Below are 57,671 nucleotides of genomic sequence, written 5' to 3' on the forward strand. Positions count from 1 at the left end.
CCTTAGCCTTTTTCAACGGTAAACGATTTGTACCTTTTGTCGTTATTTTCCGCTCTATTTTAGTTTCATTAGTTTTAGCGATTGTTTGGCCTGTGATCCAAGCAGGAATTAATAATTTTGGTTTGTGGATCGCACAATCACAAGAGACCGCCCCAATTTTGGCACCGTTTTTATATGGGACATTGGAACGGCTGCTCTTACCTTTTGGACTACATCATATGTTGACGATTCCAATTAACTACACAGAATTAGGTGGCGCATATACAATTATGTCAGGCGCACAAGCAGGTCAACAGGTGTTTGGACAAGATCCGTTATGGTTGGCCTGGGCAACCGACTTGGTAAATTTAAAAGGCCAAGGCGATATGTCGCAATATGAATATGTTTTAAATCATTTTACGCCAGCGCGTTTTAAAGTTGGGCAAATGATTGGAGCTTCTGGTATTTTGATGGGCTTAGCTTTTGCAATGTACCGCAATGTTGACAAAGACAAACGCAATGCATACAAATCAATGTATCTTTCTGCAGCACTAGCTGTCTTTTTAACTGGGGTAACAGAACCGCTAGAATTTATGTTTATGTTTGCGGCAGTGCCTTTGTATGTTGTTTACGCCGTTGTTCAAGGGGCAGCCTTTGCAATGGCAGATATCGTACATTTACGCGTTCATTCATTTGGTAATATCGAATTGTTAACGCGTACGCCAATGGCGATAAAGGCTGGTTTAGGCGGCGACTTATTCAACTTTATTTGGGTAACATTAGTCTTTGGGGTTGCCATGTTCTTCATTGCCAATTTCTTAATTAAAAAATTCAATTTTGCCACACCAGGACGTAATGGAAACTATGAAAATGACAATAAAGGAGAGGGCGACAGTGCAGCTGTTTCAGCAGATGGCTCTCTTGATCCAAATTCTCAAATCGTAAAAGTGATTAACCTTTTAGGTGGTAAAGAAAATATCATGGATGTCGATGCTTGTATGACACGTTTGCGGGTTTCTGTTAAAGATCCAGCTAAGGTTGGAAAAGAACCAGATTGGAAAAACGCAGGTGCGATGGGACTATTGGTGAAAGATAAAGGCGTACAAGCTGTTTATGGTCCAAAAGCCGATATTTTAAAATCTGATATTCAAGATGCCATTGATTCTGGTATGGAGATTCCACAAACAGAAGTGATTGCTGAAATTAGCACAAGCAAGGCAGCAACGAAATTTAAAGGCGTAACCGAAACTATCGTCAATGTAGCTGATGGTAAGGTTTTAGCAATTACAGAAGTAAATGATCCTGTTTTTTCACAAAAAATGATGGGTGATGGTTTTGGCGTTGAACCTGTGAATGGCACCGTTTATGCACCAGTAGCAGGAATAGTTACCAGTGTTTTTCCAACCAAACATGCTTTAGGACTGCTGACTGATGAAGGGTTAGAGGTATTGGTGCATATGGGAATTGAAACGGTTGATTTAAAAGGTGCGCCATTTACTGTAAATGTTAAAGAAGGCGATAAAGTTTCAGCTGGTGATAAGATTGCCCAAATGGATTTAGCTGCGATTCAAAAAGCTGTTAAACAAACAACTATTATTGTTGCTTTTACAAATGCAGCTGAAATTGAATCGGTGACGCTAGAAAAAACTGGCGAAGTTACTGGGAAATCACCAGTTGCAAAAGTAGCGTTATAAACAAGAAGATTGCGCAAAAGACACTGCGTCTTAACGGCGCAATCTTTTTTTCACCCTACAAAAAAGTATAAACTTTCATAAGAAAAAACTGTGCTTTGCCTGCTTTAGCGCTGCCCAGTCTGTTAAATTAAATCGCTGGGACAATAAGGCGAAATTTAAAGAAATTGGGAAACAATTTATTGAAGTCTTGCCAGATCACTAGCAAGTTGAAGGAGTTTATCCAGCTTTTCTTATTGTCTGATGTGGTCTGCAACTTTTTTTGAAGGAAAAGTATGTTATTCTTGGAACAAGTAGCAAGATAGGAGTATTAAAATGAAATTTTTAACTTTAAATTGTCATAGTTGGTTGGAAGAAAATCAAACCGAAAAATTGGCCCACCTCGCTGAAAATATTGCTACAAATGACTACGATGTTATTTGTTTGCAAGAGGTCAATCAGTTGATGACAAGTGAGAAGGCTTTTTTAGATGATTGGTTTATTCCTAGTAACACAGACGTCATTATTCGCGAAGATAATTTTGCTTTGCGTCTGCAAGAACAATTGCAATGTTTGGATAAGGAGTATTATTGGTCTTGGTGTTATAACCATATCGGCTATGACCGCTTTGATGAAGGGGTGGCAATTTTAGCCAAAGAACCTTTTATCGCCCAAGATACATTGGTATCTCAAACAAAAGATGTGACAGATTACCACACGCGCAGGATTTTGACTGCCTTAACTGCAGTGGAAGGTAAATTAGTACAAGTGCTCAGTGGTCATTTTTCATGGTGGCAAGAAGGATTTTCCTTTGAATGGGAGCAAGTCCAAGCTTTTTTAGCAGATCATTCTCATCCGCTCGTTTTAATGGGAGATTTTAATAACCCGGCTAATACAAAAGGGTATAAGCAAATCATGGAAAGTAATTGGCAGCTACAAGATAGTTTTTATGCCGCCAAGAAAACGAGTGGTCAAGAAACGACCCTAGCCCAGATTGCCGGTTGGGAAAAAAGTAATGGGGAAAGAATTGATTATATCTTTTTAACGCCAGAATTTACTGTTTTAAGTCATGAAGTCGTATTTAATGGGGATAAAACGCCAATTGTAAGTGATCATTTTGGCGTCAGTGTGACAGCACAGTGGGAATAAATAAAAAAATCAGCGGACTGATTATAAACAATCAGTCCGCTGATTTTTTTTATAAAGCAGAGGTCACATTTTTTACAATACAAAAAAATCGTATTTATTATCTTAGATAGTAATATTTGTGAAGACCACAATTGCAAGGTGGGCAAATAAGAGCGGGTCTATTTTTTACTAATTCTTGACTATGGCTGAACTTGAAGGGTTTCCTCAGCTTTTTTTTGTGAATTGGTCGATTAAGACAGTTAGGGCAGGATCAGTAAAATCTGCCACTATTAGGGAAACGCCGGGTAATTTAGCAAGCGAATCTTTTGTTTCAGAAGTAGCGACAGCTACAATTTGAGCTGCAGCTGCATTATATGCACTTAAAAGACCAACGGGTGCATCTTCAAAAATGACACATTCTGATGGGAGTAACCTAAGGCGAGCAGCTCCTTTTAAATATGGATCAGGGTCAGGTTTACTAATCATTTTGCCGTCATCATAGACTACTTTATCCAGTTGGAACCACTGATTCAAATTCAAAGTATCAAAATAAAAATCTAAATTTGTTTTTCCCGAAGCAGTGGCAATTGTAAAGGGAATTTGTTCTTTTTGCAATAAAGTCAAAAATTCGGGTACTCCTTTTAAGAGGCTGTAATTTGGATCAGCCAAACAAAGCGCGCGATATAAAGCTTCTTTTTCTTCGGCATAGTCTGCAACTTCTTGAGCTGTTAAAGGTCGTTTGAAAACATGTTCTAAGGTATGTTGTGCATTTTTACCGTGAAAATACTTGGCAAAATCCCCTTTGGAAACAGGGGCCCCTGTGACTTTAGAGATAAAAGCCTGCCAAGCTTCTTCGTGCTTTTGCGTGTCGTTAATCAAGGTGCCGTTAAAATCAAACAAAATTCCTTTCATAATAGCCTCCTTAGTGATAGAAGTGATGTGTTATAGTTTTAGTTACTGTTTTTTGCTAAAGCTTATTCCGCTAATTCTTTAGCGTAGGCAAAATTAGCCGTGCGGATTTTATTAGGAAATGCTTGTGCAACCCGGTGAAAAGCAGCCAGTACATCTTCTGGTATAAAAACAGGGGCAATAAAATCTTTGCCTAAAGGTCCATAGCCAGATGGTGTATTTTGCAATCTACTAATTTCACCTAATAACAATGTAATGTATTGCTCCATTTCCCACATACCTAAAAGAGATTGGTCAAATTGTAATTTTCTATTTTCAATTTTTGTCTGGATTGTATAACTGGCATAATTAATAATTGTCGTTTGAGGTGCGAACTTTTCTAGCGTAGCACTCATTCGACGTTGCATGGTCGCATCTTGGGATAAAATAAGTGATTTTTTTGGCAGTTTGTTTTTGGTCAATAGTTTCAATAGATTGGTGATATTATTGCCGCAATTCGTTGATTGAACTTCTAAGTAGTCCGCAGTTTGGCCTAATTTTAGATACAAAATGTCATTAAACATTTCTGCTTCACTCTTGTCTGTTGCAATCATCGGATATGCTTGCCTTATTTTATCCCGCAGCGCATCAGTTGTATGGCCTTGTCCGCCGACAATCAGATACTTTTTTGCGACTTGGTTTTTCATCGCAGTTACTAAAGGTTCAATACCAGCTAGAATGGTGCCGCCAAATAAAACGAAGGCATCTGCCTGGGGAAAATTATAAGCTTTCTGCAAATTAGCTTGTGTTAAAGCTGGAATATCCCGCAGCGTACAAAAGGCAGCTAAAGTATTAATGTCATCAGCAAGTGTAGGTTTCATTTACTAGTTTTTCCCTTCGATAATTTGATTTTAGGTTATTAGACTTCAACTGATTTTACCACTTCTTAAAGCAAATTCGGCTTAAAAATAGCTTACTCATTTTTGGTAATGGCACAAATTATTTTGTTGCTTCATACAGTAAAATATGACGAAAAAACTTACTGTCTAGCTAGATACCAAGTGTAAATTCAAGCAGTCAGGGCAAGTAACTGACTGCGTTTTAAAATTCGGTAGCCACCGCGAACTTTTTGCAAAATGCCCTGATCTTTAAAATTAGTCATGGTGCGCAGCAAATGACGGTAACTAACATTTAAAATAGCCGCACAATTATTAAGTTGGAAAGAAAAAAGTTCATCTTTTTCATGTTCTAAAATAAAACGGGCTAGTCTAGTTTCGACGGGTTCACTTAAGGAATTGGCCAGATTAATCCCTGTGTTTAAGCGGTAGCTAAGCAGCTGACAGGTATGTTTTAAAAAGCGCAAATCATTTTGCAAAATAGACCGGTATTGCTTCAAGTTAATGCAAACACAAGTGCAAGGGGTCATGGCTTTAACGCTGCTACTGGGTGTTGTTTCCCATAAAGAAGAGGCTTCTCCGATAATGGTTGCTTCATAGCAGTAATTGATACAAATGTTTTGTGTATCGTAGGTAAATGAATAGACCATCGCACTTCCTTCTACTAGAAAATATAAGTACTTCGAAGCTGTTCCCGCTTGAATGAGATCTTCATCTTTTTCAAAGGTACATAAAGTTGCAATTGAAAGTAAATCTGTACTTAAATAATCTTGTAAATTATTGGTTGCAATTGCTTCTTTTAACTGGCTTTTATCAAATAGCTGTTTCATAAAAGCTTCCTTTCTCAAATGAGTGTTTTGTTATTTTTGATTATAACGGCAAATGAGTAAAAAAGCATCCTTTTTCCAAGTGATGTAAAGATAATGTTCGGGTTTTACTTAAAATTTACAAAAAAATTACCTACAAAGTGACACAGGTCATTTTTGTTTGAGATAATTCTTGCTATTATGTGGGGGCAATATAAATCATTTTCCAATAGGAGGAGAAAACATGCGTTTCAAAATGTTGGCAACCGGTCTTTTAACACTAGGAATTTTAGTCGGTCTTACAGGGTGTGGTAATGAACAAAAGGCACAAGGGGACACAAAAGAAAAATTGGTGGTGCAATTTGTTCCAACGAATAATGATGGTTCTATGGAAGCTAAAACAAAACCATTTGCTGCGTATTTATCAAAAAAACTTGATAAAGATGTGACTGTTACTCTGGCAACAGATTATTCTACGATTGTTGAAGCGATGGCCTCAGGTCAAGTTGATGTAGGAATTATGCCGCCAGCGGCTTATGTGCAAGCAAAAGATATGGATGCAGCAGAAGCAGTGTTGACCTCTCAATTGGGTGCTTACGATAGAAAAACAGGTTTACCAACAGATAAATTAACCAATACTTTTAAAGGTGAAATTTTAGTTAAAGCTGATAGCAACTTAAAGGATTTGACAGACTTAAAAGGAAAGAAAATTGCTACTTTAAGTCCGAATTCAGCTAGTGGCTATATTTACCCGGTAGCTGAATTAAAAGAGGCCGGTGTTGACCCAACCAAAGATGCTACTGTTACAACGGTCAATGATATTCCAAGTGAAATGACAGCCGTATTAAACGGTCAAATGGATGCAGCCTTTGTTTTTGAAGGTGCGCGTAATGTATTTGCTTCAAAATTCAGTGATCAGGATATTATGAAAGATTTACGGGTTTTATATTTAACCACAGGTGATATTCCTAACGATGCGATTGCGGTGCAGCCCAAAATGGACAAGAAATTAAAACAAGAAATTAAAGATGTCTTTTTGAATATGCCAAAAGATGAAGCCGGACAAGAAGCGATGGCTTTATGGGGGCACAAAGGCTACCAAGAAGCTGCTGATAGTGCCTATGATACAATTCGCGAATACACGAAAAAAGCTTCTGAGTAAACAAATTGCCGGTTCTTAGGAGCTGGCTTTTTTACTCGTATAATTATAGAGTCAAAGCGTTTTTCAGTTAGAAAAAAATGCGCTTCAAGTTGTCTTTTGGAAGAATTTCGATATCTAATTTAGGAGTTAAAAATATGATTGAATTTAAAAATGTTGCTAAAGTCTACCCGAACGGTGTCAAAGGCTTAAAGGATATTAATTTAACGATTGCCGATGGTGAATTTGTTGCCATTATCGGATTGAGTGGTGCTGGGAAAAGTACCCTCTTGCGGTCTATCAATCGTCTAGTCACAACGACTGCTGGTGAAATTATCATTAATGGTGAATCGATTACAAACGCCAATAAGAAAAAATTGCGGGAAATCCGCCGCAATATTGGGTTAATCTCACAAAGTTTCAATTTGGTTAAACGCAGTACAGTCCAAAAAAACGTATTATCCGGTCGTCTTGGCTATTATTCTACTTGGAAAAGTATCTTTGGTTTGTTTACAAAAGTCGACTATGAAAAAACAGCAACAGCTTTAAGTCAAGTCGGTTTATCTGATAAATTGCACACCCGAAGTGATGAATTAAGCGGTGGTCAGCAGCAGCGTGTTTTAATTGCACGAGCCTTAGTGCAGCAAGCTGATATTATTTTAGCTGATGAACCGGTGGCATCTCTTGATCCGGTTACATCTGAAAAAGTGATGGGAGATTTAAAAGAAATCAACCAAAACTTAAATAAGACGATTATTGTGAATATTCACTCTGTCTCTTTGGCAAAAGCATATGCCAGTAGAATTATCGCTTTAAAAAGTGGTGAAATTGTTTTTGATGATGTTGCACAAAAACTGACGGAACAACGTCTTAGTGAAATCTATGGGAAAGCGTACGAAAAGGAAGTGGGAGAAAATGCAAATTAAAGATACCGTCCATTTTAATTGGTACAAACATTTATTTGTAATAATTGTGCTACTGCTGTGTTTACAAGGCAGTATCCTTTTAACTGACGCTAATTTTCAGGCGGTATTTCAAAATTCTAATCAGATGGCCCTTTTTTTAGCCCGCTTTTTAAAACCTGACTTTAGCTATTTACCAAGTCTTGTAACGCCACTACTCAAAACATTGCAGATGTCTGTTTTGGGCACTTTTTTAGGTGTTCTATTTGCCGTTCCGATTAGTTTTTTAGCGACTCACGTTGTGACAAAACAACGTCTTTTATCTTATATTATCCGCTTTTTCTTAGGCGTGATCCGCACGATTCCCAATTTATTATTGGCCGCTTTATTTGTTGCCATTTTTGGTATTGGTGAGGCAACAGGGGTACTAACGATTGCCGTTTTTACCTTCGGGATGGTTTCCCAGTTGATTTTTCAAGCAATTGAAACAATTGATTTTGGCCCAATTGAAGCCAATGAGGCAGTTGGTGCCAACAAAATGCAAGTCGCTATTTGGTCGGTTACACCGCAAGTCATTAACCAAATTATCAGCTATACTTTTTATGCCTTTGAAGTAAACGTACGAGCTTCGACCGTGTTGGGATATGTGGGTGCTGGTGGGCTTGGTGTTATTTTGAATTCATCATTAGCGCTTATGCGTTACGATCGCGTATCCATTATAATTTTGACGATTTTTGTGGTGGTGGCCATTGTGGATGGTTTAAGTGAAGCAGTTAGGAGGAGATTAGGATGATACTTAGTCAAGTTAGCAAAAAAACATATTTTTTTGTGCTGCTACTTTTAGCTTTGGTGATTTATTCAGCCTCAGGAATTGACTACAGCAGCTTAAAAACATTTTCTTTTGCAATGGGAGCAGAAGTAATACAAGGGCTAGCCCATCCTGATTGGCACTACTTATATGATGGCAGTGGAGAAGATTTGCTTAGCTTATTGTTGCTTACGATTGGGATTGCTTTTTTGGGCACTTTTATCGCAACGATTTTGGCACTACCTTTAACTTTAATTAGTGCCAGCAATTTATGGCAAAATTATCCTTGGGTAGCCAAAATTGGTAAATTTATTTGTAACGTTTTGCGGGCTTTTCCTGAACTCGTTTACGCTATTATTTTCGTTAAAGTCGTTGGTCCAGGACCCTTTGCTGGGGTAATGGCAATCGGCGTGCATCAAATTGGCATGTTAGGAAAATTATTTACCGAAGAAGCCGAAGGGATGGATGAGGCTTTGATTGAGGATGCAGCAGCGATTGGTGCTAATTTTTGGCAAATTGTTTTCTCTGTGCGTATACCATATTTATTACCAATCTATAGTTCACTGTCTTTAAATCATTTTGAAATCGCCGTGCGAAGTGCCGCAACTTTAGGTTTGGTAGGTGCCGGCGGAATTGGGGCACCTTTGATATTTGCAATCCAAACGCGGAGTTGGGATCGCGTTAGTATTATTTTATTAGGAGTCGTGGTAACCGTCTTTAGCTTAGACTTATTCACTGGCTGGATTCGTAGGAAGTTACGCTAATGAAAATTTTACAACTCTCTGATTTACATTACCGTAGTCATTATTTGCCAGCTACCACAGGTTATCAAGCAATGTTGACAAAAATGGAGAATCCCTTGACCTATTTAGATCGTGCGATTGAAAAGGCCAAAGAAATGACAGCTATTGATTTAGTCTTGCTTACTGGCGATTTAACCGAAGATGGTCAAATTGCTGATTATCGCTTTTTGCACGAGTATTTTACCAAAAAGTTTCCTGATACACCTGTTATGGTCACATTAGGTAACCATGATATCAAAGAAAATTTTTATCAAGGGTGGCTAAAAAACGCGCCTTCTTCAAACTACTATAATTTCGTTTCTGAATTTGATCCGTTTTATTTAGTGTCATTTGATACTTCTGTTTATGGTAATGCAGACGGGACGATTGATAAAGCTCAGTTAAATTGGTTAGAAGAAGTTCTTTCAGCGCACCAAGACAAGCCCGTTTTATTTATGACCCATCACCATTTAATTGCAGAACAATATGCAACGTTAAATTTACCCCAGTCTGATCAATTGTGGCAAATTTTAAAACGTTACACTATTTTAGCCGTTTTAAATGGCCATACGCATTACCATTATCACAAAACTGTCGGTCAAATTCCTTACTATACCGCCGATGGTCTTTCCTTTTTGGGACAAGATGAAGGCGATGGAATTGTTCGCTTTGTTCAACACGCGGGTTTTAGTCTTTACGAAGTCAAAGCAGGACAGTTAAAAGAGACCGCAAGAGAAATTGTAACGAGCGGCAAGTTATTACAAAAAGTCGATATGCGCTCGTGTTAGGTCAATAAAAAAGGTGTGACATAAAATTGTCACACCTTTTTTTGCGCATAAACAGCGTTTATTATAAGTAACGGAACACTCTGGTTGTGGCCTCATTTTTTGTTCGTATTAAGCAATTTCTGCTAATGAGGGGACAGTGATCGCACCGTATTTTTTTTCTAAAGCTGTTTTTAATAAGCGGTAGGCTAGTTTTTCATTGCGAGCTAGGATAGGGCCGTGGAAATAAGAACCGTAAACATTGCGGTAGATGACACCTTCTGTTTGATCTTCGCCGTTATTGCCTTTTCCTTCAACGATTTTGCCTAAAGGTTTTTCCCCTGCGCCTAAAAAAGTCCGTCCGTTGTGGTTTTCAAAGCCGTAGTAAGTTTCATCGAATTCTTCATTGTGAATGACAATGTCTCCAATAAAACGATTATTTTCCTGACTTAACGTGTAGTGATCTAACGCGCCAATTCCTTTGATTTTTTCACCATTAGCTCCCATGTAATAATGACCCAATAATTGATAGCCACCACAAATAGCTAACATGATACCATCATTTTCGATGTAATCTGTTAAATCTGCCTTTTTATTTTGAATATCTTCAGAGACAATTAATTGTTCAAAATCTTGTCCGCCGCCAAAAAAGACGAGATCGTATTTGGCAGGATCAAATTTTTCGTGGATACTAACAATCTCTGTGTCCAATTGAATGCCCATTTTTTTTGCTAAATATTGTAACACCAATAAGTTGCCGTTGTCGCCGTAAGTGTTCAACAGGTTGCCGTATAGATGGGCCAACGTTAATTCATAATCAGCCACGATCCATTCCTCCTTTAATGTAACCTTTTTCTGCTAATTTTTTTCGTAATTGTAACACTGCAGTGTAGGTTGCCAAAATATAAACATTTTCTGTTGGTAATTTCTTAATATCTTCAATGACTTCATCTAAGTCTTTGGTTTCGGTTAATTTATCTTCTTGAATACCCGCCACTTTTAAGCGTAATGCCATATCTTTGTGGCGCTCGCCGCCGGCAATGACTGCTGGGATATCCATTTGGGCAAAGGCTTCATGATTACCATCCCAAATCCAGCTGACATCAATTCCGTCTGCATAATTGGCGTTTAATAAGGCCACAAGGGAAAAAGAGTAAGGTGAAAGACCAATCATATCAATGACTTGATTTAGACCAACGGGATTTTTAACTAATACTAAGGTACATTTCTTGCCGTCGATTTCAATTATTTCTTGGCGGCCAAAAACTTTTTCATCATAACCAAGACCAGCTTTGATTTTTTCTGCTGGAACATCGTAATATTCTGCTACAGCAGTTGCTGCTAAAGCATTATAGACATTGTACATTCCACCAACTTCGATACCGTATTCATGTCCGTCGATGATAAAATCCGCTGAAGTATTATCCATGGCTAACATTTTAGTCAATTTGTAATCCAATTTTGGTCGATGAAAACCACAGTTGGGACAATAATATTTACCTAAGTTAGCATAGGTAATCATTTTGTAGTGCAAAATGTGGTGACATTGCGGACACAAAACACCATCGGTATTGTAGTGGGCCATTTGTTCTTTATCAGGTAAGTGATCAAAGCCGTAATATTTACGGGGATTGACGGTATCCACAGAATTAAAAATCGGTGAATCGCCATTGCACAAAATCGGCGCATTCGGTGATTTTTCAGCTCCTTCGACAATCAGACGATAGGTCGTATAAATTTCACCATAACGGTCCATTTGGTCGCGGAAGATATTCGTGAAAACAAATAATTCTGGCTTGATATAAGCGGTTACCTTACTAAGACTGGCTTCATCGATTTCTAGGACAGCAAAGTTTTTTTGATTTTTCTTTGGCTTGGCAGATAAAAAAGTTGAAACAATCCCTTGTACCATGTTGGCACCTGTCGGATTGGTCAACACCTCATCAAATTGTTGTTTTAAAATATTAACAGTTAAAGCAGTCGTAAGTGTTTTACCGTTTGTCCCGGTCACGACTACCACTTCGTAAAGATCAGAATAGTGATCTAAAACATTGGGATCAATTTTTAGGGCCAATTGTCCTGGATAGCTGGAACCACCTTTGAAAAAGGTTTTTAAAACCCATTGGGCACTTTTACCGGCAAATATCGCCAAGTGACTACGTAAGCTCATAAATTCTGTTGCTCCTTTTAGTTAAACTGACGTTACGTTTTATAAATCCAACTTATCATACCATAGTCTGAATAATTTACGGTAACACCTTTGCTTTTTCTTAAATTTTAGTCGCAGATACTGCCGTTATCACAACAACAAAACTAAGTAACGCGTTAAAATCCTGCAAAAATGCAAAAAAGCTTTGCAAACTCGCTTAGCTTTTAACAATAAGACCAAATAGCTTAGCTTATTGTAGCTGAGGTTTAGTTTGAAAAGCTCGTTATAGATATTTTTGCGGTAAGTGAGTTATTCAGGTGAAAATTTTAGACGCTACACGATTTATTTTGACTGCTTCAAGCAGAATGTTTCTAATCGAATTTTTTTACTTTACCCAATAATGATTTGTTCAGTCGGGTACTCGTAACCTTGGTCGCGAGTTTCTTTTGGAATAAAGAGTAACAAGGTATACAACATACCAATGCGGCCGATAAACATTAATAAAGCAATGACAATTTTTCCTACAACGGATAAGTCAGAGGTTATGCCAAGCGATAAGCCGGTTGTCCCAAAAGCTGAAGTCACTTCGACAATAATGGCGATTAACGATTGTTTTTCAGTGGCGCTTAGCAATAAGACACTAAAAAAGCACATGGCTAAAGAAAGCATAAAAACGACGACTGATTTACGGACATCCGCATCACTTATTCGGCGGCCAAAAATATTAATATTATCTTCGCTTTTTAAAAATGAAGTCATGTATAACCCGATAATGGCAATGGTCGTTGTTCGCACACCGCCTCCGACAGAACTAGGACTACAGCCAATAAACATCAGGAGTGAAAAGATGATTAAAGTTGTCACTTGAAACTCACCTAAGTCGTGGATCTGTAACCCTGCGTTACGGGTAGTCATGGAGTAAAACATACTATTAATAAAGCGTCCCAATGGATCAATTCCTGCAAATAAGTGATCTCTTTCCAATAAGTAAATAATCAGGGTCCCACCAACAAACAAAATAACAAAGGCTAACACAGCAATTTTAGTAAAGAGGGAAAAGCGAAAAGGCAGACGTCGTTGCATTTTTTTGCGCCGGTATAAAATCCACTCGTAAAAATCCATTAAAACAGGAAAGCCAATCCCGCCAATAAAAATTAAAAACATAATGACGATCAAAAAAGGATAGTCGTTGGCAAAAGGCATAATCGAATCTCCTGTGACATCAAAACCAGAGTTTGTAACAGCCGAAATGGCTTGATAAAAGCCATAAAACACTGCGTCGCCTAGGGTTTGATAGTAACCTTGCCATAAAAAGTAAAAAGCAAACAATAAACCAAAGCTAACTTGAAAAACCAAAATCATAGTAAAGGTAATCCGAATTAACCGGACAATACCACTAAGACGGGGCTGATTCATATCCGTCATAATCAGCTGTCGTTGTTTAAGCGAAATTTTGCGGCGGGAAATAATAAAGAAGAAAGTTGAAATCATCATAATTCCGAGACCGCCAATTTGGAATAAAACTTCCAACAATATGACGCCATTTTCATTAAAGACGTGATTGATATTAAAAGTTGTTAGTCCCGTCACACTGACAGTGCTAATGGCCATAAAAAACATATCTAAAAAAGGAACGTGGACATTTGGCTGACGAAAAATAGGTAAATAAAAAAGCAGCAATGAAATTAGTGTCATTAATAAATAATAGCTGACGATAATCTGAATGGAAGAAACATTGCCAGCGATAAAAAAACGTGCTCGGCGCAGTTTTTGCCGCAGCACCCGCATTATACTCATAAAAAACTCCTTTGGATAAATAATTAAGCTCGTCTTAAGTATAGCAGAGAAGCAGAAAATTGGGGGCAGGAACCTCGATTTCTCCACCGTAATCAAAAAATTGAAATTATCTTGTGGAAATTTAAAACGCGTCGTTAGAAAAAAGGTATGAATTTACCAAATTCTTGTCATAAATTATTCACATTTTCTGGCTATTATATATACATACCAACAAAACAACCCAAACCCAACAAACTTTTCTTTTCATTTTCTTACTCCCTGAAAAACCATCGTCCCTTGTGGCGGTGGTTTTTTGTTTGTCACAGGCAAAATTTTCAATCCTGTAAGACGCAAAATTCCTACTGTAAAAAGCTGTCCTTTTCCGCTATAATATCAAAGAGTGAAGCGGAGGAATTTGTGAAATGGCACAATTATTTTTTAAATATGGCGCAATGAACAGTGGGAAAACTATTGAGATTTTAAAAGTTGCCCACAATTATGAAGAACAAGACAAGCCTGTTGTCATCATGACGAGTGGTTTAGATACCCGCTCTGGTGTTGGGCGGGTTTCAAGTCGAATCGGTTTGCAAAGAGATGCACTGCCGATTTTTACTGAGACAAATGTTTTTGAAACAATTACGAATTTAGATTTTAAGCCTTACTGTGTGTTAATTGATGAAGCACAATTTTTGCAAAAACAGCATGTTTTGGACTTTACTAGAATTGTGGATGAATTGAATATCCCTGTGATGGCCTTTGGCTTAAAAAATGATTTTCGCAACGAATTGTTTGAGGGGTCAAAATACTTATTGTTATATGCTGACAAAATTGAAGAGATGAAAACAATTTGTTGGTTCTGTCATAAAAAAGCGATTATGAATCTTCATTATATTGACGATAAACCTGTTTATGAAGGGGACCAAGTTCAGATTGGCGGCAATGAAGCCTATTATCCAGTCTGCCGTCACCATTATTTCCATCCAGAAATTTGAGTCAGTAACCAGTAAAATGTAGCTTTTAAGAGAAGTTATCGGTAAGACATCTATTTGAAAATAAAGGAGTAAAATAATTATGTATGATCAGCTGCAGGCGATTGAAGATCGTTATGAAGAATTAGGCGAGCTGCTAAGTGATCCAGATGTAATCAGTGATACGCAGCGCTTTATGGAGCTTTCTAAAGAAGAAGCTAACACGAGAGAAACGGTGGAAGTTTACCGTCGTTACAAGCAAGTTGTTGATGGTATTAAAGATGCCGAAGAATTATTAAGCGAAAACTTAGACGATGAAATGGCAGAAATGGCCAAAGAAGAGCTAAGTGATTTGAAAAAAGAAAAAGAAGTTTTAGAAGAACGGATCAAAATTTTATTGTTACCTAAAGATCCTAATGACGATAAAAATATCATCATGGAAATTCGCGGTGCCGCAGGCGGTGATGAAGCGGCACTTTTTGCGGGTGATTTATTTAATATGTATCAAAAATACGCTGAAACACAAGGTTGGAGAGTCGAAGTGATGGATGCCAATATTACCGGTATTGGCGGTTACAAAGAAGTGATTATGATGATCACTGGCGATAACGTTTATTCCAAACTGAAATATGAAAGTGGTGCGCATCGGGTGCAACGTGTCCCTTCAACAGAATCACAAGGGCGTATTCACACTTCCACTGCGACTGTTGTCGTAATGCCAGAAGCAGAAGAAGTTGAAATTGATATTGCTGATAAAGACATTCGGACAGACATTTATCATGCGTCTGGTGCTGGTGGACAGCACGTTAATAAAACGGCTTCTGCTGTACGTTTGACGCACATTCCAACCGGGATTGTCGTGGCGATGCAAGACGAGCGCTCACAATTAAAAAACCGGGAAAAAGCAATGAAAGTATTACGGGCTAGAGTGTATGATCAAATTTCTCACGAAGCGCAAAGTGAATACGATGCCACACGTAAATCTGCGGTAGGAACTGGGGATCGTTCTGAACGGATTCGGACGTATAATTTCCCTCAAAACCGGGTAACAGATCACCGCATTGGTTTAACGATTCAAAAATTGGATCAAATTTTAGCTGGTAAATTAGATGAAATTATCGATGCCTTAATCATGTACGATCAAACATCGAAATTAGAAGAGATGCAAAATGGCTAAGACGTATCGAGAAGCTCTGTTAAGAGCTTCTTCTTTTTTAAAAGCAGCTGGTAAAGAAGCATACAGTATTGAATTTGTTTTTTTGGCGCGTAAGGGTTGGGATAAGACTCAGTGGCTGTTAAACATGAATGAAAGTATCTCTAAAGTAGATGAAAAACAAATTGAAGTAGATGTAGCTGCATTATTGCAAAATCAGCCACCGCAATATTTGTTAGGCTATGAATATTTTTATGGACACAAATTTAAAGTAAATGAAGCAACATTAATCCCCCGACCAGAGACAGAAGAATTAGTCGATTGGTGTTTGCAAAAAAATCAAGCAACGACGATGAAAAAAGTGGTAGACGTTGGAACCGGTACCGGTGCGATCGGCATTTCTTTAAAGTTGGCTAGAGCAAATTGGCAAGTTAGTGCAGTGGATATTGTGCCAGAAACATTAGTGGTGGCACAAGATAATGCCAAAGCCTTAGGAGCAAAAATTAATTTTATTTTAGGCGATACTTTATCTTGGGCAAAAGAAGAGTATGATATTATTATCAGCAATCCGCCTTACATTGGTGCCAGTGAGTGGGAGTTGATGGATGAGAGTGTGCGGGAATTTGAACCTAAAACAGCGTTATTTGCCGCAGATAATGGTTTAGCGCTTTATCGCAAGCTGGCAAGCCAAGCGCAAAAAGTTCTAGCAGCTAATGGCCAAATTTTTTTGGAAATTGGTTTTGCACAAGGTCAGGCTGTCACAGAAATTTTTCAAAGCGCTTTTCCCGATAAAAAAGTTATCGTAAAAAAAGATTTAAGTGGCAATGAGCGAATGGTCTATGTGTATTAATTATTACGCAAACTTGTGGAAAAAATTTTTTTCAAATTGTTTCACGATTAAAAAACATAGCTAGCAGAACTGTTTCACAAAATAAAAGTTATGAACAGACTTTTGCACACTTGACAAATCACTTATCCACAAAAAGTGGATAAGTTTATTGGAATTGTTGAAAACTCGCCTATTCTGTGAAAAAAGGATGTGGATAAAGATTGGAAACGAAGGTATACCAAACCGATCAATTACAAGCAGCGGCAGAAAAATTAAAAAAAGGAGAGCTGATCGCTTTTCCGACTGAAACAGTCTATGGACTAGGTGCTAATGCACTTTTACCTGCGGCTGTCAAGCAGGTTTTTGCAGTTAAAGGACGTCCTAGCGATAACCCGCTTATTGTTACCGTGGCAGATTTTGCAATGGTGAAAGATTATGTGGATAACTTTCATCCGTTAACGCAAAAAATTGTCGAAACTTATTGGCCTGGACCGCTAACGTTAATTTTTACCATCAAAAAAGATAGTTTACCTGCTGTTGTTACAGGTGGTTTATCCACAGCAGCTTTTCGTATGCCAGCGAATAAAAAAACACGGGAATTAATCGCGTTAGCAGGCGTTCCGCTAGTAGGTCCAAGTGCTAATACCTCAGGTAAACCAAGTCCAACGACAAGTGAGCATGTGTATCATGACCTAAAAGGAAAAATCGCCGGAATTGTCGATGATGGTGCTGCTCAAATTGGTTTAGAATCAACGGTCTTAGATTTAAGTGATCACACAAAAGCACCCGTCATTTTACGACCTGGTGCTATTACACAAGAAGAATTAACCCAGACATTAGGCGTAGCCGTTACACTAGACAAGCATTTAGTCAGTGAAAGTGAAGCACCAAAAGCTCCAGGTATGAAATATAAGCATTATGCGCCAGATACGAAAGTTTTATTAGTAAAAAACGGCGACTGGGAAAAAGCAAAGGCCTGGGTGAAAGAGAATCATTTGCGAGCTGGAGTTTTAGCTGGTCCAAGTATCTCAGAAGAAATGCGCTATGATACGGCTTGTGTATTTATGTATAGTCAAGATACGCCAAAATCAGCGGCAAAGGGGCTTTTTGCCGGTTTGCGGGCGTTGGATGATAAGGCTTTGGACTTAGATGTTATTTTGGCTGAAGTTTATCCTGAAGAAGGCATTGGTGCCGCCTATATGAATCGATTGAAAAAATCAGCGAATCAACAATATTTTAGTGCTGAAAAATAGCGATAAAAAATAAGGGGCGAAAGATTTCTTTTGCGCCCTATTTTTATGATACAATTTCAATACTAAGTGACTTTTTTTCCTTAGTCTAAATGTTTGATAAAAAAGAGTGTTAATTTAAAAGGAGTGGCTAAAATGGATTATCGTGAATTTGACCCAGAATTATGGGAAGCTGTGGACAATGAGTTTAATCGTCAGCAAAACAACTTGGAGTTAATTGCTTCAGAAAATATCGTTTCACCTGGCGTTTTGGCAGCTCAAGGAAGTGTTTTGACCAATAAATACGCAGAAGGTTATCCTGGGCGACGTTATTACGGTGGGTGTGAATTTGTTGATATCACCGAAAATTTGGCAATTGATCGGGCCAAAGAACTATTTGGTGCTAAATTTGCGAACGTTCAACCTCATTCTGGTTCACAAGCCAACACTGCTGCTTATTTAGCCTTGGTTCAACCAGGAGATACAATTTTAGGCATGGATCTTTCTGCTGGTGGGCATTTAACCCACGGCTCAAAAGTTAACTTTAGCGGTAAAACCTATCACTTTGTCAGCTATGGTGTTGATCCTACAACCGAAGTGATTGATTATAATGTCGTGCGCATCTTGGCGCGTAAACATCAGCCAAAACTTATTGTGGCAGGCGCGAGTGCCTACTCACGGACAATTGATTTTGCGAAGTTTAAAGAAATCGCCGATGAAGTTGGCGCAAAATTAATGGTTGATATGGCACACATTGCCGGTCTTATTGCAGCGGGGTTACATCCATCGCCAATTCCTTACGCCGATATTACTACGACAACCACCCATAAAACTTTGCGGGGGCCTCGGGGTGGAATGATTTTAACCAACGATCCCGATTTAGCCAAAAAAATTAATAGTGCTGTTTTCCCTGGTATTCAAGGTGGACCATTGGAACATGTCATCGCAGCAAAAGCAGTTGCTTTTAAAGAAGCACTTGATCCAAGCTTCAAAGAGTACAGTCAACAAGTTATCAATAATGCACAAGCTATGGCAAAAGTCTTCAACCAAACACCAGAAACGCGGCTTGTTTCAGGGGCAACTGACAACCACTTGTTATTAGTAGACGTACGTGGTTTAGATATTACAGGTAAAATTGCCGAACATGTTTTAGATAAAGTGAATATTACGTTAAACAAAAATTCTATTCCTTTTGAATCGCTAAGCCCAATGGAAACTAGTGGTATTCGGATTGGAACACCGGCTTTGACTAGCCGTGGGTTTAAAGAAGAAGAATGTACCCAAGTAGCACAATTAGTTGTGAATGCGTTGAAAAACCGCGAAGATGAAGCTGAGTTAGCAAAAATCAAAGCAAGCGTAAAGCGCCTAACAGATCGCTTTCCTATTTACCAAGACTTAGAAAAATAAATCATTTCGTTAAAGTGGCAATCTTTTTGATTGCCGCTTTTTTTGTAAAAGTAAAGCTGATTTTTTAACTAGCTTTGCAAAGAAAAATTGCAAATGAAAGTTTATTAAAAAATGCAAGACTGCATTTTTATCCCAAGCAGGATTGTAGTATGATACTAGATAACAAGTTGTAAGGCGCCTATTTAGTTTAAAATAAGCGATCTTCATAGGTTTATAAGGAGTGAAAAATATGATTGAGTTACAGGATTTGGGAAAAGATTACGGTAAAAAGACAGCATTACAAAATTTGACGCTAACCATTAAAGAAGGGGAAATTTTTGGCTTTTTAGGTCATAACGGAGCCGGAAAGTCCACGACAATTAAAAGCTTAGTCAGTATTATTGAACCAACCAGAGGTCAAATTTTATTTGATGGCAAAGAACTTTCTGAAGATCGGCTGGCGATAAAAAAGAAAATTGGCTACGTACCAGATTCACCAGATATTTTCTTGCAATTATCAGCAGGAGAATACTGGGATTTGATTGCTGCGGCTTATGAATTAGAAAACAAAGAAACGCGCTTAAAAGAATTAGTTGAATTATTCAGTATGGAAAATCACATCGATGAAACATTGGCGAGTTTTTCCCATGGAATGCGACAAAAAACAATTATTATTGGTGCTTTATTGCCAGATCCAGACATTTGGATTTTAGATGAACCAATGCAAGGGTTAGATCCGCAAGCTTCTTTTGATTTAAAAGAATTGATGAAAAAACATGCCGCCAAAGGAAAAACCGTCATTTTTTCAACCCATGTTTTAGATACAGCGCAACAGTTGTGTGATGAACTGGCCATCTTAAAGGAAGGAAAACTAATTTATAATGGTTCCGTGACGGACTTATTAGCTGAAAATCCACAGGAATCCTTAGAGGCGGTTTATTTGAAAATGGCAGGGCGTAAAAACAGTGAAGAGATTGTCAAGGAGTTGGCAGGTGATGGTGATGAGTAAGCAATTAAAGAGTTTAATTGCCACCAGCTTACGTTATGCGAATCCCCAAGCTACCGATCGGCTACGGAAAAAAGGACGTAAGAACTTATCCCAAGCGATTATTAACCAGTATCTGTTGTCTGGTTTGGTCTTTTTAGCAGTCTATGGCTCGATGCTTTTTATGACTGACTTTGCCAAAATGCCCGGAACATTTACGTATTTTGCGATGCTTTTTTTCTTATTAGGCCTATCCCAAGGGGTAAGTATTATTTACAATATTTTCTTTGAGAGTAAAGATTTGGGCAGTTATCTACCGCTGCCATTTAAACAAAGTCAGATTTTTATTGCTAAAAATATCGTGGTGGCCTTATCAGTAGTTCCCTTTATCATTCCTTTACTTATCTTGTTTTTTCTAACGAGTTTAAAAAGTAAACTAAACATCGTCTTAGCTGGTGTGATTAGTAGCTTATTATTTATTGTTGTTTTGTTAATTTTATTTGCAATTTGTAGCTTGATTGTTTTTGGTATAACAAAGACCAAAGTTTTCCAAAAGCATAAGAAATTAATGACCACTCTTCTTTTATGGGTGACAATGGCGCTGGTTATTATTGGGATTATGTTGATGAATCAAGATACAGCTGACAGCTATGTAGCAGATCGTAATATCATATTGCCAATGCTGCCACTCTTTCATATTACCCATGCGCCTTTTTCTAGCGAGGGATTAATAAGTATAGTTGGTGTAGTAGGCTTTTTACTTATTTTAGCTTTCTTGGTGAAGTGGCAGATTTTACCACAGCTTTATGAACAAGTGACCAATATTTCCTCTACAGAACAAGTAGTGCGGCGAAAACATAAGAAAAATCAAAACTTGCAACAGATTTTACGTCGGTATAATTTCGAATTGGTAAAAAATCCCTCTTTGATTACCCAAGTACTGTCTTCCTCGTTGGTTTTTCCAGTGGTCTTTATAGCTACTTTTGCTTTGAATGGCAGCTTGAGTTTGCGTGATCTGCCTTTAAAATATGTCGGGGTAGCCTTTTTTGGTGGGATAGTTTTAGCTTTAATAACAATTAATCAAACTTCTTTTGTCGGCAATTTAATTTCTTTAGATGGAGAAAATTATACGTATATGCAGACATTGCCTGTGAGTCGCAAGGAATATTTGGTAGCTAAATTTAAAACAGGACTGCTTATTCAAGGTGGGATTACCTTAATTTTATCCCTAGCTACGGGTCTTGTTTTACAAGGCTCATTATTCTTTATTGTATCGTTTGTGCTTGGCAGCTTATTGGGTACGCTTTTGTTGTCACAATTTTATTTTGTGCGAGATTATCGACTGCTTTTAGTAGACTGGACGAATTTTACACAGCTTTTTTTACGAGGCAGTGGTCGCGTTGGGTTAATTTTTATGATGTGGGGCAGCATGATTTTAGGGGCAGTTTTAATTGGCGGTTATGTGGCCTTGTTAAACCTTATCGATGCAACTTTAGTCAATGCAGTCGTTGCTCTAGGTATCATAGCTGTTGGTTTGTGGCTCATGTATTATTATCGCCGTAATTTCTGGCAAAAAGTAGACCAGGTGTCTTGGCAGAGAAAAATTGATCTAGCAAGGCAGAAAAAAATAAAGTGATTAGTTGTTAAACCAGCGTATTTGCTTTAAAATAAAATAAAAACTAAAGGAGCTTTTACAATGGGCAAATTTCAAGTAATCGATCATCCATTGATCCAACACAAATTAACAATTATTCGTGATAAAAATACAGGTACAAAAGTATTTCGGGAAGTTGTAAACGAAATCGCGATGTTAATGGCGTATGAAGTATCACGGGATATGCCACTAGAAGATATTGAAATTGAAACACCAGTTGCACAATCTACGCAAAAAACATTAACTGGTAAAAAAGTTGCGATTGTGCCAATCTTACGGGCTGGCTTAGGCATGGTAGACGGTATCTTGGAATTAATTCCAGCTGCTAAAGTAGGTCACGTTGGGTTATACCGCGATGAAGAAACATTACAAGCACATGAATACTTCTTCAAAATGCCAGAAGATATTGATAATCGTCAAATCTTTGTTGTAGATCCAATGTTAGCAACTGGTGGTTCTGCCATCATGGCAATTGATTCATTGAAAAAACGTGGGGCTTCAAATATTAAATTTGTTTGTCTCGTTGCGGCTCCAGAAGGCGTGCGGGCGTTACAAGAAGCCCATCCAGATATTGATATCTTTACTGCGGCTTTAGATGACCATTTAAACAAACACGGCTATATCGTTCCTGGCCTAGGGGATGCTGGTGACCGTTTGTTTGGTACAAAATAATAATTTACAAAAAAACGCTGACTTTAAAATCAGCGTTTTTTTTGTAAGAAAAAATAATAATAGACACAAAATATAGAATTGTGTAGATGAAACGGCACAATATATTGTGGATAAGTCTGTTGATATGTGCATAAGTTAGTTTTTATTATTTTTTATTTCGAAAGCCTTGAATTAAGAAAATGAAGATGAAGAAAAAGAGAGCCTCCCATAAAGTAGTTGTCCAACTAAAGCGCTCGCTGATTCCAAATACAAAGTTACCAATATTCGAAATAAAAAGATAAACTAAAGTACAGATAGCAGCATAAAAAAGTCTTTTCATCATAGTTATCACCTCGTATCTTCATTATAGAAGAAAGGATACAAAAGTGTAAACGTACAAAAATAAATAAAAGAGGTCATTTCGTTTTTATTTTAACGGTGTTCGTTTTTTATGGAGCTTTTGAGGAATAGCCTGTTCATCAATTCTATTTGGTCCTTTGCGTACTCTTTTTTTACTGATGGTTGCTCTAACGTAAGAGTTTGGAACTAATGGTTTGGATTATCTTGAGAGATTGATACAGCTCTTATTCCAGTCGTACCATCTTCTTTGACAAAAGTTAATTTGTAGTCATAGGAATACCAAGAAGAGCGATCACCAACTGAAGTTTCAGCCTTATGTTCAAGTTTGGGTGGAACTTTCTTTGGAACATAAGCGTAAGCTGTTTTTCCAACATAGGTTGAGTGATAGTAGTCGTAAGCTTTGTAGCCCATAAAACCTAAAAGAACTAGAATGATTAACCCTGTTATTTTTCTCGTTTTTATCAATCTTATCTACATAATATGAATAATAGTATAGCTAATGCGTGCTGTTAATAATCTTTCATCCTACTAACAATTTAAAAAGGGAGATTATATAGCTAAACATAAAAAAGCCTGTCTCAAATTTGAGACAGGCTTTTTTGTTTAGTTATGCCAGCTGCAGGGATCGAACCTGTGACCTACGCGTTACGAGTGCGTTGCTCTACCTACTGAGCTAAGCTGGCAGTACGTTAGAAATTATAGCAAAAATAAAATATTTGTAAAGGCAAAACCCTTCTATGAAACAAGGACTTAGAAAATTTTCACAAAGTGTGGTATACTAGTATTAATTAAAGGGAGGTTTTCTATAGTGGCAAGTTTTGGTAAGTTTGAAACAACAATCATTCCGTCAGATGCAGGTAAAGGATTTCAGGTCGATACCCATGTGAAATTTACAATTTACGGAAAACCGCAGACCGGTACCGTCACGAAACAGTTAAAAAATTCTGCAGTCGTTGAAATTGACGAAACGGGTGATAATCAACAATTAATGACACAAAGTAATGGCGTGATGATTATCAATTATAAAGAACTGGAAAAACTAAAATAGTTTTCTTACGGCTTAAGCTGGCAGCACTTGTTGGCTTAAGTCTTATTTTTTTATCCGCAAAATTTACGGAACTAGGTTTATGACGATCCTTTTTTATACAATTTTTCAGAGCTTTTTTTAGGCTGTATAAGTAAAGTTTTAAAATTTTTCCTAGGGTCTAATTCCCTTCTTTTCTTTCTTTTCATTAACAACTATAATGGGGAAGTGTACTTTTTACTCGATTTTTAGTTTATATTATCTAACGTAGGAAAAACGCTGCTGCAATCAGCCAGCAGTGTCTAGCTTTACAAACGAATCTTTTAGATGCGAAGGCGAAATTTTACGTAAACGTAAATGAATGTAGGAATTTAGCGAGCTTTTACTGTCGTATCTAATTTTTAGAAGTTTGCAAAGTCTTTTTGGAAAGAAGAGGAAGCATGGAAAATAGACGAGCAAGAAATGATAATCGGATTGATTATGGCGTGATATTGCCAGTCTTTCTGTTGTGTTTAATCGGATTGGCAGCCTTGTATGTCGCCTTGACCCATGATCGTAACAGTCCTAATGTATTGGCCGGTGTTGCCAAACAAGCTGTTTGGTATGGGGTCGGCACAGTAGCGGTTGTGGTGATTATGCATATGAAATCAAAGTGGATTTGGAAGTTGACACCCTACATTTATGGTGCCGGTCTAGTGATTATGACCTTATTATTGAAGTTTTACGACCGAAATTTAGAAAGTGTCACGGGTTCTAAAAACTGGTTTACTTTTGGGCCGGTAAATTTCCAACCCGCCGAACTTATGAAAATTGCGTTAATTTTGATGTTGGCATTAGTCGTAACGACGCACAATGTGAAATACCGTAATCGTAATTTACCTACAGATGGTCTTTTGATATTAAAGATTTTAGCTGTTTCACTACCAGTCTTGGTTTTAGTGATGTTGCAAAAAGACTTTGGGACCATGTTGGTGTTTGTAGCGATTATCGGGGGCGTCTTTTTGATGTCTGGAATATCCTGGCGCATTTTAATTCCGCTAATTGCGATTTTTGCGATTGTGGGTGGGGGCACGATTTTCTTAGTGACAACTGAGGTAGGACGAGATCTTTTGTATCACGTCGGCTTTAAATCCTATCAATTTGCCCGCATCGACTCATGGTTAAATCCTTTCCATGATATGCAAGGAAATTCTTATCAGCTAGCATATGGCTTACTTGCTATTGGTTCTGGTGGGATGACAGGAAAAGGCTTTAATGTTAGCGATGTTTATGTACCAGTCAGAGAATCTGATATGATTTTTACGATTATTGGCGAAAATTTTGGCTTTATTGGAAGTGCGTTTGTCATCCTCTTGTATTTCATTTTAATTTATCATATGATTCGCGTGTGCTTTGATACAAATAATGAGTTTTATGCTTACATTGCTACTGGTATTATTATGATGATTTTATTTCACGTTTTTGAAAATATTGGCGCAAATATTGGTCTTTTGCCATTAACGGGGATTCCATTGCCCTTTATTAGTCAAGGTGGCTCGGCTATTTTAAGCAATATGATCGGCATCGGCCTCATTTTATCGATGCGTTACCAAGCAGAGACGAAAAAAGAGGAAAAAGATGCTACTTTAGCTTAAACGTGGTAAAGTGAAAGCGGAAATAAAAGTAAAGGAGCAATGCTATGCTGACTTTATATTGGTATCCAAAATGTAGTACGTGTAAAAAAGCAAAAGCTTGGTTGGATTCACAAGAAATTGCGGTTCAAACCATTGATATGGTTCAAAATCCACCGACTGCTGCAAGATTAATGCAGTGGATGGAAGAAAGTGATTTGCCAGTACGCCGCTTCTTTAACACAAGTGGTATGAAGTATCGTGAAATGGGTTTAAAAGATCAAGTGCCCAATTTATCGATACAAGAAGCTAGCGAATTATTGGCAAGTGATGGGATGTTAATCAAACGTCCAATTTTAGTGCGTGACGACAAACTTTTGTCGATTGGCTTTAAAGAAACTGAATATGAAGGGGTCGCGAAATAAGATGCAACAAAAATGTTTGAAAACAAAAGATAATTTGTGGGTATTGTACAATGGAAATGAGTATGTCGTTGGTTTAACGGAAGCTGCGCAATCTGATTTAGGTAAAGTAACCTTTGCCTCATTGCCAAAAGCCGGTCAAACGTTTAAACAAGGCACACCGCTAGTTGAAGTGGAAGCTGAAAAAGCCGTGCAAGAATTTCCCGCACCTCTAACAGGGACGATTTCTTCTGTGAATGAAAAAGCGCTAGAAAATATTGACGTTTTAAATGATGAAGATGAAATGAATGCGTGGTTGGTGGCATTTAAAGATGTCGATGCCACAGAATTCAACGAACTGTAAAATTTTTCTGAAAATAATTGACAGGCGATTTTTAGCTTGTTATAATTTCACCAATAACTTGAAAGCTTTGAAAAGAAGAGTACATGTCACCGACATTTCACAGAGAGCCTGGAGATGCTGCAAACAGGTAATGAAGGTAAGATGGAAGATGGTCTTTGAGCAGAATAAGTGAGCCGCTGGCAAGCTTATTACGGGGGTGCCCGTTATAGCACGACAGTATGCACCAAGAGGTAAGTACTGGATAAGGTTATAGTTGTGAGACTATAACAAATTAAGGTGGTAACACGAAATTGCGACAGCTTTTCGTCCTTTTGTAATTGAAAGAATTACAAGGATGGCAAGCTGTTTTTTTATGGCTTGAAAGTATGAAAAAAAGAAAGAGGCTGAAAAAATGGCTTTAATCCAATTAACGGATGTCAAAAAGAGTTTTAATGTCAAAAAACAGACAATCCAGGCTGTAGACGGTGTTTCTCTGACTGTTGATAAAGGTGACATCTATGGTATTGTCGGCTACTCTGGTGCTGGTAAATCGACATTGGTTCGCCTGTTAAATGGGCTAGAATTAGCAACTGACGGCAGTGTTGTCGTTGATGGACAAGATATCGGCAAATTGAAGAGCAAAGAATTACGTGAGTTTCGTAAAAACGTGGGAATGATTTTTCAACATTTCAATCTCTTATGGTCCAGAACAGTTCTAGAAAATATTGAATTACCGATGGAATTAGCAGGGATTAAAAAAGAGAAGCGGCAGCAAAAAGCCAAAGAACTTCTTGCATTAGTAAATTTAGAAGGTCGAGGAGATGCTTATCCGGCACAATTATCCGGTGGGCAAAAGCAACGGGTAGGAATTGCTCGAGCGCTAGCCAATGATCCTAAGATTTTACTTTGTGATGAAGCGACGAGTGCGCTAGATCCGCAAACGACCGATGAAGTACTGGACTTATTATTAGATATCAACCAGAAATTAAACTTAACAATTGTATTAATTACCCATGAAATGAACGTCATCCGCAAAATTTGTAATAAAGTAGCGGTGATGGAATTGGGTAAGATTGTGGAAGAAGGTCAAGTTTCTGAGGTCTTTCGTAATCCTAAACAGGCTGTTACCAAACGTTTTGTTCAACAAGACTTACAGCCGAGTGAAGAACCAAAAGAAGTTTTACAAGAATTTATCGCTGAAAATCCTAATGGTGTGTTAGCGACGTTAATTTTTAAAGACGATAATGCCAATGAACCGGTAATCTCACAAGCAATTCGCAAATTTGATGTTGATATTAACGTCGTCTATGGGAATATTCGGCAATCAAAAGACAACTCTTTTGGCTCTTTGACGGTCTTGATTACCGGAGACGACGACGCGGTTAATGGGACCATGGCATTCTTTTCTGCCCAACAAGTAGGAGTGGAGGTGTTGCATCGTGGATAAGAGTTTTGCTGAAACATATTTAAATTTTGACAAAGTCGATTGGGCAAAGATGCAAACATCCACCGTTGATACGCTTTATATGTCAATTGTTTCCATGGTTGTGGTTTTTGTTTTAGGAATTTTGTTAGGCTTATTACTATATAGCTTAGGACGAAAAAAAAGTGCCGGTTACCAAATTTTATATAATGTGGTGTCCATCATCAGTAACATCTTTCGTTCTACACCTTTTATGATTTTAATGGTATTAATTATTCCATTTACCAAAACGCTGGTGGGGAGTATGATCGGTGCTAGTGCAGCCTTACCAGCTTTGATTTTATCGGCGGTACCATTTTATGCTCGCCTAGTGGAAATTGCTTTTCGCGAAGTTTCTTCAGGGGTGATTGAAGCCGCCAATGCGATGGGGGCTAACTACTGGCAGATTATTTATAAAATTTTAGTGCCTGAAAGTATGCCGGCTTTGGTTTCTGGCTTTACCGTGACATCTGTTTCTATGATTGGTTTTACCGCTATGGCTGGTGCAATCGGCGCTGGTGGCTTAGGTTCTCTTGCTTGGTCAGAAGGGTTCCAATTAGGCAATCAAACGGTCACTTTAGTTGCAACGGTGATTATGTTACTAATCGTTTTTGTTGTTCAAGGCTTGGGAGATTACTTCACGCAAAAATTAGACAAGCGCTAATTGCGGCGAAGTTTCACAATTAAATTATTAAATTGTAGAGGAGAAATGAAAATGAAAAAATTATTTGGTTTCGCAACAGTATTGCTTGCAACAATTACGTTAGCCGCTTGTGGCAATGGCGGATCAAAAGATGAGAAAGCTAGTTCTTCATCAGATGCCAAAGAAACAAAATTAATCGTTGGGGCGACAACAAGTCCTCATGCGGAAATCTTAAACGAAGCCAAACCTTTATTGAAAAAAGAAGGCGTGGACTTGGAAGTGAAATCTTTTACCGATTACACATTGTTAAATAAGTTATTGGCAGAAAAAGAAATTGATGCCAACTATTTCCAACACAAACCGTATTTCAATGACCAAGTCAAAGAAAATGGTTATGACTTTGTCGATGCAGGTGCCGTTCATATTGAACCGATGGGCATTTATTCAAAAGGTATTCAAAGTGTAGATGACATTAAAGAGGGTACGACTGTCATTACTTCAAACTCCAATACTGACTGGGGTCGTATCTTAACAATTCTTGAAAATGCGGGCCTAATCAAATTAAAAGACGGTGTTGAAAAAACAACTGCGACCTTCGATGATATTGCTGAAAACAAAAAAGACTTAAAATTTAAACACGATATCGACCCAGGTTTATTGGTTCCAACCTATGAAAATGAAAAAGATGCCTTGGTTGCAATTAATGCGAACTTTGCTTTAACTGCTGGTTTAAACCCAGAAAAAGATGCCTTGATGCACGATGACGATAATTCACCCTATGCTAACATTATCGCAGTACGCAAAGGTGATGAAACGAAACCTGCAATTAAAAAATTGTTGGAAGTATTACACAGCGATGAAGTGAAAAAATTTGTTGACGATAAATGGAAAGGCTCTGTTAAAATCGTTGACGCAAAATAATAAAAAATAAGTAAAGGTGCACTTACGAAGTCGTGAGTTGCGCCTTTGTTTTTTTGTTTAAGATAAGGGATAATAGCGTAGAAGTAATGACTAAAAAATTAGCTTAAAAGGAGCAAAAAAATGGGAAAAGTTGCTTTAATTGGTGCAGGCCCAGGCGATCCTGCTTTAATCACTTACCACGGATTGCGAGCCTTGAAAAATGCCGATATTATTTTTTATGACCGCTTATTAAATCCAATTTTATTATATTTAGCCCCTGAGGATGCCAAACTTGTTTATGTAGGAAAAGCACCTGAACACCATGCCTATACCCAAAGTGAAATTCAAGAAAAGTTAATTAGTGCTACTAAAAAATATGATAATGTTGTCCGATTAAAAGGCGGTGATCCCGGTATTTTTGGCCGCGTTGAAGAAGAGGTGCAGGCTTTAGCAAAACACGGGATAGAATATGCAGTATATCCAGGTGTAACCAGTGCTTCTGGTGTATCTGTCTATGCCGGATTTGCGATTACAGAGCGCCATGTCAGTGAAAAAGTATTTCTAGCTACACCGACAGCCCAGTTGCAAGAATTTGCCCAAGAGCCTTTAGCTCAACTTTCTGCTGGTGGAACAATCGTTTTATACATGGGAATGGAAAAATTAGCAGCTGTCGTTAAAATTATGTTAACCCAAGGTGCCAGTGAAAACCTGCCTGTTACAGTTGTGGAATGGGGAAGTTGGGGGCGACAAAAAAAAGTTGTGGCAACACTTGCAACAATTCATGAAACAGTGGAAAAAGCTGGTTTGCATAATCCTGCATTGATTTTTATTGGACCAGTAGCAGCAAAAGCGGCGACAAAATCCTGGTTTGAAGAATTACCCCGTTTTGGTCAAAAAACGATTTTAGTCAGTGAAAAAAAACTTACTTTTGATGAACTGTTAACTTATACCGATCAAGGTGCAGACTTGTATCCCGTTTTTGTGGGGGCAGCATTTGATGAACGGTTTATTTCTTTACATCAACGTTTATTGTTACCCCTTTTAAAAGAAGATTACGAAATCATCTACCAAGGCAAAAATGCTCCGGCATTATTTCAAGACTTCCTAAAAGAAATTAAAGGAGGCCAAAATGGACGTTAAAATTGGTACTAGAAAAAGTCCCTTAGCTCAAATTCAAACGGACAATGTGATTGCGCGTTTACAAAACTTATTCCCGGAACATCGCTTTTTAAAAGTGTTACTTACAACTACCGGTGATAAGGATCAAACAACCGCTTTAAGCCAAATGGCAGGACAAGGTGTTTTTGTTAAAACTATTCAGCAAAAGCTATTGACTGGCGAAATTGACTTGGCCGTTCATAGTGCGAAAGATTTACCTTCCACAGAGCCAGAAGGGTTAACTTTAGCGGCATTTCCCGAACGTGCACCGGCAGGGGATGCTTTAATTTTACGCAATGAGTTTACTACATTAACAGATTTGCCTGAAGGCGCTGTGATCGGTACTGGCAGTTTACGCCGCCAATTTCAACTATTGTCGCTACGTCCGGATTTTACGATTAAGTCTTTGCGAGGCAATATCGATACGCGCTTAAAAAAATTAGCCCAAAAAGAATACGACGGTATCATGATGGCTCAAGCTGCACTACTACGCCATCCCAAAGCTTTAGGTGATTTGAAACTGCATCAAGTTTCCTTAGCGTTAGATGAATTTTTGCCAGCTGTCGGCCAAGGGGTGATTGCAGTTGAAGCTGTGAAAAATTCACCTGCAGCAAAAATCGCCGCAGCTATTGATGACAAAAATGTGCGAAGCGCAATTACTTGTGAGCGTGCGTTTTTATCTGTCTTTGGGGTTGGTTGTAACGTTCCACTAGCCGCTCATGCCAAAGTGATTGGGGAGAAAATTGAACTGAGCACAATGTTAGGCAGTAAGACAGGTGCATCTTATTCTCTTGTTCAAGTTGGCGCTAATCCGGTGATTTTAGGGCAGAATAGTGCACGAGCATTACAAAAACTGGCTAATTGGCCACTAGAATAAATGAGAAATAACTAAGATCCAAGACGAGGAAGTTTTCGTTTTGGGTCTTTTAATTTATAATCATTCTAAATTGAAAATTATTGATTTTATAATAGTAAAAGAATAAGCAAATTTATTGAGGGAAGTTTGCTTATCATTCTCAATTAGCGTAAAATGAGTGAGAATGAAAATGATGGAGGCGAGACGATGGCAACGTTAGAAATTAAAGATTTACATGTAGCAATCGAAGATAAAGAAATTCTAAAAGGTGTTAATTTGACGCTGAAAACTGGCGAAATTCATGCCATTATGGGACCAAACGGAACAGGGAAGTCTACTTTATCTGCTGCGATTATGGGAAACCCTAATTATGAAGTAACCCAAGGTGAAATCCTGCTAGATGGTGAAAATTTATTGGAGATGGAAGTTGATGAACGAGCACGGGCAGGGCTATTTTTAGCAATGCAATATCCAAGTGAAATTCCAGGCATCACCAACGCAGAATTCATGCGGGCAGCAATTAATGCAAAACGAGATGAAGACAATAAAATTTCAGTCATGGAATTTTTAAAAAAGCTAGATAAAAAAATGGAATTATTAAATATGCCAGAAGAAATGGCAGAACGTTACTTGAATGAAGGATTTTCCGGTGGGGAGAAAAAGCGTAACGAAATTTTACAACTATTAATGTTGGAACCAACTTTTGCTATTTTAGATGAAATTGACTCAGGTCTTGATATCGATGCGTTAAAAGTAGTGGCAAAAGGGGTCAACGAAATGCGCGGCGATGATTTTGGTGCTTTAATCATTACCCATTACCAACGTTTGTTAAACTATATTACGCCTGATGTCGTTCATATCATGATGGACGGTCGCGTTGTTTTAACAGGTAACGCTGACCTTGCCAAACGCTTAGAGGCAGAAGGTTATGCTGGAATCAGCAAAGAATTAGGTATTGATTACAAGGAAGAAGTTTAAAAAGGAGGTCAATTAGATGACAGAATTGAAAAAGCTACTGGCTGATGTGACCACCTTTTCTGCTTATAAAGAAGAACCAGCTTGGATGTTGGAAATGCGTTTGCAGGCTTTAGAACAAGTGGACGAATTAGCTTTGCCACAAATTGAACGGGTTCGTTTTCACCGCTGGCCACTATTAAATATAACCAGTGACCATTTAAGTGGAGAACCAAAAGAAACAAGTGTCCCCTCTTTTGATGTCATGCAGGACAATCCATTATTAGTACAAGCAGACGACACTACTGTTTTTGAACAGTTACCCCAAAATTTAGTGGATCAAGGTGTTATCTTCACGGATATTTTTACTGCCATGCAAGAATATCCCGAATTAGTTCACGAGTATTATATGAAAAAAGCAGTGACACCTTTTGAAGATAAATTAACTGCTGCCCATACCGCTTTTATGAATAGTGGCGTGTTTTTATATGTTCCTAAAAATGTAGTGATTAAAGAACCAATCGAAGCGATTTTAAATCAATCTGGTACAGAGCATTTCTTTAAACATATTTTAATAGTGGCAGATGAGCATAGTGAGTTTACTTACTTGGAGCGTTTTAATTCTGAAAAAGAAGTAGCACAAAAACAAGCCGCTAATATTATTGTAGAAGTTATCGCCAAAGCTGGGGCCAAAGTGAAATACTCTGCAATTGACCGCTTAGGTGTAGACTTGACGACGTATTTGAATCGTCGTGGTTACGTAATGCAAGATGCCATGGTAGATTGGGCAATTGGTGTCATGAATGACGGGGATGTCGTAGCAGACTTTGATACAGATTTAGTTGGCAATGGGGCCCATTCTGAAATTAAAGTTGTTGCCATTTCAGCAGGCAAACAAATTCAAGGGATTGATACCCGGGTTACCAATAAAGCACCACATTCTATCGGCCATATCTTGCAACACGGTGTAATCCGTGAAAAAGGTACGTTAACCTTTAACGGTATTGGTCATATTTTAAAAGGAGCCAAAGGTGCAGATGCGCAGCAAGAAAGTCGCGTATTAATGCTTTCTGATAAAGCTCGTGGCGATGCTAATCCAATTCTTTTGATTGATGAAAATGAAGTCACTGCCGGACACGCAGCCAGTGTTGGTCGCGTCGATCCAGAAGAAATGTACTATTTAATGAGTCGTGGTTTGCCTAAAACAGAAGCAGAACGCTTAGTTATTCGTGGTTTCTTAGGCTCTGTTATTACAGCAATTCCAGTGAAAGAGGCCCAACAAGAATTTATTGAAGTGATTGAAGGGAAGTTGAATCGATGATTGATGCCCAAAAATTAAGACAAGATTTTCCAATCTTACATCAATTGGTCAACGATGAACCACTCGTTTATTTAGACAATGCCGCGACAACACAAAAGCCTGAAGCTGTGTTAGATAAATTGACTGCCTATTATCATCAAGATAATGCGAATGTTCACCGTGGTGTTCATACCTTAGCAGAACGTGCAACACAAGCTTATGAAGGTGCCAGAGAAAAAGTACGTACTTTTATTAATGCCAAAGAAACAGCAGAGGTTTTGTTTACGCGAGGCACAACGACTAGCTTAAACTGGGTTGCCAAAAGTTTTGGCGCTAAATTTGTTGAAGCTGGTGATGAAATTGTCATCTCTTATATGGAACATCATTCCAATATCATTCCCTGGCAGCAATTGGCGCAACAAAAAAAGGCTAAATTAGTTTATATCGATATTACGCCAGAAGGTTATCTTGATTTAGCTGATGCCAAGCGTAAAATCGGGCCAAAAACTAAAATTGTTTCGATTGCCCATGTTTCAAATGTTTTAGGTGGGATTAATCCAATTGAAGAATTGATTGCTCTAGCCCACGCAAATGATGCTGTTATGGTCGTAGACGGCGCACAATCTGTTCCCCATATGAAAGTGGATGTTCAACAATTGGATGCTGATTTTTATGCCTTTAGTGGTCATAAGATGTGTGGTCCAACTGGTATTGGCGTTTTATATGGCAAACGTCGATGGTTGGATCAAATGGAGCCTGTGGAATTTGGTGGCGAGATGATTGATTTTGTTAATTTATACGACAGTACATGGAAAGAATTGCCTTGGAAATTTGAAGCGGGTACACCTAACATTGCCGGAGGAATCGGCTTAGGGGCAGCAGTTGATTATTTGTCTGCCATTGGGATGGATGAAATCCACGCTTATGAACAAAGCTTAGTAGACTATGTCATGCCTAAATTACAAGCAATTGACGGTGTCACAGTTTATGGCCCGCAAGATCCACAAGATCATACCGGTGTTATTGCTTTTAACATTGACGGTCTTCATCCCCATGATGTGGCAACCGCGCTAGATATGGAAGGTGTGGCAGTTAGAGCAGGACATCACTGTGCGCAACCATTATTGAAGTACTTGAATGTACCTGCCACAGCTCGGGCAAGTTTCTATTTTTATAATACAAAAAAAGATGCGGATCGCTTAATTGATGCGATTCATAAAACAAAGGAGTTTTTCCAACATGGCACTATCTAAACTAGACAATTTGTATCGCCAAGTCATCTTAGATCATTCTAGCCATCCTCATCATAGAGGGACGTTGGGAAAATCTAATGTGACAATTGAAATGAATAACCCAACTTGTGGCGACGTCATTCATTTGGAAGTTGAAGTAAACGATGGAATTATTTCGGATATTGCCTTTGATGGCAGCGGCTGTTCGATCAGTACCGCCAGTGCTTCTATGATGACTGACGCAGTTATTGGCAAACCATTATCAGAAGTCGGCAATTTAGAGCAGATGTTTTCTGACTTGGTGCAAGGAAAAGACGTAGCTGATGCTGAAAAATTAGGAGATGCCGCAATGTTAAGCGGCGTCGCAAAATTTCCAACGCGAATTAAATGTGCGACTTTAGCTTGGAAAGCATTGGAAAAAGCGGTCGTTGAAACAAACAGTGGCATTGCCGAAACAAGTTCCATACATTCCCATGAAGAAGATATTTTAGGGGAAAATAAATAAGAAGATGTGGCATTGATTTCAGAGAAAATCAATACCTAAATAAAGTAAGGAGTAGTGATCGCATGGGTGTTCCTGAATTAGAAGAATACAAATTTGGCTTCCATGATGACGTCAAACCCGTCTTTAGTACTGGCGAAGGTTTAACCGAAGAAGTTGTTCGGGAGATTTCAGCAGTTAAAGGCGAACCAGAATGGATGTTAGATTTTCGCTTGAAATCACTGGCAGCATTTAACAAAATGCCGATGCAAAAATGGGGTCCAGACCTTTCAGATATTGATTTTGGCAAAATTAAATACTACCAAAAAGCAAGTGATAAACCAGCTCGTGATTGGGATGATGTTCCCGATAAAATCAAAGATACCTTTGAAAAAATCGGAATTCCTGAAGCCGAACGGGCATACTTGGCGGGCGCTTCTGCTCAATATGAATCTGAAGTGGTTTACCACAACATGAAAGAAGAATTTGAAAAATTAGGGATTATCTTTACGGATACAGACTCAGCCTTAAAAGAATATCCTGAATTATTCAAAGAATATTTTGCCCAATTAGTACCACCAACTGATAACAAGTTAGCTGCCCTAAACTCAGCTGTTTGGTCAGGGGGGACATTTATTTATGTACCAAAAGGCGTTCGGGTGGATACACCATTGCAAACATATTTCCGGATTAATGCCGAAAATACGGGACAATTTGAACGAACATTAATTATCGTTGATGAAGGCGCTAGCGTTCACTATGTTGAAGGGTGTACCGCGCCAACGTATTCAAGCAACAGTTTACACGCAGCAATTGTTGAAATTTTTACCAGAAAAGATGCTTACTGCCGTTATACCACAATTCAAAACTGGTCTGACAATGTCTACAACTTGGTAACAAAACGTGCGAAAGCTTACGAAGGGGCTACAGTAGAGTGGATTGACGGTAACCTCGGTGCAAAAACCACAATGAAATATCCGAGTGTTTACCTAGACGGCGAAGGTGCGCGCGGCACCATGCTTTCAATCGCCTTTGCAGGGGCCAACCAAATTCAAGATACCGGTGCTAAAATGATTCACAACGCACCTAACACTTCAAGCTCAATCGTTTCAAAATCTATTTCAAAAGATGGCGGCGAAGTGAACTATCGCGGACAAGTAACCTTTGGTAAGAAAAGTACCGGTTCAGCTTCTCATATTGAATGTGACACGATTATTATGGATGAACTATCAAAATCTGATACCATTCCATTTAACGAAATTCACAACAGCCAAGTATCACTTGAACACGAAGCCAAAGTTTCAAAAATCTCTGAAGAACAATTGTATTATTTGATGAGCCGCGGCCTATCAGAATCCGAAGCCACCGAGATGATTGTCATGGGCTTTGTCGAACCATTCACCAAAGAGCTCCCAATGGAATACGCCGTTGAACTAAATCGTTTGATTAGTTATGAGATGGAAGGCAGTGTGGGTTAAGACCTATCTATAGGCTGAGAACGTTGATATTATAGCGTTCTTGGCTTTTTGTTTGCCTTCAATCTCATAAATACTATCCGAAAAACTATCTATTTGTCAGAAACCTAAGTAGTTTGCTAACTTCTGACTGGTGTTTTCTGCTTGTTGCGGTGTAACGTGGCTATAAATGTTCATGGTTGTTTTTACGTCTTTATGACCTAAGCGCTTCTGAACCTCATTAATCGTTGCGCCAGCTTCAAACATAAGCGAACAAGCAGTATGTCGGAAACCATGAGGAGTTATTCTTTTTAAAGTTGAGCCTTCTTTTTCTGCTTTGTCATAAATCCAATCTAGCCAATCGTTTACTACTTGCGGATAATATAAATCGTTACTCATATTGCTAAACATAAGTTGTTTTGCCTTTGACGTATTAAATCCAAGTTTGAAGTAATCTTCTTTTTGAATACTAAACCATTTTTGTAGAATTCGTATCGTTTCATCATCAAGGCTGATGGTGCGGTATGAATTTTTTGTTTTAGGCGTCTGCAAAACAACTTGATCGTATTCATCAATGGCTATTGTTTTACCGATTGTTAGTGTTTTGTTGAATATGTTCAAGTCTTTAATATACAGCCCCAACGCTTCTGATTTACGCATGCCAGTAATAGCAAGCAAACGGAAAAAGGCATAGTATTTGTAGTTATCAAGTTTTTTAACGAATTTCATAAACTCGTGTAACTCATCTTTACTATAAAAGTTAGGTTTCTTTTCCTCTTCTTTTTTTCGTGGAAGAATCGTCTTTTTCATAGGGTTGCTGTCCATTAATTCCATAGATACGCCATAATTCATGACCTGAGCAGTAGCACGTCTTATATAATGGTATTGCTTGTATTTGTCGTGCCATTCATTCACGCATTTTTGACAAAAAGAAACGGTTATTTGGTCTAGTTTTAACTTGCCGAATTTTGGCAATACATGACCTTCAATAAACCGTCTATTTGTAGCTACTGTGGAAGATTTAACACTTTTACGGTGTTGTTCCAACCAATCGTTATAAAGCTCTTGGAATGTGATTGTATGTTTCTTTTTAGAGCCTTTTAGAATGCTTGCTTTCAATTTATCAAACTCAAGACTTGCTTCTGATTTGGTGTCAAAACCCTTACGAGTGGTGACAATCTTCTTTTCTGTAATAGGATCAGTAGCAACGTATCCACTGAATAACCATTTTCTTTTATTGTTTTTATCTTTGTATTGTTCAAATTTTGCCAATATTGTTCCCTCCTGGTACTGCTGGGGGCAAGTGGTGGAGGTTAAATGTCACTAGGATAATTTATTTTTTCTAGTGTTGATTTATAGAAGTGATCCAGATCTATATTAGGATTATTTTGGATTTCAGAATTTAAATTTTGAAGTAGTACAAGTATAAAATTGTTTGTCTTTTTAGATAAATTTTTATTTTCAGTTGCTCTAAGGGTAAACAAAAGCTTATATAAATTATTTATTGACCAAACTTCCAAATTGTCATAATTGTTGTTGTTATTAATAAAGTCTAATGAGTTTCGAACTGCGTTTTCTCTTATTTCGTTATCGCTGCCTTCAAACATTTGATAAAGCTCAAATACAGTTCCTTTGGGTGCTTTTTCCATATCAGTAGATGTCAATTTTCCTTCTAAAAGATACATAATGGAAGTCTCTAGAGTATCAGCGATTTTTTTTAATGTCTCAAAATTAGGTTCTCTATTGCCGTATTCCCAATTAGAATATGCTCCAGTAGTGACACCTACTTTTTTAGCAGTATCTTTTTTTGTCCACCCTTTTTGTTCACGTAGATATTTTAATCTATCTTTAAATTCCAATAAAGTCACCTTCTTTCTTCTGATGGAATAAGTATAACACGTTTTTATTCAAAATGAATAATTTTTCTTGACTAATTTTTTTTTAAAAGTTATACTTCAAATGTAAGGTTATTCAAAGTGAATAACAGGAAGGAGGACAACATGAATACTTTAAGACAAATGAGGGAGCAAAAAGAACTCACACTGTTAGACGTGGCTCTAAAATTAGGCTATAAATATCCTTCGAGTTATGCAAAAATCGAAAAGGGAGAACAGCAATTAAAATCTGATCAAATAATGCTACTTGCTGATCTGTTTTGCGTATCAAAGGAAAAAATTTTACAAACGAGTTATTCAATGTGAATAAAAGAAGGTGGTTAAATGAAATTAGAAGTAGATTTAAGCCCAACTATCGAGCAACAACTAACGGAAGTTGCTAGTCGTGTGTGGGCGGAAACAATGCAACGTGAAGTTGAGAAACGTATTTTTCCGGAATGGATGGATTTGGAAACAACATGTGATTATTTACAGGTATCACGATCCAATTTATCTAAGTTTATTAAAGAATTGGATTTTCCAGTCTCCACTATCAATCAGACCAAACGGTGCAATCGTAGAAAAGTTGATGAATGGATGTCACAATTTGAAATTTAATTAGTCGCTGGGGGCAAAGAAATTAAATGGAGGAGCCGATATGAATCAATCGAAGAAAAAAATTCTTTAAAGTTTATGAAGAGTAGTAGGTATTGAACATGATGATTAAAGGGCAAAAGAAAAGCCTTATCCCTAATTGTCTTGGCGGACAGGATAAAGGCACACAAACGGCTACAAAAGCCAATTCTTTTGTCCTAATTATACAACAAATTAGGAGGGATTGCTATGGGAAAAACAGCAATTGAAAAACAATATGATCCAACAGGTAAACCGAATGGAACAATCGTGATGATAGACCATTGGGGATATCGAGAGGTTCCATTACCAGTTCCAATTTTATCTTATGGGGCAACCGTAGGCGCTGGGAATGATCGTGATCGAGAGATTACCATATCGGTGTTAGTTGATATAGACCACACAGGAGTGCCAAGATGGTTGAATTTTGAAGGTCAGCAAGTTTGGTTGGTCTTTAATGATCGTTTTAATGAAGATGGCACACGGAAGGCAATTTTTGCGAGTTAGGAATGGAGGTGGCGCTGATTGGTGTTATTAGTGACAGATACAATACACAAGCCAGTGTGGGAAAATATCCCAGATGAAATGAAAAATACAATCGGTGGCTTTGTTGGAAAGTTGCCCCAGATGTGAAAAATCCAGAAAAGCTTACTAAGAAACCGGCAAATTTAACTGGTGGAGCTTTAAACGATTGGCAGAAACGAGAGCTTTTCGAGTTTTCAGAAGTGAAACAAACTGTTATTGATGGTCACGCTGACGGTATTGGCTTTGCCCCAATGGTAGTGAAGGTGCTGACGTTGTTTTCAGTGGTGGCAATCTTATGGAATGAATGGGACGAGTACGAAGTGAGGAGGGAAAACGATGATTTATACAAATATAGTGAAAACGTTGGAACCAATGCACGAAGTAAAGAATATTGATCGTGATTTTGATTTCTTTAAAACGTGTAAGGCCCAGCGCCTTCCTTATCCAAAAGACAAAGATGAAGAACTAAAGATTAAAACACAACAAATGCTGATAGTTATCGCTGGTACTATCCTTGGGGACTTAAAGCGTAACAATACAAACTTGGTTAGTCGTTCGCTTCTCTTTATTGATTTTGATGATGTCCAAGAAACAGAATCCGAATTTTTAGGGAAGATAACCGACAAGCTGAAAGACGTCAATTACTGCTTATATCCAACCCTGAAATACAAGCCGGATAATATCCGTTATCGATTGGTTCTTGAATTGGATCGTGCAGTAAGCCGTGAGGAGTACGAGAAGTTGCTGTTTGGGCTTTGCTTAGATCTGGCCGTTAAGTTTGAATTTGATGAAAGTAATAAAACGTGGTCACAGGGTCAAGGCTTGCCTATCGTTACGGAATTTAGCAGTGATAATTTACGTATTTTCCACGATGGATTTAAACCTATTCCAGTTGATAAGTTCCTTCATAGAATTACTAATTCTCAACAGTGGGTAGATGCACAAAAAAAACAGCGCCTACCTAAAACAAGTAGCTATACAACCAATAGTTCCGGCAAGCAAAAATACACAGGCGTTTTCCTGGAACAATTGTTTGAAGGGGCAACCGTTGGGAATCGAAACATTTGGTGGCGGCAGATGGTAGATAAAATGCTGAGTGTTGATACACCAATCGAAACGATTGCTAAAGTGATGGGAGCAATTAATTTCAACTTAGAAATTTTTCCCGAACCATTAGATCAAAAGGAACTGGATACCATTTTTCATTCTAGAATTAAAAACCATGCCGAGAAAGGAGGAAACCTTTATTGAATAGTATAAGCGATTCGGTACTAAAGGAGACAATCGCCATTAGGCACACGGTACAGCAAAAAAAGAAAAACAGCTACTTTGGTAAAACACCGTTAAATTTGCGTGTGGCAATCAAAGAGATTGAAGGCAAAGAAGTTGGTATTGTCCAAGCAATGGTTGACGAATTGAACAACATTTCTCCAGATTGGTTTATGTGTACACTTGAAGTGAACCAAAAAGATTCAGATAAATTTTCAATTGACCATTACTTTGACCACGAAAAAATGGGCGATATGATTATCAAAAAGAATCATTTGTTGCGATTTCCTAAGTTGTTAGAAGGGGCTGTCTATGAGCCGTTAAAAGGTGCTTGGCGGTACTTTGGTAAGAATGAGATGATTTCCTTTACAGAGAAAATCTGTCTCGAAGAACTGCAAGCGTGGGGCTATTATGACCAAAAACTTATTTCACCGGTCAGGACTTATGTTAAACAGAAAACCTATGATCCATCTTACTCTAATCGGTCACCGTTTGAGGAAAGCAATCCGGCATTGGTTCCTTTTAAAAATGGGACGTACAATATTCTCACCAATGAGATGAAGCCCCACGATCCCGATAATTTCATATTGATTTCTTATAACTATGAATTGGATATGACCGGTACACCTACACCAGCGACAGACAAATTTTTCCATGATTTCTTTGGTGATGCCGCCTTGTTCATGAAGCAGTTTATTGGATATACCTTTTATCGAAGCCATGCCCCAGCACAAGACTTGGTTTTCTTGTATGGGAAAGGTGGGGAAGGAAAGTCTAGCTTTTTGAATATAGTAGCGGAGAACTATATCACTAAAGAAAATCGTACAGCACTAACTCCACAGATGCTAACAAAAGATAAGTTTGCCGTTGTTGAATTGTTGGGGAAATCTTTAAACCTTAGTGGAGATATTGATGATGATTACATTAGCCAGACAGCAATTTTGAAACAGTTAACTGGTGGAGACGCTGTCCGGGGTGAGTTCAAAGGAATCCAAGGGTTCACCTTTGTGAGCCACTCAAAGCATATTTTTAGTATGAATGGCTTCTTTCACTTCAAGGATATGAGCCCAGGTTTTGCGGATCGTTTAACCATTGTCCCAATCACAGTGGGCAACCAGCGATTGGAAGGTGCTACATTTTGGGAGAGTCAAGATTTAGACGCAATGGAAAAAGAATCTACCAGCTTTGTTTATCAGTGCATACAAGAGTTCAAAAAAATATTTAATGGTAAAAAAGCTAACTTTACACGTTCTAAGGAAATGGCTGATACCAAGTCTGAATGGCTATTTGACAATGACCGTATAGCCCAATTTTTATTTGAATGTTGTGTGATTGATACTGCTGAAACAAGAGGGGAGATTGCAAAAACGGTTGCTGCCGAGTACAGGGCTTTTTGTTCCAATAACGGTTATAAAGCGTTGTCAACTCAAGAACTAACTAAGTATTTGAATGATAAATGTGGAGTGCCAAAAGTCAGAAACACAAAAGGGTTTAACGATAGTGGTCAACATACCCGCCGATATAGCGGTTTAAAGTTAATTTCAACGTACAGAATTTTAAGTGATTGAATAATGTCCCTACTGCGTCCTTAAATTGTTCCTACTTTGTCCAACAAGAATCCTTATGTACCAAGGGTTTGTCCCTAATGTCCCTAATTTCACTAAATTCTTTTGAAGATAAAAAAGAGAATACCATTATTTATTTTATATATAAAGTAATGGGGCAAAATCAAGGACATTAGGGACAATCGCCGGTATATCAATGTTTCTAAAAATAGAATTAGGGACACACAGCAATAAAATCATGGACAATAACTGATTGGAGGAATCAAATGCTAAACTTCATTTCAACAAATAAAGCGCCGAACTTTCAGTATACAGATGAAATGAGTCAGTTTCTAATGAACACGCTGGCATTTAGTGTGGGATTGGTAACAAAAGACTATTCTACTTTTGATCCAGATGTATTGGAGATAATGGAAGATAATCCGCATTGGCTGCAAGAATCAGTGGTGTGGTGTCAGTCATTAGTAGTCGGATCATTGGCAGACAGTGGGAACTATGATGATACAGATGAGCTAATGAACGAGTTTAATTGTTTGCTTAATCTCTATGATGTGGCAAGACAGCGAAAATTTACACCAAGTGAGGATAATTTATTTTTGAACATTCATGATAAGTTCTTGGCTTTGCTACTGACAGATGATGAATTGATAAATTATTTGCTGGAGGAAGAATGAAGCCAAAGAAGCAATGTAACCAAGCCGGCTGCAAAGTGTTAGTTGATTTTGATACCCCGTACTGTGATAAGCACAAGAGAAAGCAAACGGCAGCTTATGACCAGTATCAAAATAGGAAAGCAACTGGTGGGAAATATTTTGCCTTTTATCACAGCAAACAGTGGGAGAAGTTATCCAAGCTGCACAAATATCGAGAACCAATTTGTGTGGAATGTTATAAAGAAGGAATTATCAAAAAAGTTGATGTTGCTGATCATGTGATTCCAATCAGAACCAAAGCTGGTTGGGATAGGAGACTAGATGATAACAACCTTCAAAGCCTGTGTCATTTTCATCATAATATTAAGAGTAGAAAAGAGAAGATGGAACGCCAGACCCAGGGGAGATAACCAGGCGAATAGGTACACCGTAAAGCGAAGGGGGCGCTGGTGGGAAATTTTCAGAACCGATGGAGCCCTCTAGGTTAAACAAAAAGCCATATTGAAAAGATACACCGTTTACAAATGTAAACAAAAAGAGTATAATCTAAAGTGAGGAAAGTGTATGGAAAATACCGTGTTAATCAAGACGAAAGACGGCAAGGAAAAGAAGCTGTCGTTACCGGACTATGGATCAATTACAATCCAGATACAGGACGGAAAAATTATTTTTATCGATGAATTGAATAAACATAAAATCTGACCGAAAAACGGAGGATATTAGTTGTTACTCATTTATGAGTAGTAGCTGGTATCCTCCTTTTTTGTTGGGAAGGAGGAAACAAGATGGCGAATCCAGTAACCATATTAAAAGATACAAAGCGTGGGCATATCTCGAATGAGGAAAAAGCACAACGAGCAGATGCCCGGCAAGAGATGTTTACTCACAAAGAGTTAATCACTAGCCCCCCGGACTATTTGCCAGAAATGGCCGTGAAGGAATGGAATCGATTAGTGCCTATCCTAAAACAAGACTTGCCACTTTCTGAAGCAGATTATGGAATGTTGGTGGCGTACTGTTTAGCCTTTGCCAGAGTGGGCGCTGCTGAACGTGAGATTAAAAATAAAGGTGTATTCCAGAAGGCTGCCAATGGCGCTAGGGTAGCGAACCCGGCAATTAAGATGCAATCCAATGCTATGAAGGATATGAAAATGGCCGCTACTGCCCTTGGCATGACAATGGTAGAACGTTCTCGGATTGCGTTGAATAACGCCAAAGAGAAAACACCGCAAGATCCATTTGAAAGTTTGATGGCTAATGGATAATTATATTGCTGAAGTATTAGACGGGCGCTTGATTGCTGGGGAGAAAATCAAGTTAGCTTGCCAACGCCACTTAAACGACTTGGAGAAGGCCAAGAACCATGATTATCCCTATTACTATGATGATGCCCAGGCACAAAAGGCAATCCAGTTCATGGAGTTGTTACCTGGCACTGACGGGAAACCTATTAAGATGCTAGGATTCCAGAAATTCATTATTTCTAGTCTGTATGGCTGGCGTACCAAAGAAGGTAATTTTAGGCGATTCAACCGGGCGTTTATTTCCAAGTCACGGAAGAATGGGAAAACTTATCTAGCAAGTGGGATGGCAGCTAATGCCCTTGTAATGGAACGAGAACCAGCAGAAGGCCGACAAGTATTGTTTGTATCGAACGCCTTGAAGCAAGCGAGATTAGGCTATGATATGCTGTCCAATTCATTGAAGGCTGCCACCAAGAAAAGCAAATTTCTACGGCAACAGTTGAAAATTATGAACTCGAAAATCATTCATCTTCCTTCTAATTCCTTTGCAATGGCCTTAGCAAGTGAGACCAGTACGCTAGATGGTTTTGCCCCTACGACTGCCATTATTGACGAGTGGCATGAGAGCAAAGACCGGAAAACATACAACGTTATTAAATCAGGTATGACCCAACAAAAGAACGGTTTATTGGCGGTTATTTCCACCGCTGGGCTTGATTTGAACGTGCCAATGTATGAGGAATACTTACTACTGGAAAAGGTCTTAAAAGGCGAGGAAGAGGCTGAGAGGTACTTCATAGCCATTTGGGAATTGGATAGTGATGAAGAGATACACAATCAAGAAATGTGGATTAAAGCGAATCCGATTTTTGAGAGTGAGGAAATAAAAAAAGTTATGTTGCCAACCATTGAAGATGATGTCCAGCTTGCTTTGAAGCAAAACAACTTAAATTCAGTTTTGGTGAAGAACTTCAATTTATGGCGACAGGCTTCAGAAGATAGCTATATGGCAGCAGAAGATTGGCAAGCAGTAGAAGTTGACCCAATCGAGATTACCGGAAAGCCTGTATATATTGGCGTGGATTTGTCCAAGACGGACGATTTAACTAGTATTTCATGGATTGTACCGCTGGAAGATGGAAAGCTTTATTGCGATTCTCATAGCTTTGTGGCTACCAAGTATGGCCTTCAGGACAAAGAAAAGCGTGATGGCTTGCCTTACCGGGAATTGGAGAAGATGGGCGAGTGTTCCATTACCACGCTTGAGAGTGGCATTGTGGACTATACAGACGTTTTCAACTTTATCCAAGGATTGATACAGGAGAATGATTTGGAGTGTATGGGGATATGCTATGACCCGTACAACGCTAATGATTTGATAGCTAAGGCAGAACGTGCGAACTATCCAATGCTGGAAGTGCGCCAAGGGACCTTGACACTAAATGTTCCCACTCGGACGTTTAGGCAACAGGTCTTTGAAGGGAATATCCTTCATGCGAAAAATACAATACTCACTCATGCGGTAAACAACGCCATTATCAAAGAAGATAATAACGGCATTCAGATAAACAAAGCGAAGAATTCAAATAAGATAGATCCAATTGCCGGATTGATAAACGCTTATGTATTCGCAATGGATTACCACACCAATCAAGAGGAAAGTAGGGCAGATAATGACTTTTACACAAGTGATGCGTTCAGTTTTTAATAACCTTCATACAGTGTTCCTACTCATTGGACTGGTACTTGTAAATGTGGCCATAACTTTGATTACTAGCCCGGCTTATGGACTACTAGCCTTGGGCATTACCTTGATTGTACTAGCGATGATTTTAAATAAAGAACAGGAAGGAGGTTAAAGAATGGCATTTTTTAAAGCAAACAAAGCGACAACTGGAGATCCTTTTCTTGATGCGGTTGTGTCGATTGAATCCACTGAAGGAAACTATGCCAGCATTACGAATCTTCGGAATAGTGATGTGTTTACAGCCATTAAGATTATTGCCAGCGATATTGCTTCAAGTCCGTTGCAAGTGGTCAAAAAAGGTATGCCACAAGACGAGAATGAAATTGTTCATTTGATGAATACCCGACCCAATGAGGAAATGGACGGCTGGCATTTCAAGTTTAGTTTGGCAGCCAATATGCTACTAAATGGCAATAGTTTTGCGGAAATCATTCGAGAGGGTGGCAAGGTGAAGGAACTTCATTTATTGCCTAATTCTAGCGTGACAGTGAAGCAGAATGACAGTGGCAAGGTATTTTATCAGATAGGCGACAAAAAGCGTAAGAAAGCCTCGGAGGACGTTTTACACTTCAAGTATTTTACCCAAGATGGGCTAACCGGACTTTCCCCGTTATATGCCCTAAAAGATGAAGTGAAGATTCAGAAGGCCGGTAATAAAACTTGGTTCAGTTTCTTTACTCGGGGTGTAAATGGTACTGGTATTTTGAAGGTACAGAAATCTGATTTGGATAACAACGCCAAGAAAGCAATCCGGGAGAAATTTGAAGATGCGAACGGTGGAGAGAACTCGCTAAGAACCATTATCTTAGATGACACAATGGACTACAAAACATTGGAGATTAACACTGATGTATTGAAGTTAGTGAATTCTAGTGATTGGACGTCTAAGCAGATTGCTAAGTGTTTTGGAATACCGGTTGAGCGGTTGGGTGTAGAAAACGTTCATTCAAGCAATACTCAAAGCAATCTACTTTACTTGAAGAATACGCTTATCCATTATTTCAATGCCTTTACCAGTGAATTGAATGTGAAGTTAATGGAACAAAAGAATTTGATCTACCGCTTCAATACGGATTACCTAATGGAAACAGACCCGGAAACCATGATTGCAAACACACTGAAACAAGTCCAGGGGTCAATGCTGACCATTAATGAAGGCCGGGCAAAACTCGGATTTCCTTCAGTTGAAGGTGGCGATAGGTTGTTAGCTAGTTTGAATTACACCTATCTAGATACCTTGGAGCAGTATCAATTCAGAGAAACGGAGGAAGAAAATGGAACAGGAAAAACGATTGAATGAAGATCCTGACTTGAAGCCAAAAGAGGCAGAAGGGAAGGAGGAAGGGGAGCAACCCAAAACGATTAGCGGTTATGCGCTGAAGTTTGGACAACCTTCAAAAGATTTAGGTGGCTTTGTGGAAGTAATCACACCAGAAGCCTTGAAAGAAGTGGACTTGTCGAATGTGTTCTTATTACACAATCATGATTACAGCAAGCCCCTTGCCAGTACAAAAGCCGGCACACTGAAGCTTGAAGTAGATGATATTGGCCTTCACTTTGAAGCGGAACTAAATGGCACAAGTTATGCCAATGATGTTTATGAAAATGTATCAAAAAAGTTATTGGATTCGATGAGTTTTGGTTTTGTGTTGGGAATCGATTCCTTCAGCGAGAAAGAAGATGGTGAGGTAGTACGATCCATTGATAAAATCCAAAAGCTGAATGAAATTAGTGTTGTAACAGTTCCGGCTTATGATTCATCAAATGTTCAAGTCAACAAGCGGTCATATGAAGCGTTTATGGGTAACAACCCAGCGAATAAAACAAACAAAGGCTTAGAATCCACTTCTAAAACACAAAAGGAGAGTAAAAACATGGAAAAAACTTTAATTGATAACGAAAAAACAGAAATGCGTGGTTATGAAGATTATATCCGTTCGCAAGGTGAAATCCGTGATGGTGTCACTACGGTGAATGCGGCTGCAGTCGTACCGGAGGAAGTAATTGGAGAAGTGTTCGACTTAAAACGTTCCACTTACAATTTGGCGCAATATGCGACAGTTAAAACCGTATCAAACGGACAAGGAAAGTACCCAGTAGCAACCAATCAGCAAGCCGTCCTAGCCACTAAAGCAGAACTAGCAGAAATTGGCGATATTGACGCTGAAATGTTCACACAGGTTGAATATAAGGCAGAAACACGTGCCGGAAAGATCGCTTTATCCAATGAAGTGATTGAAGATTCAGCGGTGAATATCGTTCAAGAAGTCAAAGACCAGTTGGCTAAGTTGGTTGAAAATACAGACAATAAACATATTATTGACTTGCTAAAAACCTTCACTAAGAAAACTGCTGCTACTTTAGACGACCTGAAACAGTTGTATAACGTGGTACTTGATCCAGCGTTAGATAAGATGGTTATCTTGAACCAAAGCGGATATAACCACCTAGATACGTTAAAAGATTCAGATGGACGTTATATCTTGCAACCAGATGTAACAGCGCCAAGCGGTAAGGCATTGTTTGGTATGCCAGTGGTATTGATTGCAGATACATTACTTGCCAATCCAAAAGCTGGAACATTCCCAATGATTATGGGTGATATTGCTCAATCCATATTTGTGGCACGTAGAAACCAAGTGACTACCCAATGGGAGAAATTCGATTACTACTCACAAGGTCTTGCGGTTATCGTTCGCAATGACTACAAGAAGATTGATGAAAATGCTTCTGTCTATATTGAGTTCGCGCCAGCTACACAAGGTTAATAATAATAATGGGTGGCGGTTAATCCGCTACCTTTTTCATTAGGAGGGATAACATGGTACAAATAAGTGACTTAAAAAACAGTTTACGAATAGACCATAATTTTGATGATGATTTATTCCAACAATTACTAGATACAGCCACACAATACATTATAAGCGCCATTGATTCAAAAGCAGAGACAAGCGTTATAGCTGCTTACAAACAATTCGATTGGGCGGTGTCGTTACTTACTCAACATTGGTATGAAAACCGTGATACACCAAACAGCGATCGTATGCCAGTAACCGTACAAGCGTTGATCCAACAGATGAGGGGGGCGTATTATGCCGATTATAAAAAACGTGAATGAACTGAACGAACGGATTACTGTATTATCTGTGGAACCCACCCCTGGACCATTCCCTGGTGAATCGGAACAAGAATTATTTTCATGCTGGGCTAAAATTCGTACGCAAAATATTAAAGATGTGAAAGAATATTCTGGAACAAAATATGAGGATACTCTTGAAGTCGTTTTGCGACAACAGCAAGAATATAGAATAACAAATCAAATGAAAATTTATTGGAATGAGAAAAAATATAATATAATAAAGGTTAATCCCGATACGGCTTTTAAAGAGTTTATGGTATTAGTTGTAAAGGAATAAGGGGGTTGTTTACAATTGTAAACACAATAGCTTTTTATTATAATGGAGATAGTAAATGAAGGGGTTAACTGCCCGGATTTTGCAAGGCTTAGCTAGTCGAAATCTATTGTTGGACTGAAAATTGTAGGTATGGTTGCAAACATGATGGACTAGGAAAAGTAATAGGTAGAACGTTCGACTCCTTTTCGCAATCGTGCGATTAATGATGGTTTAACACACTCTTAACAAGGTGTGTTTTTTTTGGTATTATAAAATTAAAAAAAAGGGGTCTTGTATGTTGAGTTATGAAATTTTTATACCAATTCTAACATCAGTAATTACTGGGTTATTGTCTTATTTGGCGGCAATTAAAAAGTCTAAAAGCGACTTAGAAAGTAGTAGAATACAAGCAAATAATGAAATTGAAAAAATAAGAGAAAGTGCAGATGCAGAGATAAAAAAGGTTAAAGAAACTTCTGAAGTTGAAAATACAAGACTTAAAGAACAATACTATCACGATTTAGAAAAAATGAAGATGGAAACAGATGAACAGATTAGAATAATGATTATGGAAAAAGAATTAGAAAATAAAAGTAAAAGTGATGAAATGGCTAATCAATTTGCGAGCCAAGCATTTAATAATCCACAAGAAATGATCCAAAACCTTAGCGGTATGAGTGAGGTAATGGGTGGATTAGTTGGTCTACAAAAAGAAATGGAGAAATTAGGACTTACAAAAAAAGAATAATGCCCCCAGCTAAAAAAAGCTATCTAAAACCTATCTATTTGTAAAAATAGAAGTGAATATATGTTTTTTTGTTGATAACTTTTAGAGATTTTTTTGTTGATATAACAGTATTTGTGCGTATTTAGATAAGAAATCGTTAAATGGAAGGGTCTGTAGGGTAGTAGAGAAAATAAGCTAGAAATGATGTTAACCGACATCTCTAGCTTATTTTTTTATATAATTGGAATACTGTAACTATAGAATGCTAAAGATAAAAAATTGTTGATTTAGAAAGCGCTTCTTTTTGCGTGGCAAATGCGGTATACTGGAAGAATAGGAGGAGATTTTATGTTATTTAAACGAGGTAGCTATTCGATATAGTTTAGTTTGATGGGTTCTATATCGAGTAAATTTTTTTCCTATCAGAACAAGCTATATCGACCTTATTACTTTAATTAATAATTAGGAGATGTCAATATGAATATAGCTTTGTTAAAAATCAATGGTTGAAAAGTGAAGAAAACCAAAAGAACTTTACGGGTTGGAACTTTTCCTATTTAGAGAATAAGTATTTTTGCGAGGAGCCAAATTGGGACTATCGTGATATCGTTCTAAGCTATCTAAAAAAAAGAGATGCAGCTATTAGATATGGGAACCGGTGGCGGTGATTTATTGGCAACTTTTAGTCATCCATACGAAAATACTTCTGTTACAGAAGGTTATTTAAAGAATTATCGTTTATTACAAAAAACTTTACAAACAAAAGGGGTAGATGTTCAATTTGTTAATGAACAAGATGAATTGAATTTTTCAGATGATTCTTTTGATATAGTAATTAATTCTCATGAATCTTTCTCAATTTCTGAGGTACAGCGCGTTTTAAAGCCAAAAGGAATTTTTATTTCGCAGCAAGTCGGTGATTTTAAAGGTGTCAATTTAGCATCTAGAGTTATTCGAAAGTATAAGAAAGATGTTTTTGATTTTCATCTTGCCTTGATAATTGAAGAATTAGAAAAGAATAATTTTGAGATACTATTTCAAAATGAAATTTATTTGAAACAAGAATTTTATGATATGGATGGTCTGATTTATTATTTACGAACAATTCCATGGGAGTTTCCTGATTTTTCAGTAGAAAATAATTTTAAAGAGCTACTTTCTTTGCATGAAGAATTAGAAAGAAATGGGAATATTTTCAATTTGCAACATCGATTTATTTTTGTTTGTCGTAATATGAAATAGAAATTTCATCTAGATGTTTCAATAATACTGCAGAATTTTTGTAGGCCAATTTTTTTATAAGACCACTTCTTGTTGCTATAATCAAGAAGTGGTCTTCTTTTGCGTAAATTTTTAAATACATAAAGGAGGTATTTACTTGGGTAAAGTCGTGTTTTATGGTGCGATTAGTTTGGATGGCTATTTAGCAGACAGTAATGATAATTTGCAATGGTTGTTTGATACGGATTTAGCTGGTGTTTCGACTTATGAAAGTTTTGCAGAAAAAGTTGCGACGGTCGTTATGGGACGTGTTACGTACGATGAAGTATTGAAATTACTGCAAGAAGAATCCTTGTATCCAAATAAACAGAAGATCGTTTTTTCCCGCACGCGAACAGATGAAATTCATGAGGGGTATTTTACCAGTGAAGACCCTGTCAAAGTGATTGGTGATTTGAAAAATCAAGTCAAGGACTATATTTGGATTGTTGGTGGCGGCAATTTATTAACTCAATTAATGAAAGCCAATCTATTGGACGAATACTGGATACAAATTGCGCCAGTGTTACTAGGCAGTGGTAAACGGTTATTTCCAACCGGCAATTATCAACAACGGCTAACGTTTGTTGCGACAACGCAAATGGGTGAATTGGTGGAATTACATTATCGTAAAAAAATGACGTAAGGAAGGTTTTATGTTGAAGAAATGGCGTTGGTGGCAAAAAACGCTGCTGGGAATTTTTGTTGCCTTTATTTTAGTAATAGCAGGTGGTGTTTTCTATCTAAAAGTGAACACCTACAACCCCACAAGTGCTGCAAGTGCAATTAAGCCGGTAAAAGTTACAAAAGATTACGAATTATTTACTAGTCAACAGGCAGATAAAACAAAAGAAAAGACAAATCTTATCTTTTATCCGGGGGCTTTGGTCAATCCGGCGAGTTATCGCATTTGGGCTCAAGAAATAGCTGCGGCAGGTTATCGGGTTTATATTTTGAAGTTACCTTTGAATTTAGCTGTAATGGCCCCAAATAAAGCAGATGTTGTGATGAATCTACATGAAAGAAATATTTTAGTCGGTCATTCATTAGGTGGGGTGATGGCGAGTCGTTATGCACATAACCAGCCCAAAGATATTGCGGGTATGATTTTTTTAGCTAGTTATCCTGATGAGAAAGGGTCACTTGTAAAGAACAATATACCGGTTTTATCAATTACAGCTAGTAAAGATCAGGTATTAAATCATAAACAGTATCAAAAAGCTAAAAACTATTTACCAAAGACGGCTACTTATGAAATCATTAAAGGTGGCAATCATGCTGGCTTTGGCAGTTACGGAGCACAAAAAGGTGATGGACAAGCAACAATCTCCAATGATGAACAACAAAGGAAAATTGGTCAGATTATTATTCATTGGTTGCAAGAAATAAAATAGGAAAAATTCTCAAGGATTAAGTCGTAGTAGCAAACCTAAAGATGATAAGTTGGTGTAGTTTTTAAGTTTTGAAAGTTAAGACGACTTTTTATGTGAGGATTTTTTTTAAGACAATCAAAATTAAAAGTACTAAAGTTTAATCTTCAGCTTTTAAAAAAAGGCGAGATGGCTTGGCAAATTTAAAAAACAAAATTTTGATAACCTTAACGTCAACGATTAAAAAACGTGAAAACAAATTGGTATATTTTTTTGCAAGAAATATAATCAATTGTTGTCTTGATAAAATTGAAACCGTTATTTCAAATTGATATATGAAGAAAGTATGAAATTTTTTTGTTTGAAAATAGTAAAATGCTGACTTTATTTCAAAAAATAATATACGTTTTGCTTTTAAATGTTGACAAATCAGTATTTTTTAACTTTTTAAATAACGATTTTTGTTTGAAGGTTTTTATGAAAATAATTATGCAAAATGCTTGCAATTGCCAAAAATGAGCGTATAATGACACATTGTCACATGACATAGCGTCATTTATTTAAAGTGAAAATTTTTAAAGTAAGGAGGAGAGATCATGCCAAAGGAAACCTTTTTTCATCTGACAAGAGAAAAGCAGCAACGAATTATGAAAGCTGCGAAAAAAGAGTTTTCCAGAGCACCTTTAGTGGATGCGTCAATTGCGCAAATTATTAAAGATGCCGGGATTCCCCGGGGAAGTTTTTATCAATATTTTGAAGATAAAGAAGATTTATATTTCTATTATTTTCAAAGTATGCGGCGCAATACCCAACATGAGTTGAATAATGCCATGAGAGAGGCAAAAGGACAACTTTTTGACGGTTTTGAAATTTACTTTATCAAAATGGTGAAAGAAGTTTTGCAAGGTGAGAATGCAGCCTTTTATAAGAACTTGTTTATGAATATGGACTATCGTTCTTTCCATAAAGTTTCACCCCATTTTGATAAACGAAATCATCCCCATGTGGCTTTTCATTCTGAAGAGGCACGCCAAGAACATAAAGAAACCATGCAGGAATTTTACAATATGATTGATCTGACGACTTTAAAAGTTGCAAACGAAGATGAGTTGAAAATTTTAGTCAAAATGTTGATGCACATGGTATTTTCGTCTGTTGCAGAAGGGTATCGCCAGTTAGTTGGAAAAGACGATTTTGATATGGAAGAAGTTTTAAAGGATTTTACTTTAAAGCTTAATTGGCTAAAAAGTGGTGCTACAAAACCTAAAGATGAAAAATTAAGTAGATAAGGAAGGTTGCAGACGTGAAATTATTTAAATATCTGGGAAAATATTGGTATGCAATCCTAGCAGCACTGGTACTTTTAGGAATCCAAGCGCATAGTGATTTGACATTACCAAGTATTACGTCAGACATCGTCGACGTAGGTATTCAACAAGGAGGACTAGAAACTGCGACACCAGAAACAATTCGCAAGTCCACGCTATCAGCTATCGAGTTATTTATGACGGATGCTGAAAAAGATACGATTAAAGAAAATTATAAAGCCACTACAAAAACAGTAGATGGTAAAAAAGTTGATGTTTACAATCTTGATTTAAAAGATGGTATGACAAAAGAAAAATTGGCCAAGATTTTTGAATTGCCAATGATGATGCTGGCTTCTTCTCAAGCCAAAGATTCAAAAGACGGGAATGCTGCCAAAGAAATTTTAACGACCTACCAAAAATTAGGCACAGACGGCAAAAAAGCCCAAGCACTTGGTAACGAAGCTAAAACATTGGGACAACAAGCCCAACAAGCCGCAGCCCAAGCTCAACAAGCTGCAGCAGGTGGTGATATGGCAACCGCCCAAGAAAAAGGTGCCGAGGCCCAAAAACTTGGGGATGAAGCCAAAGCCAAAGGTGCCGAGGCCCAAGAACTTGGAAACGAGTTGAAAAAAACCAATGATGCGATGCCAGCAAAATTAGCAGCTGCAAGAAAAGAAACCAAAGACGAGCTTGGCGATATGGGAAGTGATTCCATGAAAACAGTTGGAGTCCAATTGACATTAGCCGAGTATAAAGCCTTGAATAAAGATACTAAACAAATTCAAACTGATTATATGGTGAAAAAAGGTACGCAAATGATTATTTTGACGTTAATCTCTGCTGCCGCTGCAATTTTAGTTGGTCTAATTGCTTCCTTGGTTTCTTCTTCTGTTGGTAAAAATTTGCGGGTGGGACAATTCAATCAGATTTTACAATTTTCAAATGCTGAAATGGAAAAATTCTCACCAGCTTCCTTAATCACGCGCAGTACAAATGATATTCAACAAATCCAAATGGGTTTGGTTATGACAATTCGGATGGTACTGTACGCACCGATATTAGGTTTAGGTGGGATTTACGAAGTATATAAAACAGGTACTGGTATGGGCTGGATTATTGGTGTTGCCGTTGGTTTAGTCTTGATTTTAGTTTTGACTTTACTTGGTTTTACAATGCCAAAATTCAAAAGCTTGCAAAAACTGGTCGACCGGGTGAACTTAGTTTCCCGTGAAATCATTACTGGTTTACCAGTTATTCGGGCCTTCTCCCGTGAAAAATACGAAGAAAAACGTTTTGATGGTGCCAATACAGACCTAATGAAAACGCAAATGTTCGTTAACCGGGCGATGTCTATTATGATGCCAATTATGATGTTGTTGATGAATGGTATTTCTGTTTTAATCGTTTGGGTCGGCGGTCACAATATGGATGCCGGACAATTACAAGTTGGGGATATGATGGCCTTTATTACGTATACAATGCAAATCGTAATGGCCTTTATGATGCTTTCAATGGTTTCAATTATTTTACCACGTGCTAACGTATCTGCTGGTCGTGTTGACGAAGTCTTAGAAACAAAACCAACAATTACTAATCCTGAACAACCACAAGATGATCACGACTTTAATGGGGAAGTAAAATTCGAAGGTGTAACATTCCGTTACCCAGATGCAGATGAAGATGTGCTGCATCATTTGAATTTCACTGCTAAACCTGGGCAAACAACAGCTTTAATCGGTTCCACGGGTTCTGGTAAGTCAACGGTTGTCAACTTGATTCCCCGGTTGTTTGATGTTTCGACTGGTCGCATTACCATTGATGGCGTAGACATTCGCCAAATGAGTTTGCATAAATTACATGATTTAATCGGGTTTGTACCGCAAAAAGGAATTTTATTCTCTGGCGATATTAAATCTAATATTAAATTTGGTGATGTGGAAGGTATTACAGACGAACAAATGAAAAAAGCTGCGATGATTGCCCAAGCAGAAGAATTCATCGACTCCAATGATGACGGTTATGATCGTGCCATCTCACAAGGTGGGACAAACGTTTCTGGTGGTCAAAAACAACGCTTGTCCATTGCACGTGCGTTAGCAAAAGATCCGAAAATTTTGATTTTTGACGATTCACTTTCTGCTTTGGATAATAAAACCGATGTTGCACTGCGACGCGCATTAGCAGAAAATGTTAAAGATATTACCCAAATTATTGTGGCACAAAAAATTTCTACTATTTTGAATGCTGACAATATTATCGTTTTAAATGAAGGTCGGATTGTGGCGCAAGGTACACATGATGAATTGATGGAAACATCTGCTGTTTATCAAGAAATTGCTTCATCACAATTGAGTAATGCTGAATTAGGTTTGGAAGCAGAATAGGAGGCGAAGAAAATGGCAGAAAGTAAACAACAACGTCCGCGGGGCGGACATGGACCAATGGGCGGCGGTATGGCCGGTGGCGAAAAAGCCAAAGACTTCAAAGGTACTATCAAAAAATTAGTCTCCTATATGGCAAATTATAAGATTGCTGTCTTGTTCGTCATGATATTCGCGGCAGCATCAACTGTTTTCAATATTTGGGGACCAAAAATCTTATCCAAAGCCATTACAGAACTTTTTAATGGTTTAATTAAAAAATATCAAGGTACCGGCGGCATCAACTTTGATAAAATCGGTCAAATTTTACTCTTCATGTTAGGTTTGTACTTAGTAGCTGCACTATTTGGTGTGATGCAAGGTTGGATTATGTCCACGGTCACGCAAAAAGTTACCTATCGTATGCGTAAAGAAATTTCTGAGAAAATCAACCGGATGCCAATGAATTACTTTGAAAGCCGGACAACTGGTGAAGTTTTATCCCGTATCACAAATGATGTGGATACGCTGGGACAATCTTTAAACCAATCGGTTACGCAGTTGATTACGTCAACTTTTACTATTATTGGTGTAATCATCATGATGTTATCGATCTCTGTTAAAATGACTGGTATCTCTATTTTGATCGTACCCATTTCGTTACTCCTAATTATGGTTGTCGTAAAATACTCACAAAAATATTTTGCTACGCAACAAAAATATTTAGGTAAAATTAATGGTCAAGTAGAAGAAACTGTCGGTGGTTACAATATTGTTCATCTATTTAACGATGAAGAAAATGCGTTGAATGAATTCAAAGAACAAAATGACATTCTTTTTAAATCTGCTTGGAAATCACAATTTCTTTCAGGTTTGATGCAACCGATTATGAACTTTGTTGGTAACTTAGGTTATGTTGCAGTCGCGATTATCGGGGGTATCTTGGCGTATAACGGTACAATTACCGTTGGGGATATTCAAGCGTTTATCCAATACGTTCGTAACTTGACACAACCTATT

At 37.9% G+C, this 57,671-nt stretch carries 60 protein-coding genes, 1 tRNA gene and 1 other annotated feature (2 of these 62 running past the window's edge); of the genes, 51 read left to right on the top strand and 10 right to left on the bottom strand.

Annotated elements, in window-relative coordinates:
- Both AC6R0T_RS02510 and AC6R0T_RS02515 read left to right on the top strand, forming a co-directional pair.
- Positions 1 to 1,673, top strand: the 3' portion of a protein-coding gene (locus tag AC6R0T_RS02510) for a PTS transporter subunit IIBC (RefSeq protein ID WP_303753894.1). Its footprint begins 508 nt before the window's first position; only the last 1,673 of its 2,181 coding nucleotides appear in the window; its start codon lies off the left edge, out of view; it ends in the stop codon at positions 1,671 to 1,673.
- 312 nt (positions 1,674 to 1,985) lie between these two features.
- Positions 1,986 to 2,798, top strand: a complete 813-nt coding sequence (locus tag AC6R0T_RS02515; RefSeq protein ID WP_303753811.1) for an endonuclease/exonuclease/phosphatase family protein — start codon at positions 1,986 to 1,988, stop codon at positions 2,796 to 2,798.
- 204 nt (positions 2,799 to 3,002) lie between these two features.
- On the opposite strand, the gene AC6R0T_RS02520 is transcribed toward AC6R0T_RS02515, so the two are convergent.
- The 3 genes from AC6R0T_RS02520 to AC6R0T_RS02530 form a co-directional block, all read right to left on the bottom strand.
- The gene (locus tag AC6R0T_RS02520; protein ID WP_303753812.1) at positions 3,003 to 3,689 is read right to left on the bottom strand and encodes an HAD family hydrolase; all 687 of its coding nucleotides are present in this window, start codon (positions 3,687 to 3,689) and stop codon (positions 3,003 to 3,005) included.
- Between the two features lie 62 nt (positions 3,690 to 3,751).
- Positions 3,752 to 4,546, bottom strand: coding sequence for a hypothetical protein (locus tag AC6R0T_RS02525; RefSeq protein ID WP_303753813.1), 795 nt, complete (start codon positions 4,544 to 4,546; stop codon positions 3,752 to 3,754).
- A gap of 188 nt (positions 4,547 to 4,734) precedes the next feature.
- Complete coding sequence (locus AC6R0T_RS02530) at positions 4,735 to 5,391, bottom strand: cyclic nucleotide-binding domain-containing protein (protein WP_206902304.1); 657 nt, start codon at positions 5,389 to 5,391, stop codon at positions 4,735 to 4,737.
- Between the two features lie 220 nt (positions 5,392 to 5,611).
- Here AC6R0T_RS02530 and AC6R0T_RS02535 point away from each other — a divergent pair, with 220 nt between their 5' ends.
- The 5 genes from AC6R0T_RS02535 (at position 5,612) to AC6R0T_RS02555 (ending at position 9,785) form a co-directional block, all read left to right on the top strand.
- Positions 5,612 to 6,529, top strand: a complete 918-nt coding sequence (locus AC6R0T_RS02535; protein WP_303753814.1) for a phosphate/phosphite/phosphonate ABC transporter substrate-binding protein — start codon at positions 5,612 to 5,614, stop codon at positions 6,527 to 6,529.
- Positions 6,530 to 6,663: 134 nt separating this feature from the next.
- Positions 6,664 to 7,431, top strand: a complete 768-nt coding sequence (gene phnC, locus AC6R0T_RS02540; RefSeq protein WP_303753815.1) for a phosphonate ABC transporter ATP-binding protein — start codon at positions 6,664 to 6,666, stop codon at positions 7,429 to 7,431.
- The gene (gene phnE, locus AC6R0T_RS02545; RefSeq protein WP_230710201.1) at positions 7,421 to 8,200 is read left to right on the top strand and encodes a phosphonate ABC transporter, permease protein PhnE; all 780 of its coding nucleotides are present in this window, start codon (positions 7,421 to 7,423) and stop codon (positions 8,198 to 8,200) included. The genes phnC and phnE (AC6R0T_RS02545) overlap by 11 nt, the downstream gene beginning before the upstream one ends.
- Entirely contained in the window at positions 8,197 to 8,979 is a 783-nt protein-coding gene (gene phnE / locus AC6R0T_RS02550; protein ID WP_282461627.1) for a phosphonate ABC transporter, permease protein PhnE, read from the top strand. The genes phnE (AC6R0T_RS02545) and phnE (AC6R0T_RS02550) overlap by 4 nt, the downstream gene beginning before the upstream one ends.
- A complete protein-coding gene (locus AC6R0T_RS02555; protein WP_206902309.1) occupies positions 8,979 to 9,785 on the top strand; it encodes a metallophosphoesterase family protein in 807 nt (268 codons plus the stop codon). The genes phnE (AC6R0T_RS02550) and AC6R0T_RS02555 overlap by 1 nt, the downstream gene beginning before the upstream one ends.
- Before the next feature lie 108 nt (positions 9,786 to 9,893).
- On the opposite strand, the gene AC6R0T_RS02560 is transcribed toward AC6R0T_RS02555, so the two are convergent.
- The 3 genes from AC6R0T_RS02560 to AC6R0T_RS02570 all read right to left on the bottom strand — a co-directional run bounded on the left by AC6R0T_RS02560 (position 9,894) and on the right by AC6R0T_RS02570 (position 13,698).
- Complete coding sequence (locus AC6R0T_RS02560) at positions 9,894 to 10,586, bottom strand: type 1 glutamine amidotransferase (protein WP_206902310.1); 693 nt, start codon at positions 10,584 to 10,586, stop codon at positions 9,894 to 9,896.
- On the bottom strand, positions 10,579 to 11,931 hold the full coding sequence (locus AC6R0T_RS02565; protein WP_206902311.1) for a Mur ligase family protein: 1,353 nt from the start codon (positions 11,929 to 11,931) through the stop codon (positions 10,579 to 10,581). The genes AC6R0T_RS02560 and AC6R0T_RS02565 overlap by 8 nt, the downstream gene beginning before the upstream one ends.
- Positions 11,932 to 12,300: 369 nt before the next feature.
- Positions 12,301 to 13,698, bottom strand: a complete 1,398-nt coding sequence (locus AC6R0T_RS02570) for a TrkH family potassium uptake protein (protein WP_500559747.1) — start codon at positions 13,696 to 13,698, stop codon at positions 12,301 to 12,303.
- A gap of 410 nt (positions 13,699 to 14,108) precedes the next feature.
- Between AC6R0T_RS02570 and AC6R0T_RS02575 the strand changes: the two genes are divergently transcribed.
- The 8 genes from AC6R0T_RS02575 (at position 14,109) to upp (ending at position 22,562) form a co-directional block, all read left to right on the top strand.
- Positions 14,109 to 14,678, top strand: coding sequence for a thymidine kinase (locus tag AC6R0T_RS02575; RefSeq protein ID WP_206902313.1), 570 nt, complete (start codon positions 14,109 to 14,111; stop codon positions 14,676 to 14,678).
- 79 nt (positions 14,679 to 14,757) lie between these two features.
- Complete coding sequence (prfA, locus tag AC6R0T_RS02580) at positions 14,758 to 15,831, top strand: peptide chain release factor 1 (protein ID WP_206902314.1); 1,074 nt, start codon at positions 14,758 to 14,760, stop codon at positions 15,829 to 15,831.
- Positions 15,824 to 16,657: a peptide chain release factor N(5)-glutamine methyltransferase gene (gene prmC, locus AC6R0T_RS02585; RefSeq protein ID WP_303753817.1), complete on the top strand. Its 834-nt coding sequence runs from the start codon at positions 15,824 to 15,826 to the stop codon at positions 16,655 to 16,657. Before prfA ends, prmC begins: the two co-directional genes overlap by 8 nt.
- 200 nt (positions 16,658 to 16,857) lie before the next feature.
- Positions 16,858 to 17,889, top strand: a complete 1,032-nt coding sequence (locus AC6R0T_RS02590) for an L-threonylcarbamoyladenylate synthase (RefSeq protein WP_206902316.1) — start codon at positions 16,858 to 16,860, stop codon at positions 17,887 to 17,889.
- A 132-nt stretch (positions 17,890 to 18,021) separates the two neighbouring features.
- Complete coding sequence (gene glyA / locus AC6R0T_RS02595) at positions 18,022 to 19,272, top strand: serine hydroxymethyltransferase (protein WP_206902317.1); 1,251 nt, start codon at positions 18,022 to 18,024, stop codon at positions 19,270 to 19,272.
- A gap of 229 nt (positions 19,273 to 19,501) precedes the next feature.
- Entirely contained in the window at positions 19,502 to 20,260 is a 759-nt protein-coding gene (locus tag AC6R0T_RS02600; RefSeq protein ID WP_230710190.1) for an ABC transporter ATP-binding protein, read from the top strand.
- Entirely contained in the window at positions 20,253 to 21,872 is a 1,620-nt protein-coding gene (locus AC6R0T_RS02605) for an ABC transporter (protein WP_206902411.1), read from the top strand. The genes AC6R0T_RS02600 and AC6R0T_RS02605 overlap by 8 nt, the downstream gene beginning before the upstream one ends.
- Positions 21,873 to 21,932: 60 nt before the next feature.
- Positions 21,933 to 22,562: a uracil phosphoribosyltransferase gene (gene upp, locus AC6R0T_RS02610; RefSeq protein WP_173102291.1), complete on the top strand. Its 630-nt coding sequence runs from the start codon at positions 21,933 to 21,935 to the stop codon at positions 22,560 to 22,562.
- Positions 22,563 to 23,087: 525 nt separating this feature from the next.
- Here the strand turns inward: upp and AC6R0T_RS02615 are convergent.
- Together AC6R0T_RS02615 and AC6R0T_RS02620 are read right to left on the bottom strand one after the other, a co-directional pair.
- On the bottom strand, positions 23,088 to 23,312 hold the full coding sequence (locus AC6R0T_RS02615; protein WP_526159641.1) for a hypothetical protein: 225 nt from the start codon (positions 23,310 to 23,312) through the stop codon (positions 23,088 to 23,090).
- Between the two features lie 199 nt (positions 23,313 to 23,511).
- Positions 23,512 to 23,584 (bottom strand) — tRNA-Thr (locus tag AC6R0T_RS02620).
- A gap of 125 nt (positions 23,585 to 23,709) precedes the next feature.
- Here AC6R0T_RS02620 and AC6R0T_RS02625 point away from each other — a divergent pair.
- From AC6R0T_RS02625 to sufB, 14 genes are all read left to right on the top strand, one after another.
- Positions 23,710 to 23,949, top strand: a complete 240-nt coding sequence (locus AC6R0T_RS02625) for a hypothetical protein (RefSeq protein WP_173102292.1) — start codon at positions 23,710 to 23,712, stop codon at positions 23,947 to 23,949.
- A 416-nt stretch (positions 23,950 to 24,365) separates the two neighbouring features.
- Complete coding sequence (locus tag AC6R0T_RS02630) at positions 24,366 to 25,559, top strand: FtsW/RodA/SpoVE family cell cycle protein (protein WP_282461582.1); 1,194 nt, start codon at positions 24,366 to 24,368, stop codon at positions 25,557 to 25,559.
- Between the two features lie 44 nt (positions 25,560 to 25,603).
- A complete protein-coding gene (locus tag AC6R0T_RS02635; RefSeq protein ID WP_206902320.1) occupies positions 25,604 to 25,960 on the top strand; it encodes an arsenate reductase family protein in 357 nt (118 codons plus the stop codon).
- Between the two features lies 1 nt (position 25,961).
- Positions 25,962 to 26,300: a glycine cleavage system H family protein gene (locus AC6R0T_RS02640; RefSeq protein ID WP_206902321.1), complete on the top strand. Its 339-nt coding sequence runs from the start codon at positions 25,962 to 25,964 to the stop codon at positions 26,298 to 26,300.
- 58 nt (positions 26,301 to 26,358) lie between these two features.
- Positions 26,359 to 26,614 (top strand) — a binding site (T-box leader).
- Between the two features lie 77 nt (positions 26,615 to 26,691).
- Positions 26,692 to 27,726, top strand: coding sequence for a methionine ABC transporter ATP-binding protein (locus AC6R0T_RS02645; protein ID WP_206902322.1), 1,035 nt, complete (start codon positions 26,692 to 26,694; stop codon positions 27,724 to 27,726).
- A complete protein-coding gene (locus AC6R0T_RS02650; RefSeq protein WP_206902323.1) occupies positions 27,719 to 28,405 on the top strand; it encodes a methionine ABC transporter permease in 687 nt (228 codons plus the stop codon). Before AC6R0T_RS02645 ends, AC6R0T_RS02650 begins: the two co-directional genes overlap by 8 nt.
- A gap of 51 nt (positions 28,406 to 28,456) precedes the next feature.
- Positions 28,457 to 29,305 (top strand): MetQ/NlpA family ABC transporter substrate-binding protein, encoded by an 849-nt coding sequence (locus AC6R0T_RS02655; protein ID WP_303753821.1) that lies wholly within the window; start codon positions 28,457 to 28,459, stop codon positions 29,303 to 29,305.
- 120 nt (positions 29,306 to 29,425) lie between these two features.
- Entirely contained in the window at positions 29,426 to 30,424 is a 999-nt protein-coding gene (gene cobA, locus AC6R0T_RS02660; protein ID WP_303753822.1) for a uroporphyrinogen-III C-methyltransferase, read from the top strand.
- Positions 30,414 to 31,319 carry a hydroxymethylbilane synthase gene (gene hemC, locus AC6R0T_RS02665; protein ID WP_303753823.1) on the top strand — a complete coding sequence of 302 codons (906 nt, stop codon included), beginning with the start codon at positions 30,414 to 30,416 and terminating at the stop codon, positions 31,317 to 31,319. The genes cobA and hemC overlap by 11 nt, the downstream gene beginning before the upstream one ends.
- A 186-nt stretch (positions 31,320 to 31,505) precedes the next feature.
- Positions 31,506 to 32,276, top strand: coding sequence for a Fe-S cluster assembly ATPase SufC (gene sufC / locus AC6R0T_RS02670; RefSeq protein WP_230710486.1), 771 nt, complete (start codon positions 31,506 to 31,508; stop codon positions 32,274 to 32,276).
- A 16-nt stretch (positions 32,277 to 32,292) separates the two neighbouring features.
- Positions 32,293 to 33,573, top strand: coding sequence for a Fe-S cluster assembly protein SufD (gene sufD / locus AC6R0T_RS02675; protein WP_206902327.1), 1,281 nt, complete (start codon positions 32,293 to 32,295; stop codon positions 33,571 to 33,573).
- Positions 33,570 to 34,805 (top strand): cysteine desulfurase, encoded by a 1,236-nt coding sequence (locus AC6R0T_RS02680; protein ID WP_206902328.1) that lies wholly within the window; start codon positions 33,570 to 33,572, stop codon positions 34,803 to 34,805. The genes sufD and AC6R0T_RS02680 overlap by 4 nt, the downstream gene beginning before the upstream one ends.
- A complete protein-coding gene (gene sufU / locus AC6R0T_RS02685) occupies positions 34,792 to 35,289 on the top strand; it encodes a Fe-S cluster assembly sulfur transfer protein SufU (protein WP_230710173.1) in 498 nt (165 codons plus the stop codon). The genes AC6R0T_RS02680 and sufU overlap by 14 nt, the downstream gene beginning before the upstream one ends.
- Before the next feature lie 62 nt (positions 35,290 to 35,351).
- Complete coding sequence (gene sufB, locus AC6R0T_RS02690) at positions 35,352 to 36,743, top strand: Fe-S cluster assembly protein SufB (protein ID WP_206902413.1); 1,392 nt, start codon at positions 35,352 to 35,354, stop codon at positions 36,741 to 36,743.
- Positions 36,744 to 36,839: 96 nt separating this feature from the next.
- Here the strand turns inward: sufB and AC6R0T_RS02695 are convergent, their stop codons facing one another.
- Together AC6R0T_RS02695 and AC6R0T_RS02700 are read right to left on the bottom strand one after the other, a co-directional pair.
- Positions 36,840 to 37,991, bottom strand: coding sequence for a tyrosine-type recombinase/integrase (locus AC6R0T_RS02695; protein WP_303753824.1), 1,152 nt, complete (start codon positions 37,989 to 37,991; stop codon positions 36,840 to 36,842).
- A 41-nt stretch (positions 37,992 to 38,032) separates the two neighbouring features.
- Positions 38,033 to 38,578: a helix-turn-helix domain-containing protein gene (locus AC6R0T_RS02700; protein ID WP_303753825.1), complete on the bottom strand. Its 546-nt coding sequence runs from the start codon at positions 38,576 to 38,578 to the stop codon at positions 38,033 to 38,035.
- 141 nt (positions 38,579 to 38,719) lie between these two features.
- On the opposite strand from AC6R0T_RS02700, the gene AC6R0T_RS02705 reads away from it, so the two are divergent.
- From AC6R0T_RS02705 to AC6R0T_RS02810, 22 genes are all read left to right on the top strand, one after another.
- A complete protein-coding gene (locus AC6R0T_RS02705; RefSeq protein WP_303753826.1) occupies positions 38,720 to 38,920 on the top strand; it encodes a helix-turn-helix domain-containing protein in 201 nt (66 codons plus the stop codon).
- An 18-nt stretch (positions 38,921 to 38,938) separates the two neighbouring features.
- Positions 38,939 to 39,211: a hypothetical protein gene (locus tag AC6R0T_RS02710; RefSeq protein ID WP_303753827.1), complete on the top strand. Its 273-nt coding sequence runs from the start codon at positions 38,939 to 38,941 to the stop codon at positions 39,209 to 39,211.
- 225 nt (positions 39,212 to 39,436) lie between these two features.
- On the top strand, positions 39,437 to 39,733 hold the full coding sequence (locus tag AC6R0T_RS02715) for a hypothetical protein (RefSeq protein ID WP_303753828.1): 297 nt from the start codon (positions 39,437 to 39,439) through the stop codon (positions 39,731 to 39,733).
- 122 nt (positions 39,734 to 39,855) lie between these two features.
- Positions 39,856 to 40,146: a hypothetical protein gene (locus AC6R0T_RS02720; protein ID WP_526159648.1), complete on the top strand. Its 291-nt coding sequence runs from the start codon at positions 39,856 to 39,858 to the stop codon at positions 40,144 to 40,146.
- A complete protein-coding gene (locus AC6R0T_RS02725; RefSeq protein ID WP_303753830.1) occupies positions 40,088 to 41,002 on the top strand; it encodes a hypothetical protein in 915 nt (304 codons plus the stop codon). Before AC6R0T_RS02720 ends, AC6R0T_RS02725 begins: the two co-directional genes overlap by 59 nt.
- Positions 40,999 to 42,588 (top strand): DNA primase family protein, encoded by a 1,590-nt coding sequence (locus tag AC6R0T_RS02730; RefSeq protein ID WP_303753831.1) that lies wholly within the window; start codon positions 40,999 to 41,001, stop codon positions 42,586 to 42,588. Before AC6R0T_RS02725 ends, AC6R0T_RS02730 begins: the two co-directional genes overlap by 4 nt.
- A 263-nt stretch (positions 42,589 to 42,851) precedes the next feature.
- Positions 42,852 to 43,259, top strand: a complete 408-nt coding sequence (locus AC6R0T_RS02735) for a DUF3206 domain-containing protein (protein WP_303753832.1) — start codon at positions 42,852 to 42,854, stop codon at positions 43,257 to 43,259.
- The gene (locus tag AC6R0T_RS02740; protein WP_303753833.1) at positions 43,256 to 43,648 is read left to right on the top strand and encodes an HNH endonuclease signature motif containing protein; all 393 of its coding nucleotides are present in this window, start codon (positions 43,256 to 43,258) and stop codon (positions 43,646 to 43,648) included. Before AC6R0T_RS02735 ends, AC6R0T_RS02740 begins: the two co-directional genes overlap by 4 nt.
- Positions 43,649 to 43,802: 154 nt before the next feature.
- Positions 43,803 to 43,940: a DUF2292 domain-containing protein gene (locus AC6R0T_RS02745; RefSeq protein ID WP_303753834.1), complete on the top strand. Its 138-nt coding sequence runs from the start codon at positions 43,803 to 43,805 to the stop codon at positions 43,938 to 43,940.
- Between the two features lie 83 nt (positions 43,941 to 44,023).
- On the top strand, positions 44,024 to 44,503 hold the full coding sequence (locus tag AC6R0T_RS02750; protein WP_303753835.1) for a phage terminase small subunit P27 family: 480 nt from the start codon (positions 44,024 to 44,026) through the stop codon (positions 44,501 to 44,503).
- Complete coding sequence (locus AC6R0T_RS02755; protein ID WP_303753836.1) at positions 44,496 to 46,190, top strand: terminase large subunit; 1,695 nt, start codon at positions 44,496 to 44,498, stop codon at positions 46,188 to 46,190. Before AC6R0T_RS02750 ends, AC6R0T_RS02755 begins: the two co-directional genes overlap by 8 nt.
- 154 nt (positions 46,191 to 46,344) lie before the next feature.
- The gene (locus AC6R0T_RS02760; RefSeq protein ID WP_303753837.1) at positions 46,345 to 47,529 is read left to right on the top strand and encodes a phage portal protein; all 1,185 of its coding nucleotides are present in this window, start codon (positions 46,345 to 46,347) and stop codon (positions 47,527 to 47,529) included.
- Positions 47,504 to 48,997, top strand: coding sequence for a phage major capsid protein (locus tag AC6R0T_RS02765; protein WP_500559745.1), 1,494 nt, complete (start codon positions 47,504 to 47,506; stop codon positions 48,995 to 48,997). Before AC6R0T_RS02760 ends, AC6R0T_RS02765 begins: the two co-directional genes overlap by 26 nt.
- Before the next feature lie 53 nt (positions 48,998 to 49,050).
- Positions 49,051 to 49,347, top strand: coding sequence for a head-tail connector protein (locus AC6R0T_RS02770; RefSeq protein ID WP_303753838.1), 297 nt, complete (start codon positions 49,051 to 49,053; stop codon positions 49,345 to 49,347).
- Positions 49,322 to 49,645 carry a phage head closure protein gene (locus tag AC6R0T_RS02775; RefSeq protein ID WP_303753839.1) on the top strand — a complete coding sequence of 108 codons (324 nt, stop codon included), beginning with the start codon at positions 49,322 to 49,324 and terminating at the stop codon, positions 49,643 to 49,645. The genes AC6R0T_RS02770 and AC6R0T_RS02775 overlap by 26 nt, the downstream gene beginning before the upstream one ends.
- Positions 49,646 to 49,922: 277 nt before the next feature.
- A complete protein-coding gene (locus tag AC6R0T_RS02780) occupies positions 49,923 to 50,372 on the top strand; it encodes a hypothetical protein (protein ID WP_526159652.1) in 450 nt (149 codons plus the stop codon).
- A 612-nt stretch (positions 50,373 to 50,984) separates the two neighbouring features.
- Entirely contained in the window at positions 50,985 to 51,593 is a 609-nt protein-coding gene (locus tag AC6R0T_RS02785) for a methyltransferase domain-containing protein (RefSeq protein ID WP_526159654.1), read from the top strand.
- 136 nt (positions 51,594 to 51,729) lie between these two features.
- Complete coding sequence (locus AC6R0T_RS02790) at positions 51,730 to 52,257, top strand: dihydrofolate reductase family protein (protein WP_303753842.1); 528 nt, start codon at positions 51,730 to 51,732, stop codon at positions 52,255 to 52,257.
- Between the two features lie 10 nt (positions 52,258 to 52,267).
- Positions 52,268 to 53,005 carry an alpha/beta hydrolase gene (locus AC6R0T_RS02795; protein ID WP_303753843.1) on the top strand — a complete coding sequence of 246 codons (738 nt, stop codon included), beginning with the start codon at positions 52,268 to 52,270 and terminating at the stop codon, positions 53,003 to 53,005.
- Positions 53,006 to 53,577: 572 nt separating this feature from the next.
- A complete protein-coding gene (locus tag AC6R0T_RS02800) occupies positions 53,578 to 54,270 on the top strand; it encodes a TetR/AcrR family transcriptional regulator (RefSeq protein WP_206902333.1) in 693 nt (230 codons plus the stop codon).
- Between the two features lie 14 nt (positions 54,271 to 54,284).
- A complete protein-coding gene (locus AC6R0T_RS02805; RefSeq protein ID WP_303753844.1) occupies positions 54,285 to 56,675 on the top strand; it encodes an ABC transporter ATP-binding protein in 2,391 nt (796 codons plus the stop codon).
- A 12-nt stretch (positions 56,676 to 56,687) separates the two neighbouring features.
- A protein-coding gene (locus tag AC6R0T_RS02810; protein WP_206902335.1) for an ABC transporter ATP-binding protein crosses the window boundary here: on the top strand, positions 56,688 to 57,671 show its 5' portion. The gene runs 864 nt beyond the window's last position; 984 of the gene's 1,848 nt are visible here — the first part of the coding sequence; its start codon is at positions 56,688 to 56,690; its stop codon lies beyond the right edge, outside the window.

This window comes from Enterococcus sp. S86.2 (genome assembly GCF_059834485.2).

Bases quoted from the DNA above. Each gene is read 5' to 3' on its own strand.
- AC6R0T_RS02515 (WP_303753811.1), top strand. From the start codon at position 1,986: ATGAAATTTTTAACTTTAAATTGTCATAGTTGGTTGGAAGAAAATCAA.
- AC6R0T_RS02520 (WP_303753812.1), bottom strand. From the start codon at position 3,689: ATGAAAGGAATTTTGTTTGATTTTAACGGCACCTTGATTAACGACACG.
- AC6R0T_RS02525 (WP_303753813.1), bottom strand. From the start codon at position 4,546: ATGAAACCTACACTTGCTGATGACATTAATACTTTAGCTGCCTTTTGT.
- AC6R0T_RS02530 (WP_206902304.1), bottom strand. From the start codon at position 5,391: ATGAAACAGCTATTTGATAAAAGCCAGTTAAAAGAAGCAATTGCAACC.
- AC6R0T_RS02535 (WP_303753814.1), top strand. From the start codon at position 5,612: ATGCGTTTCAAAATGTTGGCAACCGGTCTTTTAACACTAGGAATTTTA.
- phnC (WP_303753815.1), top strand. From the start codon at position 6,664: ATGATTGAATTTAAAAATGTTGCTAAAGTCTACCCGAACGGTGTCAAA.
- phnE (WP_230710201.1), top strand. From the start codon at position 7,421: ATGCAAATTAAAGATACCGTCCATTTTAATTGGTACAAACATTTATTT.
- phnE (WP_282461627.1), top strand. From the start codon at position 8,197: ATGATACTTAGTCAAGTTAGCAAAAAAACATATTTTTTTGTGCTGCTA.
- AC6R0T_RS02555 (WP_206902309.1), top strand. From the start codon at position 8,979: ATGAAAATTTTACAACTCTCTGATTTACATTACCGTAGTCATTATTTG.
- AC6R0T_RS02565 (WP_206902311.1), bottom strand. From the start codon at position 11,931: ATGAGCTTACGTAGTCACTTGGCGATATTTGCCGGTAAAAGTGCCCAA.
- AC6R0T_RS02570 (WP_500559747.1), bottom strand. From the start codon at position 13,698: ATGCGGGTGCTGCGGCAAAAACTGCGCCGAGCACGTTTTTTTATCGCT.
- AC6R0T_RS02575 (WP_206902313.1), top strand. From the start codon at position 14,109: ATGGCACAATTATTTTTTAAATATGGCGCAATGAACAGTGGGAAAACT.
- prfA (WP_206902314.1), top strand. From the start codon at position 14,758: ATGTATGATCAGCTGCAGGCGATTGAAGATCGTTATGAAGAATTAGGC.
- prmC (WP_303753817.1), top strand. From the start codon at position 15,824: ATGGCTAAGACGTATCGAGAAGCTCTGTTAAGAGCTTCTTCTTTTTTA.
- glyA (WP_206902317.1), top strand. From the start codon at position 18,022: ATGGATTATCGTGAATTTGACCCAGAATTATGGGAAGCTGTGGACAAT.
- AC6R0T_RS02600 (WP_230710190.1), top strand. From the start codon at position 19,502: ATGATTGAGTTACAGGATTTGGGAAAAGATTACGGTAAAAAGACAGCA.
- AC6R0T_RS02605 (WP_206902411.1), top strand. From the start codon at position 20,253: ATGAGTAAGCAATTAAAGAGTTTAATTGCCACCAGCTTACGTTATGCG.
- upp (WP_173102291.1), top strand. From the start codon at position 21,933: ATGGGCAAATTTCAAGTAATCGATCATCCATTGATCCAACACAAATTA.
- AC6R0T_RS02615 (WP_526159641.1), bottom strand. From the start codon at position 23,312: ATGGGCTACAAAGCTTACGACTACTATCACTCAACCTATGTTGGAAAA.
- AC6R0T_RS02630 (WP_282461582.1), top strand. From the start codon at position 24,366: ATGGAAAATAGACGAGCAAGAAATGATAATCGGATTGATTATGGCGTG.
- AC6R0T_RS02635 (WP_206902320.1), top strand. From the start codon at position 25,604: ATGCTGACTTTATATTGGTATCCAAAATGTAGTACGTGTAAAAAAGCA.
- AC6R0T_RS02640 (WP_206902321.1), top strand. From the start codon at position 25,962: ATGCAACAAAAATGTTTGAAAACAAAAGATAATTTGTGGGTATTGTAC.
- AC6R0T_RS02645 (WP_206902322.1), top strand. From the start codon at position 26,692: ATGGCTTTAATCCAATTAACGGATGTCAAAAAGAGTTTTAATGTCAAA.
- AC6R0T_RS02655 (WP_303753821.1), top strand. From the start codon at position 28,457: ATGAAAAAATTATTTGGTTTCGCAACAGTATTGCTTGCAACAATTACG.
- cobA (WP_303753822.1), top strand. From the start codon at position 29,426: ATGGGAAAAGTTGCTTTAATTGGTGCAGGCCCAGGCGATCCTGCTTTA.
- hemC (WP_303753823.1), top strand. From the start codon at position 30,414: ATGGACGTTAAAATTGGTACTAGAAAAAGTCCCTTAGCTCAAATTCAA.
- sufC (WP_230710486.1), top strand. From the start codon at position 31,506: ATGGCAACGTTAGAAATTAAAGATTTACATGTAGCAATCGAAGATAAA.
- sufD (WP_206902327.1), top strand. From the start codon at position 32,293: ATGACAGAATTGAAAAAGCTACTGGCTGATGTGACCACCTTTTCTGCT.
- AC6R0T_RS02680 (WP_206902328.1), top strand. From the start codon at position 33,570: ATGATTGATGCCCAAAAATTAAGACAAGATTTTCCAATCTTACATCAA.
- sufU (WP_230710173.1), top strand. From the start codon at position 34,792: ATGGCACTATCTAAACTAGACAATTTGTATCGCCAAGTCATCTTAGAT.
- sufB (WP_206902413.1), top strand. From the start codon at position 35,352: ATGGGTGTTCCTGAATTAGAAGAATACAAATTTGGCTTCCATGATGAC.
- AC6R0T_RS02705 (WP_303753826.1), top strand. From the start codon at position 38,720: ATGAATACTTTAAGACAAATGAGGGAGCAAAAAGAACTCACACTGTTA.
- AC6R0T_RS02710 (WP_303753827.1), top strand. From the start codon at position 38,939: ATGAAATTAGAAGTAGATTTAAGCCCAACTATCGAGCAACAACTAACG.
- AC6R0T_RS02715 (WP_303753828.1), top strand. From the start codon at position 39,437: ATGGGAAAAACAGCAATTGAAAAACAATATGATCCAACAGGTAAACCG.
- AC6R0T_RS02725 (WP_303753830.1), top strand. From the start codon at position 40,088: ATGATTTATACAAATATAGTGAAAACGTTGGAACCAATGCACGAAGTA.
- AC6R0T_RS02735 (WP_303753832.1), top strand. From the start codon at position 42,852: ATGCTAAACTTCATTTCAACAAATAAAGCGCCGAACTTTCAGTATACA.
- AC6R0T_RS02740 (WP_303753833.1), top strand. From the start codon at position 43,256: ATGAAGCCAAAGAAGCAATGTAACCAAGCCGGCTGCAAAGTGTTAGTT.
- AC6R0T_RS02745 (WP_303753834.1), top strand. From the start codon at position 43,803: ATGGAAAATACCGTGTTAATCAAGACGAAAGACGGCAAGGAAAAGAAG.
- AC6R0T_RS02750 (WP_303753835.1), top strand. From the start codon at position 44,024: ATGGCGAATCCAGTAACCATATTAAAAGATACAAAGCGTGGGCATATC.
- AC6R0T_RS02755 (WP_303753836.1), top strand. From the start codon at position 44,496: ATGGATAATTATATTGCTGAAGTATTAGACGGGCGCTTGATTGCTGGG.
- AC6R0T_RS02760 (WP_303753837.1), top strand. From the start codon at position 46,345: ATGGCATTTTTTAAAGCAAACAAAGCGACAACTGGAGATCCTTTTCTT.
- AC6R0T_RS02765 (WP_500559745.1), top strand. From the start codon at position 47,504: ATGGAACAGGAAAAACGATTGAATGAAGATCCTGACTTGAAGCCAAAA.
- AC6R0T_RS02770 (WP_303753838.1), top strand. From the start codon at position 49,051: ATGGTACAAATAAGTGACTTAAAAAACAGTTTACGAATAGACCATAAT.
- AC6R0T_RS02775 (WP_303753839.1), top strand. From the start codon at position 49,322: ATGCCGATTATAAAAAACGTGAATGAACTGAACGAACGGATTACTGTA.
- AC6R0T_RS02785 (WP_526159654.1), top strand. From the start codon at position 50,985: ATGCAGCTATTAGATATGGGAACCGGTGGCGGTGATTTATTGGCAACT.
- AC6R0T_RS02795 (WP_303753843.1), top strand. From the start codon at position 52,268: ATGTTGAAGAAATGGCGTTGGTGGCAAAAAACGCTGCTGGGAATTTTT.
- AC6R0T_RS02800 (WP_206902333.1), top strand. From the start codon at position 53,578: ATGCCAAAGGAAACCTTTTTTCATCTGACAAGAGAAAAGCAGCAACGA.